This window comes from Streptomyces eurythermus (assembly GCF_014649115.1).
GTDB lineage: Bacteria > Actinomycetota > Actinomycetes > Streptomycetales > Streptomycetaceae > Streptomyces > Streptomyces eurythermus.
Genome location: NZ_BMSK01000025.1, coordinates 1 through 57,671 on the forward strand (window position 1 = coordinate 1; position 57,671 = coordinate 57,671).

Genomic DNA, 57,671 nt, shown 5'->3' on the forward strand with positions numbered 1-57,671 from the left:
ACCATCTTGATCACACCCGCAACCCCAGCAGCCGCCTGCGCATGACCGATGTTCGACTTCAACGACCCCAACCACAAAGGCCGATCAGCAGACCTACCCCGCCCATACGTCGCCAACAGCGCCTGCGCCTCGATCGGATCCCCCAACCGGGTCCCCGTCCCATGCGCCTCCACCACATCCACATCACCCGCGGTAAGCCGCGCATCGGCCAGAGCCCGAGCGATCACCCGCTCCTGCGACGGACCACTCGGCGCCGTCAACCCGTTACTCGCACCGTCCTGATTCACCGCCGACCCCCGCACCACCGCCAGCACCCGATGCCCACGACGCCGCGCATCCGACAACCGCTCCACCGCCAGCACGCCCACGCCTTCCGCGGGGCCGAAGCCGTCGGCCTCGTCGGAGAACGCCTTGCACCGGCCGTCCGGGGCGACGCCTCGCTGGCGGGAGAACTGCACGAACACCGTGGGTGTCGCCATCACGGTGACGCCGCCGGCCAGGGCGAGGTCGCACTCTCCCCGGCGCAGCGCCTGCACCGCCAGGTGCAACGCCACCAACGACGACGAACAGGCCGTGTCCACCGACATCGCGGGACCCTCGAGCCCCAGGACGTAGGAGATCCGGCCCGAGCTGAAGCTCACGACCCCGCCGGTCAGCAGGTCTCCTTCCAGTTCTGCGGAGGAGGCGTCGACGTCGCGTGTGTAGCCGCCGTCCCAGGCGCCGACGTACACACCGGTCCGCGATCCGCGCAGGGTGCGGGGATCGATACCGGCCCGCTCCAGCGCCTCCCACGACGTCTCCAGCAGCAACCGCTGCTGGGGATCCATCGCCACCGCCTCACGGGGTGAGATCCCGAAGAACCCCGCGTCGAACTCCCCGGCCCCGTGCAGGAAACCGCCCTCGCGGCAGTAGGTCCGCCCGACGGCGGCGGGGTCGGGGTCGTACAACCCCGCGACGTCCCAGCCGCGGTCGGACGGGAACGGCGAGACCGCGTCCGTCCCGGTCGCCACCAGCTCCCACAGGTCCTCGGGGGAGCCCACCCCGCCCGGGAAGCGGCACGCCATGCCGACGATCGCGATGGGCTCGTGCGCCTGCTCCTCCGTCTTCTTCAACCGTGTGGTGGCACGGTGGAGTTCGATGGTGGTCCGCTTCAGGTAAGCGCGGAGCTCCTGCTCGTCAGCCATGCTTTCGTCACCCCGTGGTGGTTCGTTCGGTCGGTGCGGGTGGTGGTGAGGGGGAGGGAAGGATCAGAACCGCTCGTCGATGAAGGCGAAGAGTTCTTCGTCGTCGGCGGCGTCGAGCGTTCCGGTCACCTCGTCGTCCGCCGGTCCGGCGGGGTCGTCGCCGCTCGTGCCGTTGAGCCGGTCCCACAGTCCGGTCAGGGCGGCGAGCCGGTTCGTGATGTCGTGCCGGGCGGTGCCGTCGGGGAGGGCGGTGTCCAGGCCGCCCTGTTCGGTGAGGCGGGTGAACAGCCTTTCCAGACGGTCCAGTTCGGTGGCGAGTGACACGTCACCGCTCTCCGCCGGGGTGTCCGGGGCAAGGCGGTCGTGGAGGTGCCGGGCGAGTGCTTCGGGGGTGGGGTGGTCGAACACCAGGGTGGCGGCGAGCCGGAGGCCCGTGGCGGCGGTGAGGCGGTTGCGCAGCTCCACCGCGGTCAGCGAGTCGAAGCCCAGCTCGCGGAAGTTCCGTTCGGCGGAGAGCTCGCCGTTCTCCGCGTAACCGAGTACGGCCGCCGCGTGGGTGCGTACGGCTTCCAGCACCGCGTCCATCTGCTCTGCGGGCGGGAGTTGGGCGAGGCGGTCCCCGAGGACCATGCTCGGGGCCGCCGTGGGCGCGTCGGGCTGTGCCGGGGCGGTGGCCGTGAGGGGACCGCGCCGGCTCCGTACGAGGCCGCTCAGGAAGGGCGGGACCGTGTCCTGGGCCCGCAGGGCGGCATGGTGGAGTCGGATCGGGACCTGGAGGGCCTCGTCCCAGCGCCGGGTCTCGTCGAAGAGGGCCACCCCCTCGGCGTCGGTCAGGGGCAGGATGCCACCGCGGGCGAGCCGGCGGTGCATGCCGTCCTGGTCGAGGTGTTCCGCCATCCCGCTGTTGCGTGCCCACAGTCCCCAGGCGAGGGAGAGGGCGGGCAGCCCCGTCCCGCGCCGGTACTGGGCGAAGGCGTCCACGAAGGCGTTGGCCGCCGCGTAGCTGCCCTGCCCCGGGCTGCCGAACAGCGCGGAGGAGGACGAGCACAGGACGAAGGCCGACAGGTCGAGGTCCCGGGTCAGCTCGTGGAGGTTGAGGACCGCGTCGACCTTGGGCCGCAGCACGGCGTCCATCCTCTCCGGGGTGAGCGACGGCAGCGTGCCGTCGTCCAGGACGCCGGCGGTGTGCACGACCGCACGCAGCGGGTGTGCCGTCGGGACGGCGTCGATCAGGGCCGCGAGCTGGTCGCGGTCGGCCGCGTCACAGGCCCGTACGGTCACGTCGGCGCCGAGTTCGGCGAGCTCCCGCACGAGGTCCTCCGCGCCCTCCGCCTCCCCGCCCTGGCGTCCGGCGATGAGGAGGTGGCGTACGCCGTGCTCGCCGGCCAGATGGCGGGCGATCGCGCTGCCGAGCGTTCCGGTGCCGCCGGTGATGAGCACGGTGCCGTGCGGGTCGAAGACGGGTGGCATGGTGAGCACGAGCTTGCCGGTGTGCTTGCCCTGGCTGAGCGCCCGGAAGGCGCGGCGGGCGTGGCGTACGTCGTGGACGGTCAGCGGCAGCGGGTGCAGCACTCCGGCCTCGAAGAGTTCCAGCAGTTCCGTCAGCATCGCGCCGACCGTCTCCGGGCCGGCCTCGACCAGGTCGAAGGGCCGGTAGGCGGTGCCGGGGTGGCGGTCGGCGATGGTCCGGGGGTCTCGTACGTCGGCCTTGCCCAGTTCCAGGAAGTGGCCGCCTCGGGGCAGCAGGCGCAGTGAGGCGTCGACGAAGTCGCCGGCGAGGGAGTTGAGGACGATGTCCACTCCTCGGCCGCCGGTCTCCTCCAGGAAGCGGTCGGCGAAGTCCAGCGTGCGGGAGTTCGCGATCTGCCCGTCGGACAGGCCCAGCGCGCGCAGCGTGTCCCACTTCGGGGTGCTCGCGGTCGCGTACACCGTCAGGCCGAGGTGCCGCGCGAGCTGGAGTGCCGCCATGCCGACACCGCCCGTCGCCGCGTGGATCAGCAGCGTCTGGCCGGGACGGGCCTGGGCGAGCCGGCCGAGGGCGTAGTGGGCGGTGAGGAACACGGCCGGGACGGAGGCGGCCTGCGCGTACGACCAGCCGTCGGGGATCCGGGCCACCATGCGGTGGTCGGCGACGGCGTACGGGCCGAAGCCGCCGGTCCACATGCCCAGCACCCGGTCGCCCGGGGCGAGGCCGGTGACGCCGGGACCGGTCTCGGTCACCACGCCGGCGCCCTCGGCGCCCATGACGCCGTGGCCCGGGTACATGCCGAGCGCGATGAGCGTGTCGCGGAAGTTCAGCCCGGCAGCCCGTACGGAGACGCGTATCTGGCCGGGTCGCAGCGGTGCCAGGGTGTCCGGCGCCGGTTCCAGGCGCAGCCCCTCCAGGGTGCCGTCGCCGCGGGTGCCCAGCCGCCAGGCGGCGGAGCGGGCCCTTCCAGCCGACCCGGCGGACTCGGTGGGTTCGGTGGCTTCGGCCGTACCGAGGTCGGTTCCGGCGTCGGGCAGGTGCAGGGTGTCGGGGGTGTCCGGGCCCATGGGGGCCAGACGGGGTGCGTGCACGTGCTCGCCGCGGACCGCGAGCTGCGGCTCACCACAGGCGAGCGCGGCCGCCAGGGCACCGCCGTCGACGGCGTCGTCGTCCGGGCCGAGATCGAGCAGCACCATCCGGCCGGGCTCCTCGGACTGGGCGGAACGCACCAGTCCCCAGGCGGAGGCGGCAGCCGTGTCCCGTACGGTCTCGCCCGGGCCGACGGCGACGGCGCCGCGGGTGACGACGACCAGCTTGGCGGACGACTGGCCGGCGGCTGTCAGCCAGTGCTGTGCCACCTCGAGGGTCCTGTCCAGGACGGCGCGCACCGTGCAGGGGTCCGGGACACCCGGGAAGTGCGGCAGCTGCACGACGACACCGTCGGGCAGGGCCCCCTCGGTGGAGCAGGCGTCGAGCAGTGACTCCAGGCCGGGGTGGGTCGCGCAGTCGGCGCCCGCACGGGTGAGCGCGCCGGCGAGGCCGCCGCGGTCGTCGCCGACGATCGCCCAGCGCTGGGCGGGCACGGACGCGGGCGCGGGCTTCCGCTCCCACAGGACCCGGTACAGCGAGCCGCTGCCCGTGCCGGGGCGCCCGCCGCCAGCGGCGCCGGACCGCTCGGCGAGCTGTTCCGCGGGGACCGGGCGGACGACGAGTTCGTCGATCGCCAGGACGGGCCTCCCCTCCCCGTCGGCGCAGAGCAGGCGCACGGCTTCCGCGCCGACGGGCGAGACGGTGACGCGCAGCCGGTCGGCGCCGGCGGCGTACAGGCGTACGCCTCGCAGGGCGAACGGCATGCGGGCCTGGCCGTCGGCGGGGAAGAACCCGCCCAGGCTCATGGCCTGAAGGGCCGCGTCCAGCAGGGCCGGGTGGATGTCGTGATCACGCGCCTCGCCTGCCGCCGGTCCGGGCAGGGCGACGTCCGCGTACACGGTGTCGCCGTCGCGCCAGCCGGTACGGAACCCCTGGAAGGTGATGCCGTAGTCGTAGCCGCGCTCCGCGAAGGCGGCGTAGAAGGCGGCGGGGTCGGGGACTCCGGCCGGCCGGGCCCCGGCAGGCGGCCACGCGGCGCCGGGCGCCGGCCACCCGTCGGACCCGCCGGCCGCCGGCGCGTCGGCCGTCGGCAGCCCGGCAGCCGGGCTTTCGGTGAGGGTGCCGGCGGAGGAGGCGGGGGTGACGGTCGCCTGCGCGTGCAGGGTCCAGGGCGACCGCGGCGGGGCGCCCGCCTCCCGGGAGTGCACGGTGACCGTGCGGTGGCCCTCCTCGTCCTCGGGGCCGACCTGGACACGCAGTTCCACGGTGTCCGTACCGGCCGGGCCGGCGTCGTCGCCGGGGAGGACGAGAGGTGTACGCAGGGCGAGTTCGTCGATCTGTCCGCAACCGGACTGGGCGCCGGCCCACAGCACCAGGTCGACAAATCCGGTGGCGGGCAACAGGACCGTGCCGAGCAGGGCGTGTTCGGCGAGCCAGGGCCGGGTGCCGGCGCCGAGCCGCGCGGTGTAGACGTGGCCCGCCGCGTCGGGGAGTTCCACCCCCGCGCCGAGCAGCGCGTGCCCCGCGTCGGCCAGTCCGACGGACGCCGTGTCACCGCGCCGGGCAGGCGGGTGGTACCAGTAACGCCGGCGCTGGAAAGGATAGGTGGGCAGGCCGGCCGGCCTCGCCTCCGGGCCGTACAGCGCCGCCGCGTCGATGTCGGCCCCCTGGGCGCAGGCGGAGGCGAGCGCGAGGGCGAAGTTCCTCGTACCGCCCTTCTCCCGGCGCAGGGTGTGCAGGACCGCGGCGGGCGTGCCGGCGTCGGCGACGGTCTGCTCCAGTGAGACGGCCAGCATGGGGTGCGGACTCGTCTCCAGGAAGGCGTGGTGGCCGTCGGCGAGCAGCGCACGGGTGGCCTGCTCGAACTCGACCGGCTCACGCATGTTGCGGTACCAGTAGGCGGCGTCCAGCTCGGCGGTGTCGAGCGGCCCGCCGGTGACGGTGGAGTAGAACGGGATGTCGCCGGAGCGGGGGGCGACCGGGGCCAGCTCCCGCATGAGCCGCTCCCGCAGGGCCTCCACCTGGGCCGAGTGCCCGGCCGTGTCCACTCCGGGGATCGCACGCGCGTGGACGCCGTCCGCCTCCAGCTCGGCGAGGAGCTCGCGCAGCGACTCGGGGTCGCCCGCCACGGCCGCCGTGCCCGGACTGTTGACGGCCGCCACCGACAGGCGGTCGCCGAAGCGCTCCAGTCGGACGCGCACCTGCTCGGCCGGCAGCGACACGGCGACCATGCCGCCCTTGCCCGCGAGGGTCAGCCACGCCTGGCTGCGCAGGGCCACGATCCGTGCGGCGTCCTCCAGGGTGAGGCCCCCCGCGATGTACGCGGCGGCGATCTCGCCCTGGGAGTGCCCGACGACCGCCGACGGCTGTACTCCCGCGGCGCGCCAGCATGCGGCCAGCGACACCATCATGGTGAAGAGCACGGGCTGGACGACGTCGACCCGGCTGAGCGACGGCGCCCCCGGCACCTGCCGGAGTACGTCCAGGACCGACCAGTCGAGGAACGGGCGCAGTGCGGCGTCGCACGCCTCGGCGGACTCGCGGAAGGCCACCGAACGGTCGAGCAGCCCTTCGGCCATGGCCGGCCACTGGGAGCCCTGGCCGGGGAAGACGAACACCGCGCCGCCGTCCGCCGGGACGGCCCGGTGACGGGCCACGGACGGGTGCTCCCGGCCCTCGGCGAGAGCCCGCAGGGCGTGCAGCAGTTCCTCGCGGTCCGCGCCGCCGACCACGGCCCGGTGCTCGAAGCGGGCGCGGGCGGTGAGCAGGGTGAGCCCGGCGTCCGCCGGCCGCAGGCCGGGGTCGTCGAGGAACGCGCCGCGCAGGCGGTCCGCGTACGCCTGGAGCGCCGCTTCCGTACGGGCGGAGAGCACGAGGGGGGCGATGCCGTCGTGACCGCCGGTGCCGTCCGGTTCGGGGCCGCCGGTGCCGTCCGGTTCGAGGCCATCGTGTCCGCCGCCGACCGGTGCGGGGTGCCGGAGGGTGTCGGGGCGGTGGGCCGGGCGCGGTGCCTCTTCGATGAGGACGTGCGCGTTGGTGCCGCTGATGCCGAAGGCCGACACCCCGCCCCGGCGCGGGGTCTCCCCCTCGGGCCACGGCACCGGCTCGGTGAGGAGCGCGACCGTGCCGGACGACCAGTCCACGCGCGGGCTCGGCTCGTCGACGTGCAGGGTCCGCGGCAGGACGCCGTTGCGCAGGGCGAGCACGGTCTTCATCACCCCGGCCACGCCGGCCGCGGCCTGCGCGTGGCCGATGTTGGACTTCACCGAGCCGAGCCGGAGCGGCTTGCCGGGCTCCCGTGACGCGCCGTACGTCACCTGCAGGGCCTGGGCCTCGATGGGGTCGCCGAGCGGGGTGCCGGTGCCGTGCGCCTCCACGGCGTCGACGTCCTCGGCACGCAGCCCGGCGTCCGCGAGCGCCTCGCGGATGACCCGCTGCTGCGAGGGGCCGTTGGGCGCGGTCAGGCCGTTGCTGGCGCCGTCCTGGTTGACGGCGGAGCCCCGGACGACGGCCAGTACGGGGTGCCCGAGCCGCTCGGCGTCGGACAGCCGTTCCAGGAGCAGGACGCCCGCGCCCTCGCCGAGCACCACGCCGTCGGCCGCGCCGGCGAAGGCCCGCGACCGGCAGCCGGGCGACAGGACCCGCTGCCGCGAGAACTCCACCAGCATCTCGGGGGTGGACATGACCGTCGCACCGCCCGCCAGCGCCATCGAGCACTCGTCGCGGCGCAGCGCCTGCACGGCCAGGTGCAGCGCCACCAGCGAGGCCGAGCACGCCGTGTCGACGGTCAGGGCCGGGCCTTCGAGGCCGAAGACGTACGAGAGCCGGCCGGACATCACGCTGGCCGAGTTGCCGGTGCCCAGGTAGCCGTCGAAGCTCTCCTCACCGTTCTGCAGGAGGCCCAGGTAATGCTGGCCGTTGGTGCCGACGAACACGCCGGTGCGGCTGCCGCGCAGCGCGGACGGATCGATCCCGGCCCGTTCGAACGCCTCCCACGAGGTCTCCAGCATCAACCGCTGCTGCGGGTCCATCGCCAGCGCCTCACGCGGCGAGATGCCGAAGAAGGCGGGGTCGAAGTCCGGCGCCTCGTGCAGGAAGCCCCCTTCCCGGACGTACGTACGGCCGCTCGCGTCCGGGTCCGCGTCGTACAGCTCCTCCAGGCTCCAGCCCCGGTTGCCCGGGAAGGCGCTGATCGCGTCACCCCCGTCGCTCAGCAGCCGCCACAGCTCCTCGGGCGTGGAGACGCCACCGGGGAACCGGCACGCCATCGCCACGATGGCGATGGGCTCGGAGGCGTGGCCGGCGGCCGGGCCGGGGGGCGCCGCGGACCGTACGAGGGCATCACCGGTGCCGGCCGGCTTCGCCGCCCCCTGCTCCAGGGCCTGCTCCCGCAAGTGCCGTGCGAGAGCGGCCGGATCGGGGTGGTCGAAGACCAGGGAGGCGGAGAGCGTGAGACCGGTGGCGGTCCTCAGCCGGTTGCGCAGTTCGACGGCGGTCACGGAGTTGAAGCCGAGGTCCTTGAACGGCTGCCTCGTGTCGACGGCGTCGAGCGAGGACTGGCCCAGGACCGTCGCCGCGTGGCCCCGCACCAACCGCAGCAGGAGCCTCAGTTGCTCCTCGTCGGACTTGCCCGCCAGCAGGCGGACCACCTCGGGGGTCTCCCGGCGGCCGTCGGAGCCGGCGTCGTCCGCCGGGGCGGTGTCCACCGGGGAGGCGTCCGCCCCCGCCGCCACGCCCGCGTGGGCGCCGCTGTCCCCCGTGGCGGTCCGGGGCCGGCGCGTGGCCGCGACCCCCTCGAAGAGGGCCGACGGCCGTACGGCTTCGCGGGCCGCGGCGAACCGCTCCCAGTCCACCTCGGCGACGACCACGGCGCCGGCCCCCCGGCCCACGGCCCGGAAGAGCGCGTCGACGGCGCGCCGCGGGTCGAGCGGGGTGAGGCCGGCCCGGCTCATCCCGGCGGCGATCTCCTCCCGGGCCGCCACCGCCTCGTCGTCCCCGGACGCGAATGCCTCGTGCCCGTGCCACGGTGTCCAGGCGACCGACGTGAAGGGCAGGCCACGCGAGCGCCGCCGCTCGGCGAAGGCGTCCAGATGCGCCGTGCCTGCCGCGTAGCCGCCCTGTCCCGTCCCGCCCCAGACACCCGCGACGGACGAGAAGACGACGAACGCGTCGAGCTTCGTGTCCTCGAGGAGGGCTTCCAGGCGGGTCGCCAGGTCCGTCTTGGTGTGCACCGCGCGGGCGAGCGCCGCCGGTGTGGTGTCGGACAGGGCGCTCAGCGGGACGGCGGCCGGTGCCACCAGCACCGCGGCGGGCGGGTGCTCGGCGATCAGCGACCGCAGGGCGGCGTCGTCCTCGACCTCGCAGGGCACCAGGCTGACGCGCCCGTCGGCGAGTGTGCCGTCGGCGACGCGGGTCCCGTCGGCGCGGGTCCCCTCGATGGAGGTCTCCTCACCGAGCGCCGTCGGGAGGGAGGCAGCGGGACCGGCGAGGACGACGTGCTCGGCACCGTCGGCGAGGAGACGCCGGGCGAGCGGTTCCGCCACCGCCGCGACCTCCCCGACCACCAGGACCGTGCCACGGGGTCGCCAACCGGGTCCGGTGGTGGCAGCGGCGGACCGAACGAGCCTGCGTCCGTACACTCCGGGACCGCGGACCGCCACCTGGTCCTCGCCTTCGGGCGAGGCGGCGAGGACAGCCGCCGCTCGGCGGTACGAGCGCGGATCCGCGATGTCGGTGTCGGTGTCGGTGTCGGCAGGGAAGTCGAGCAACCCGCCGCAGAGGTACGGGAGTTCCAGGGCCGCCACCCGGCCGAGGCCCCACACTTGCGCCTGCTCGACGGACGCTTCCTCCCTGGGCAGAGCGCTCACGGCACCGCGTGTGACCGTCCAGAGCCGGGCCCCCGCCTGTGCGTCGGCTGCCGCCTGGATCAGGGTGGACGACGCGGCGACGCCGAGCGGAAGTCCGGGGTGATCGGGGTGCGTGCCCTCGGCCAGCGCGAGGAAGGACACGATCCCGTGGAGCGGAGCGCTGTCCGGCGCCTGCTTCGCCTCCGCCGCCTCCGCGAGCAGCGCGCTCATGCGGTAGCGGTCACCGGCGGGATCGATGCCGAGCGTCACGACCTCGGCGCCGCGGTCGGCCATGGCACGGGCCATGCCCTCGGCGGCATGCGCCGCGAACGCCGGGCATCGCGGCGTCTCGGGCAGGAGCAGCAGCCAACGCCCTGACAGCCGTGCCCCGGTCTCGTCCTCACGCAGCGCCTTCCACTCCACGTGGTAGGTGAGGTCGTCGGTACCGCCACGGCGGTCGCTGGTGTCGAGCCAGTAGTGCCGGCGTTGGAAGGGGTAGGTGGGCAGGTCGACCCGGCGGGCGGTCAGACCGTGCGCGGCATAGGCGGCCTTCCAGTCGACCGCCACACCGTGGACGAAGGCTTCCGCCATCGAGGTCCACAGCCGGCGCAGACCACCCTCGCCTTTGCGGAGCGTGCCGGTGATGACGACGTCCCGGTCCGGGCCCGTCCGGTCGGCGAGTTCCTGGATTCCGATGGTGAGGACCGGATGGGCACTGGCCTCGATGAACACACCGAACCCGTCAGCCAACAGCAGATCGACCGTCTCCGCGAACCGGACACGCGAGCGCAGGTTGCGATACCAGTACCCCGCGTCCGTGCGTACCTGCCCGCCCGGCTCCACGGTGGAGTAGAACGAGATCTCCGGCTCCCGCGCCACCACCGACCCCAGCAGGCTGGCGAGTTCCGCCTCGATCGCCTCCACCTGAGCGGAATGCGAAGCGTAATCCACCGGGATCCGACGCGCCCGAACGCCGTCGCGTTCACAAGCGGTGACGAACTCGCCTACCGCGTCGGCTTCTCCCGACACCACCGTGATCGCAGGCCCATTGACGGCAGCGACACCCAGACGGTCCGACCAACCGGACAGCCGCTCCTCGACCACGTCGGCGGGCAGGGCCACCGACGCCATCCCACCCGCACCCGCCAACACCCGACCGATCACCTGCGAACGCAACGCCACCACCCGCGCCCCGTCCTGAAGGCTCAGGGCACCGGATACGACGGCAGCGGCGATCTCCCCCTGCGAATGACCCACCACCGCATCCGGCTTCACCCCGCAAGCCGCCCAGACTTCGGCCAGCGACACCATCACCGCCCACGTCACCGGCTGCACCACATCCACCCGCTCAAGCCCCTCACCCGAGCGGACCACCTCCAACAAATCCCACCCCACCAACGGGCTCAGCGCGGCAGCACACTCACCCATACGAGCCGCGAACACCGGAGAAGACTCCAGCAGTTCCGCGCCCATACCGGCCCACTGCGTCCCCTGACCCGGGAACACCAACACCGACCGGCCCACCGAACCAGCAACACCCGACACCACCGGGGTCTTCAAACCCTCCAGCAGTTCCTCACGCCCGGACGCGACCACCACCGCACGATGACCGAACACCGAACGCTGCGCAGCGGACCACCCCACCTCACCCACACCCAGCCCGCCATCGGACTCCACCGCCCCGGTCAGACGCCCCAACCCCGCGTCCAAGGCCCCCGCCGAAACACCCGACACCACCACCGGAACAGGAACCCCCGCCGGCTCAGGCACCACCTCAACCTCCCCCGGCTCCACCGGGGCCTGCTCCAGAACCACATGCGCGTTCGTCCCTCCCATGCCGAAGGACGACACACCGGCGACGCGACGCTTGCCGGGTTCCTCGGTCCAGGGCTCCAGGGCCGTCTGCACGTCCAGGTGCAGCTGTTCGAGGGGTATGTCAGGGTGCGGCGTGCGGTAGTTGAGGCTGGGCGGCAGCATTCCATCCCGTACGCACAGCGCGGCCTTGAGCAGGCCGACGATCCCGGCGGCGCCCTCCAGGTGTCCGACGTTCGTCTTGACCGATCCGACCGCGAGCGGGGCGAGACCGGCCTCCGCACGCGCGGTGCCCAGGACGGCGCCCAGCGCGGCGGCCTCGACCGGGTCGCCGGCCCGGGTGCCGGTTCCGTGCAGCTCGACGTACCGGACGTCCTCGGGGCGCGTCCCGGTCCGGGTGTACGCGGCACGGAGCATCGCTTCCTGGGCCTGGCGGTGCGGAGTGGTCAGGCTGTCGCCACCGCCGTCGTTGTTGACCGCGCCGCCCTTGATGACACAGTGGACGCGGTCGCCGTCCTCGATGGCCTTGCCGAGCGGCTTGAGGACGAGCGCGGCACCGCCCTCACCCCTGACGTACCCGTTGGCCCGGGCGTCGAAGGTGTGGCACTGCCCGTCCGGTGAGAGGGCACCCATCCTGTCCATGGCGGTGGTGCTCTCGTCCGCCATGACCAGGTGCACACCGCCGACGACGGCGAGTGTGCTCTCCCCGCGGCGCAGGCTTTCGCAGGCGAGGTGTACGGCCACCAGCGACGACGACTGGGCCGTGTCGACCGCGATGCTGGGGCCGCGCAGGCCCAGGAAGTAGGACAGGCGGTTCGGTGCGAGGGCGCGGTGCAGGCCGGTGGCGGTGTGTGCGCCGGATGCCGACCGGGCGCGGTGCACGAGAGTCGCGTAGTCGTCGGACGCGATGCCGGCGAACACACCGGTGGCGGTGCCGGCGAGCCGGCCGGGATCGATGCCGGCGTTCTCCAGCGCCTCCCAGCCGAGTTCGAGGAGGAGGCGGTGCTGGGGGTCGGTGGCGGCGGCCTGCTGGGGGGTCATGTCGAAGAAGTCGGCGTCGAAGCCGGCGTGGTCCGCCAGGGCGGCCCGCCATGTCCCGTCCGGACGTCGGGTGACCTCGTTGCGGCCGGCACGCAGCAGTTCCCGGAACTCGTCCACGGTGCCGGCGCCCGGGAGGCGGCAGGCCATACCGACGACGGCGATGGCCTCGGCGTCCACGTGGGACTGGTGCGTCCCGCCGGAGCCCGGGCCTGGCCGGGTGCCGGCGCCGGCGCCTGAGCCGATCTCCATACCCGCACCCGCACCCGCACCCGCACCCGCACCCGCACCCGCACCCAGACGGGTATCCACGCCCGGACGGGTATCCACGCCCGCGTCGGCAACGGAGGCAGGGCCGGACCCCGTCCGGCGGCCCGTGCCGTCGTTGTCGCCGTGGTCGCCGTGGTCACCGTTGCGCTTCACACCGAATTCCGCGTTCATCAAGTCTCCGTAGCCAAAGCCATAGCGAGGGGCGCGATGTGCCGGTGTCCGCTCGAAAGAGGGGCGGGAGGAAAGGAGCGGGTGGGTAAGGAGTGCGGGGCACCGAGCTGACCGTCAACTCCGTCAGCCAACCTCCGGCCGGGACGGCTGCTCGATATCTGCCGGGCAACTGTGTCAGGTCGCCCGTGACACCCGAACGCCGTTGTCTCACCTGGTGGGAAGCCCCCTGGGCACTATGTCAGGTCCCGGCTTGCGGACGCGGAAGGCCGCCGTCTAGCTTTCTCGGCATTGCACGGCATTCCACACGGCAATGACCGAATGGCCCATCGACATGGCGAACGGCGTGGCTTTGCCGTGCCGGACGGCACGGAACAGTCGCCGGCAGCATGGAACACGTACCGGACATCGCACCGGACAAACACCGGATGCGTCGCACCGGACAAACACCGGACGCATGCACCGGACCCATGCCGAAACGTGTATCGGACGGCAGCCGGACACGTCACCGGTTTCGTGCCGGCCAGGCAATGCGATGGATACCGCCAGACCACTCTCCTGCATTCCCAACGTCGACCGCTGGGTCGCCCCCACCCTTCGGTCCGCGACGTGTCCCGGGTTGCCGCCGGTCACGGCGCGGCATCCGGCCCGGCAGGGAGATCCAGCCCCCACGAGAGAGTCGAGATGACGACACAGACCAGGGACACCGCGGCCGCCCCGGAACCGGAGCCGCCCGTCCATCCGCTCGCCCAGCCGGCGGACGCCGACGCGCGGCGGCTGCTGGCGTGGTTCGCCCGGTGCCGGGCGGAGGCACCGGTGTTCTGGGACGAGTCCCGTCAGGCGTGGCAGGTCTTCCGCTACGAGGACTACCTCACCGTCTCCACCAACCCCCAGCTGTTCTCCTCGGACTTCTCACCGGTGTTCCCCGTGCCCGAGGAGCTGGCCCTCCTCATGGGTCCGGGCACCTTCGGCGGTATCGACCCGCCCCGGCACGGGCCGCTGCGCAAACTGGTCTCGCAGGCGTTCACGCCGCGGCGCATCGCCCGGCTGGAGTCGCGGATATCGGAGATCAGCGGCGGGCTGCTGGCGGATCTGCGGGAGCGGGACCGGCTGGACGTGGTGGCCGACCTCGCGTACCCCCTGCCGGTGATCGTCATCGCGGAGCTGCTGGGGATCCCCGCCGAGGACCGGGACCTGTTCCGCGAGTGGGTGGACGTGATCCTCAACAACGAGGGACTTCAGTACCCCCACCTGCCCGACGACTTCGCGGAGACGATGGGGCCGGCCATCAAGGAGTGGTCGGACTACCTGTACGCGCAGATCGCGAGGAAGCGTGCGACGCCGGCCGACGACCTGATGAGCGGGCTCGTCGAGGCGGAGGCCGACGGCCAGCGGCTGACGGACGAGCAGATCGTCAATATCGTGGCGCTCCTGCTCACCGCGGGCCACATTTCGAGCGCCACGCTTCTCGGGAATCTGTTCCTGGTCCTGGACGAGCATCCCGAAGCGCTGGCCGCATTGCGGGACGACCGTTCGCTGATTCCCGGGGCGGTCGAGGAGACCCTGCGCTACCGCAGCCCCTTCAACAATATTTTCCGGCTGCTGACGGAGGACACGGACATCCTCGGGCACCCGATGAAGGCCGGTCAGATGGTGGTGGCCTGGAGTGCCTCGGCCAATCGGGACGCGGACCACTTCCCGGACCCGGACCGATTCGACATCCGGCGGAGCTCCAACAAGCACATGGCGTTCGGGCACGGTATCCACCACTGCCTGGGGGCGTTCCTCGCCCGGCAGGAGGCGAAGGTGTTCCTGGACCTCGTCCTGGACGAATTCGCCGATTACCGCATCGACCACGACCGCGTGGAGTTCTACGACGCGGATCAGCTCACCGCGCGTCACCTTCCCGTTCAGGTGACGCGCTCCTGACCCGGGCGGCCACTCGATGACGAAGACGACGGCGGACCGGCGGCCCATGAAGGGCATCATCCTGGCGGGCGGCAGCGGCACGCGCCTGCGCCCCCTGACCGGGGCACTGTCCAAGCAGTTGCTGCCGGTCTACGACAAGCCCATGATCTACTACCCGCTGTCGGTGCTCATGCTGGCGGGGATCCGGGACATCCAGATCATCACGTCGAAGACGCACTTGGAGATGTTCCGTTCGCTGCTGGGCGACGGCAGCCGCATCGGGATCAGTGTCGGCTACGCCGAGCAGGAGGAGCCCCGGGGCATCGCCGAGGCGTTCCTCATCGGCGAGGAGCACATCGGGGACGACCCGGTCGCCCTCATCCTGGGGGACAACGTCTTCCACGGTCCGGGGTTCTCCTCCGTGCTGGCCTCCACCGCGGCGCGGCTGGACGGCTGCGAGCTGTTCGGCTACCCGGTGAAGGACCCCCGGCGCTACGGCGTCGGCGAGGTCGACGCGGAAGGCCGGCTGGTGTCCCTGGAGGAGAAGCCGGAGAAGCCCCGCTCCCATCTCGCGGTGACGGGGCTGTACTTCTACGACAACGGCGTGGTGGACATCGCCCGGCGGCTGACACCGTCGCCGCGGGGCGAGCTGGAGATCACCGACGTCAACAAGGTGTACCTGGAGCAGGGCCGCGCCCGTATGACGGAACTGGGGCGCGGGTTCGCCTGGCTGGACATGGGCACGCACAGCTCGCTGCTGCAAGCGGGGCAGTACGTCCAGCTCCTGGAGCAGCGGCAGGGCGTGCGGATCTCCTGCGTCGAGGAGATCGCCCTGCGGATGGGGTACATCAGCGCGCGGCAGTGCCACGAGCTCGGCCGTGAACTCGAGAGCTCCAGCTACGGCCGGTACTTGATGGACGTGGCGGAGACCCTCATGTCCGGACCGGCCGCATAGCCACCGCCCTCGCCTCCGTCCCCGTCCGCCTCCCCGTTTCCCGTCCCTGGAAGAAAGGTCTGTGCTCCCATGCGGCTGCTGGTCACCGGAGGTGCGGGCTTCATCGGCTCGCACTTCGTCAGACAACTGCTGGCCGGGGCGTATCCGGACCTGGCCGGGGCGCGGACGGTGGTGGTCGACAAGCTGACCTATGCCGGGAACCTCGCCAACCTGGACCCGGTCGCGGACCATCCGTCGCTGGAGTTCGTGCACGCCGACATCCGGGACGCGGAGGTGATGTCCCGGGTCGTGCGGGGGGCGGACGTCGTGGTCCACTTCGCGGCGGAGTCGCACGTGGACCGCTCCATCGCCGACGCGTCGGCGTTCGTCGAGACGAACGTACGGGGGACGCAAGTCCTCTTGCAGGCCGCGGTGGAGGCGGGGGCCGGCCGGTTCGTCCACGTCTCCACGGACGAGGTGTACGGCTCGATCGCCGAGGGGTCGTGGCGCGAGGAGCAGCCGCTGGCGCCGAACTCCCCGTACGCCGCCTCGAAGGCGGCGTCGGACCTCCTGGCGCTGGCCTACCACCGGACGTACGGCCTGCCGGTCGTCGTCACCCGGTGCTCCAACAACTACGGCCCGTACCAGCACCCCGAGAAGGTCGTCCCGCTCTTCGCCACGAACCTGTTGGACGGTCTGACGGTGCCGCTGTACAGCGACGGCGGCAACAGCCGGGACTGGCTGCACGTGGACGACCACTGCCGCGGGATCAGCCTGGTGGCGACCCGCGGGCGCCCGGGCGAGGTCTACCACATCGGTGGCGGGACGGAGCTGACCAACCGGGAGCTGACGAAGCGGCTGCTCGGGCTGTGCGGTGCCGACGCCTCGTCGGTGCGCCACGTCGCCGACCGGCCGGGGCACGACCTGCGGTACGCGCTGGACATCGGCAAGATCACGGGCGAGCTGGGCTATGCCCCGCGTACGGACTTCACGACGGGCCTGGCGGACACGGTGCGCTGGTACGCGGAGAACCGCGCGTGGTGGGAACCGCTGAAGAAGGCCGCGCAGGAGGCCCGGCGCACCGACTGACCGACCGCCCCGTCCCTCCCCGTCACGCCCCGACGCCCGTACCCGACGTCCGCACCCGACGTGCCGTCCCCGACAGCGGTCCCCCCGACCGCGAGGAGCTGGATCCGCCGTGAGCACCCCTTCCGCACCACCCGTTCCGGGAGCCCCGTCGCCGGCCGGACACCCGGACGAGGGTCTGTGGGTCCGCCGTTACCGCCCGGTGCGGGATCCGGAACTGCGTCTGGTCTGCTTCCCGCACGCCGGTGGCGCCGCGACCTCCTTCGCCGCCCTGGCACGCGGACTGGACGAGACCGTGGAGGCGCTGGCGGTGCAGTACCCGGGCCGCCAGGACCGCCGGCACGAGCCGTTCATCCCGTCCATATCGGGCCTGGTGGACCAGGTGGTGCCGGAGATCCTGCGCTGGGCCGACCGTCCGCTCGCGCTGTTCGGGCACAGCATGGGTGCCACGGTGGCGTTCGAGGTCGCGCGCCGGCTGCGCGGTTCCGGGCAGGCCTCCCCCGTCCATCTGCTGGTGTCGGGCCGCCGTGCGCCGACGGTGCGCCGGCGGGACGTCGCCCACCTCCTCGACGACGACGCGCTGATCGCGGAGATCGCCACGCTTCAGGGCACCGAGGACGCCGTCCTCCAGGACGAGGAGCTGCTGCGGCTGGCCCTGCCGGCGATCCGCAACGACTACCGGGCGGCGGGCACGTACGCGTATGTGCCCGGCGGTGCGCTGGACTGTCCGGTCACGGTGCTCACCGGTGACCGTGATCCCGATGTCCCGCTGGAGGAGGCGAGGGCCTGGCGGGAGCTGACCACGGGCCCCTTCGCCCTGCACACCTTCGCCGGCGGTCACTTCTATCTGAACGACCGGATGGACGAGGTGTGCCGGACCATCGGCGACGCCCTCGCCGGCACGGCCACCGCGGACACGGCCACCGGGACCGTCCCACCGCGTACCGCCGCGGACACGAGCACCGGCCCCGTCCCGCCGCGCACCGCCGCGGACACCGCCCGCGAACCCGTACCGCCGCGATCCGCCCCCGCCCCGCACGGCGCCGCGCGGCGCCGTGCGGACGCGGTCCGGCCCGGTGACCCGGTGGACACGGCGCGGCGGGTGCTGGTGTCGGCACGCACCGCGGACAGTGCGGTCACGCCGTTCGACGGCATCTCCGGCTGGCTGGCCGAACGCCTGCGGGCGGGGCGCTTCGACGTGTCCCGCGTTCCCTTCGCGGAGCTGCGCGGCTGGAGCTTCCACCCGGGTACGGGAAACCTGCACCACGCGTCGGGCCGTTTCTTCTCCGTGGAGGGGCTGCACGTCCGTACGGACCGGCTGCCCGAGCGGGGCTGGACGCAGCCCATCATCGTGCAGCCGGAGGTGGGGCTGCTCGGGATCGTGGCGCGGGAGATCGACGGGGTGCTGCACTTCCTGATGCAGGCCAAGATGGAGCCCGGGAACGTCAACGTTCTTCAGGTGTCGCCGACCGTGCAGGCCACCCGGAGCAACTTCACCGGGGTGCACCGGGGGCGCGACATCCGCTATCTGGACCTGTTCATGGGGCCGCGACGGGCGCGTGTCCTGGTCGACTCGATCCAGTCCGAACAGGCGGACTGGTTCCTGGCCAAACGCAACCGGAACATGATCGTCGAGTTGGCGGCGGACGACGACCTCGACATCGGGGAGGACTTCCGCTGGCTGACGCTGGGGCAGCTCCGCCGGCTGCTGATGCTGGACAACGTGGTCAACATGGACGCCCGGTCCATCCTCGCCTGCCTGCCCACGGCGGACGCCGACGCGTCCGCCCCGTCCCCCGTGCTGCGCTCCTTCTTCGGCTCGCCGGGTGCGGCGCGGCACACGACGGCCGAGGTCCTGACGTGGTTCACGGGTGTGCGCGCCCTGCGGGAGCTGGTGCAGAACCGGGTGCCGCTCGATACGGTGACGGCGGACGGCTGGTACCGCACGCCGCACGAGATCGCCCACGAGAGCGGGCGGCACTTCCGGGTCATGGCCGCCGAGGTCAGCGCCAGCAGCCGGGAGGTCACCTCCTGGACGCAGCCGCTCATCGAGCCGCGGCTGCCGGGTCTGATGGCGCTGCTGGTCAAGTCCGTCGACGGCGTGCTGCACGCGCTCGTGCGGGCACGGGTGGACGTCGGGCACCTGAACGTCGCCGAGCTGGCCCCCACGGTCCAGTGCCGGCCACAGGAGCACACCGGTCCGCGGGGGCTGCCCGGCCCGCCGTACCTGGAGGACGTGCTGTCCGCGCCGCCTCAGGACGTGCGCTACGACGCCGTCCAGTCCGAGGAGGGCGGGCGCTTCTTCCACGCCCAGAACCGCTACGTGATCGTGGAGGTCCCGCACGACTTCCCGGAGGACGCACCGGACGACTTCGCCTGGCTGTCGCTCGGTCAGCTCACCGGGCTGCTGGCGCACGGCAACTACCTCAACATCGAGCTGCGCACCCTGGTGGCGTGTGCCCACACGCTGTACTGACGTGCCTTGTGCGCCCGCTCGCCGCACGGGCGGGGCGCGTCGCCCGCGCCGTATTGCATAAGCTGGGCTCTTGTCACGACCACGGCGGCACCAGGGGACACGATGCGGAAAGAGGCGGTGCGGTACCTTCGTTGTCCTCACTGTTCCGGCACGATGACGATGGACGGCAACACCCTGCGGTGCGGCTCGGGGCACGACTTCGACGTGGCGAAGCAGGGGTACGTGAACCTGCTGCGCGGGGCGGTCAAGTTCAGCGCGGACACCGCCGGCATGGTCGCGGCCCGCGCGGACTTCCTCGCCGGAGGCCACTACGCGCCGATCGCCGAGGCCCTGACCGCGCTGGCCCGAGAGACGGCTCCGGAGCCGGTGGACGGGGATCCCGGCTGCGTCGTCGACATCGGCGGCGGCACGGGCTACTACCACGCGCACGTGGTGTCGGAGCTGGCGGGGACCGAGGGCATCCTGCTCGACATCTCCAAGTTCGCCGCCCGCCGCGCCGCCCGGGCACACCCCCGTATCAGCGCCGTCGTGGCCGACGCCTGGGACAGGCTGCCGCTCGGCGACGGGGTGGCGTCGGTGGTCCTCAACGTCTTCGCGCCGCGCAACCCCGCCGAACTGCGGCGGATCCTGCGCCCCGGGGGCGTGCTCCTCGTGGTGACGCCGCGGCCGGATCATCTGCGCGAACTGGTGGACTCCCTCGGACTGCTGCGGGTGGACGAGCAGAAGGACGAGCGTCTGGCCGACCGGTTCGCCGCGCACTTCACGGAGGTGGCCCGCGAGCGGGCGCGCGGCACCATGGCGCTGGACCACAAGGCCCTGCCGCAGCTGGTGGGGATGGGCCCCAACGCGTGGCACCAGGACGGTGGCCTGCTGGAGGAGCGGATCGCGCGGCTGCCGGAGCCCTGCGACGTGACGCTGTCCGTGACCCTGACCGCGTACCGTCCGCTGGCGTGACCCCGGCGCACCTGCCCGCGCGCCGGGGGTCTCAGACGGTGGCCGCCGCGATCCCCTTGCCGGTGGCCCACTCCTCGATGACATCGCACGCCGTGTCGACCCCGCGCTCCGCCGCCACGGCGTCCCCGAGCCGCCGGGCCCGTGCGGCCATGGCCGGGTCGGTCGCCGCCATCCGTACGCTCGCCGCGAGTTCCTGGCGGTTCATCCGGCGCATGGGCACCGGCGGGCCGGCGAGTCCCGCCCGGTGCAGCCGGGCCGCCCAGAAGGGGTGGTCCGCGAACACCGGCACGATGACATGGGGCACTCCGGCGCGCAGCACCTCGGCCGTGGTGCCGAACCCGCCGTGGTGGATCACGGCGGCGGTCCGGGGGAACAGCCAGGAGTAGTCCGCACCGGCGAGCCGGAAGACGTCGTCGGGCAGCGCCCCGTCCGGGCCGCCGACCACGACGAGCCGGCGGCGGGCGCCGCGCGCGGCGGCGAGCGCGTACGCCAGGGTGGCCTCCTGGCGGTGGACCGGCCAGGTGCTGCCGAGGGTGAGGGCGACCGGCGGCGTACCGTCGGCGAGGAAGTCCTCCAGCCCGGCGGGCGGCTCCCAGCCCGGCTCGTCCCGGAACCAGTAGCCGGTGACGTGGCAGCGCGCCGGCCAGTCGGCGGGCTTCGGCAGGACGCTGGGGCTGAAGGGGTACAGGTGGGGCTGGTCCCGGCCGAGGCGGCGCAGGGGGGAGTCGGCGCCGAAGGGCGGCAGGCCGCGTCGCGCGCGGTACTCGTCGATCTCGGGGCCGCGCCACCGCCAGTCCTCGGTGGCCGCCCGCACATGGGTGAAGTGGTTGTAGTACGGGGTGAGCGGACCCATCAGGCGCTGGCCGGACTCGATCGCGGGGAAGGCGGTGGTCTCCGTGTTGGGCCACCAGCAGGCGGAGAGCCACGGTGTCCGGGCGGTGCCGAACGCGGCGGCCACGGTCAGCGGCGAGTGCACGACGAGGTCCACGCCCTGTGCCGCGGTCTCGATCTCGTCCAGCACCTGCTGGTCGTAGCCTTCGGGCGCCTTGGGCAGGGCCTTGACGAGGTTCCTCATCGACGGTCCGCGGCGCAGTGCCTCCACCACCTCCGGCATCGTGAAGAAGCCGTCCGGGTCACCGGGTGTGGTGCGGTGTTCCAGGCCCGCCCGTTCGACCAGGGGGCGCAGTGCCTCGGGCGCGCCGAGGACGACGTGGTGCCCGCGGTCGTGCAGGCCGCTGCCCAGGGCGACGAAGGGCTGCACGTCGCCGCGCGAGCCCATGGTGAGCAGTGCTATGCGCATGCGGTCCTCCGGGGCGCGGTACCGGTGGGGCGGTGCCGCCGGTCCGTCGTGCGCGGGGTCATGCGGCGCCTCCGGAGGAGGCGGCCACCAGGGAGTCGAAGTCGCGGGGGATCCAGGGCGGGATGCCGCCCTCGGCGTTGGTGCCCTTCTCGATGAAGGCGAGGTTGTGGTAGACGTGCAGGCCCGTCACGTGGCGGTCCGCGTAGCCGGCGGTGCGGCCCCGCGCGGGCGGCAGTTCCTCGTGCTGGAGGCTGTCGATGAGCGACTTCAGCAGGCCGAGGCTGGTCCGGCCGCTCCGCTCGGGGTCCTCGTTGCCGCCGAAGCCGGGCCAGTAGGCGGTCCACAGATCCTCGACGACGTACAGACCGCCGTTGCGCACGTGCGGGAAGAGGGCGTGGAACGAGGTTCGGACGTGCTCGTTGATGTGGCTTCCGTCGTCGATGACGATGTCGAAGGGGCCGTACTTCCGGGCGATCTCCGTGAGGCGGTCCGGGTCGTTCTGGTCGCCGATGACGGTGGTGATGCGCTGTTCGTCGGCGTGCGACTTGTCGACGATGTCGAGGCCGTGGATCAGCCCGCGGTGGAAGTAGTGCTTCCACATGCGCAGGGAGCCACCGCCCCACTCGGGGTGCTTGTAGCCGCCGATGCCGATCTCCAGGACCCGCACCTCTTCGTTGCGGTACGGGCTGAAGTGCCGGTCGTAGTGAGGGGTGAACCAGTGCAGCGATCCCCATTTGGGAGTCAGGTAGCGGGAGGTCAGCTCGTTCAGGTCCGGCTTGGCGGAGGTGCAGCCGGCCAGCACGGTGGCGGTCGCCTGCTGGGCGGCAAGGAAGTAGGGGCCGATCTGGTCGGCGGCGTCGGAGCCGGCGTAGGGGAACAGCGTGGTCCCGCGGACGCCGGAGGGGTGCTCCCGGAAGGGGCCGAACAGCTCGCGGACCAGGTCGGCCAGGTCGTACTCGATCCTCATGGCGACGAACTCCTCGCCGCGCGGGACGCTGCGGACGGGAGCGCCCTGGACGGCGCGGAGCCAGTGGGTCAGCCGCTCGCCGGCCGTGCGCACGACGAACTCGACGAGCACCGGCTCCTCGTTGACGGGGGCCGGGGAGCGCGAGCAGATCTCGTCGATGAGCACCCTGGCGACGTCGGCGGCCCGGTGGCGCTCCGTCAGTTCGCCCAGGGAGGCGGCGTGTCCCCCGGCTGCCCGGATGATGTCCTGCACGAGGGAGAGGTCGGTGTTCTCGGCCACGGAGAGCCTTCCAGGTCGTGGTTCGGTGAGGGGATCGGTGACGGGTCGGTGAGGGAATCGGTGACGGAATCGGCGGGCGGTGGGAGGTCGGCGGGCGGCCGGAAGGGCGGAAGGGAGCGGTGACGGGCCGGGCGGATCACGGTCGCGGGTGCGCGTGGTCGCGGTACCAGCGCACGGTGTCCCGCAGCCCCTCGCGCAGCGAGCGGGGCTCGGAGTCGATCACTTCGCGCATCCTGGTGAGGTCCATCCTGCGCACCGCCGCGCCCACGGGCCGCCCGGGGTCGGTTCTGACGCGGGAGGGCACGCCGAGGGCCGCGGCCACCAGACGGGCCAGCTCCAGGATCGACACCTCCTCCGCGGAACCGACGTTCACCACGTCGTACTTGCCGGTCTCGACCACCCGCAGCGCGCAGCGCACCAGGTCCGACACATGGATGAAGGACCGGGTCTGGCTGCCGTCGCCCCAGATCTCGATCTCCTCGCCGGACGCGGCGCGTGCGACCATGCTGGGGATGACCCGGTTGTGGGCGCCGGCCGCGCTGTCCCGGGGGCCGTACACGTTGCCCGGACGGATGCGGAAGACCCGCGTGGCGAACTGCCGTTGGTGGTGGTCGGCGAGGATCTCCCCGAAGATCTTCGACAGCACGTAGCCGTTCTCGGTGTACTGCGGGCTGCGGCGGACGTCCTCGTCCTCGGACGCCGGGGCGCTGCGCGGTACGCAGTAGACCTCCGAGGAGCTCAGCAGGAGGACGTTGTCCACCTCGAACTCGCGGGCACAGTTGAGGAGGTGGGCCGTGGTGCGCACGTTGGCGTCGAGGATCTCCGCCGAGTGCTCCCGTTTGTACCGGGCGTTGCCGTCCAGGGCGGCGCAGTGCAGGACGGCGTCGACGTGCGGGGCCAGGTAGCGGAAGGCGGCGCGCGTCTCGTGCTCGTCGCCGAGGTCGACGCGGGCGAGCCGGAGCCGGTCGCCGGCCAGGGCGGTGAGCTCCTCCCGGATGGCGGGCCGGTCGGTGCGGTGCAGGCCGATCACGGTGGCGCCCTCGGTGGCGAGCCGCTCGACGAAGTGGGAACCGATGAAACCCAGCGCGCCGGTGACCATCACGGTCCGTCCGGCCCAGTGGCCGCTCGTCATGACGTCTCCCGCCGGTCGCCCGGGGCGGTCCGGTCCGCGGCTCCGTCCTCGGCCACCAGGACCGCGCCGACCGGGCAGAGGCCGGCGGCCTCGTGGACGCCGGGCCACTGTTCGGCCGGGGGCGTCCCGGTGAGAGCCCGGCTCAGGCCGCGGTCGTCCTGGGCGAAGACCCCGGGGGCGGAGCGTTCGCACTGGCCGGCGCCGACGCACAGGTCCCTGGCGATGCGTACACGCATGTCAAGCGTCCTTCGTTCGCGGTGGCTTCCGTGGCCCCGTCACCAGGTGACGGGCAGCTCGTGGAGCCCGAAGATGGCGGAGTCCTCCTTCACCCGGAGCGCGTCGACGTCCGTGGCGAGGCGCAGCCCGGGCAGCCGGCGGAGCACCGCGCCGAGGGTGACCTCCAGTTCGAGGCGGGCCAGGTTCTGGCCGAGACACTGGTGGGGTCCGTAGCCGAAGGCGACGTGCCGGCCGGCCGGGCGGTGGATGTCGAAGACGTCCGGGGAAGGGAAGACCTTCTCGTCGCGGTTGCCGGAGGCCAGCAGGAAGACCAGGCCGTCACCGGCCCGGATGGTGTGCCCGTCGAGCTCGATGTCTTCGGCCGCGGAGCGGCGCAGCCCGTCGGCGACGGTGAGGTGGCGCAGCAGTTCCTCGACGGCGTCGGGCAGGAGGGCCGGGTTCTCGGTGAGTTCCCGCCACGCGTCGGGGTGTTGGAGGAGGGTCAGGACGCTGAGCGCGGTCATCGCGGCGCTCGTCTCGTGTCCGGCGGCGAGCAGCAGCACGGCGTTGTCGAGGACGTCCGCGTGGGTCAGCTCGCCGCTGCGCAGGCCCTGGGTGAGGGTGCCGATGACACCGCCGCCGGGTGTGCCGGCCTCGGCCTTGGCGGTGATGAGCCGGTCGAGGTAGTCGCGCAGTTCGAGCAGCGCGGTCACCGATTCGTCGTCCCCCATGAGCCTGGTGGCGCGCTCGCTGCGGCTCTGGAAGAAGGCGTGGTCCTCGTAGGGCACGCCGAGGAGTTCGCAGATGACCAGGGTGGACATGGGCAGGGCGAGTTCGGCGACCAGGTCGGCGGGGCGTTCCAGGGTGTCGAACCGGTCCAGCAGCCCGTCCACGATCCGTTCGACGCCGGGCCGCATGGCGCGGACCCGGCGTACGGTGAACTCGGGGATGAAGACACGGCGCAGGGTGCCGTGGTCGGGGGCGTCGAGGGTGAGCAGCGAGCGGGTCGCCTCGGCCGCGCCGTCGGCGGGGGACAGCCGCGGCAGCCTGGCGGGGTCGATCCGGACCCTGCTGTCGGCGAGCAGCGCCCGCATGTGCTCGTGCCTGGTGATGAGCCAGGTCCGTGAGCCGTCCCAGACGCGGGCGGCGGCGACGGGGGTGGCGGCGCGCAGCTCGGCGTACCGGGCGGGCGGCTGGAAGGGGCAGGTGCGGGCCATCGGCCAGGAGACCTCCGCTTGCGCCTCGGCGTCGGCGGCACGTGCTGTGGGCAACGGATTCCCCTTACGTCTTCGGCAACCGGTACGGCGCGCACAGCCCGCCGCGTCCCGCTCAACGAAGCACGGTGCCGCGACGACCGGCAAGGAAGGTCCGTCGATCTTCGTCAGGTCGCGCGGCGCCGGCCCCGGGCCTCCGGAAGGGCACGCCGAGGCCGGGCGGTCGCGCCGGCGCGCGCCGTGCCGGGGGGCTGGTCAGGGCCGATGGCCGACCTGACATACGGATCCGCGGGTGAGTGGCGTTCCACCGTCCACTGTCCCTAGCGTCGAAGGCCTCATGGGCACCCGTCAGGCACCGGTGCTCCCGCCTCGCTGGAGGATCCCTTTGACAGTCGCCACCGCGGACGGCCGAGATCTGTATCTCGCCCTGCTGAAGAAGGTCGTCACCAATATGATATACGAGGACCCGACGCATGCCGCGGGCCTCATCACGGATCCCCGTTTCGACCGGGAGGCCCGCGAGAGCGGTGAGGACTACCCGGTGGTCGCGCACACCATGATCGGCATGAAGCGGCTGGACAACCTGCACCAGTGCGTCGAGGACGTGCTGCGGGACGGTGTGCCGGGTGACGTCATCGAGACAGGTGTGTGGCGCGGCGGCGCCTGCATCTTCGCGCGCGGGGTGCTGAAGGCGCACGGCGTGACGGACCGCACGGTGTGGGTCGCCGACTCCTTCCAGGGGTTCCCCAAGACGGAGTCCGACGACCACCCCATGGACGTCGAGATGGACCTCCACCAGTACAACGACGCGGTGAGCCTGCCCACCGGCCTGGACACCGTGCGCGAGAACTTCGCCCGCTACGGCCTGCTGGACGACCAGGTCCGGTTCCTGCCGGGGTGGTTCAAGGACACGATGCCGACGGCGCCGGTCGAGCGGCTCGCCGTCATGCGCCTGGACGGTGACTCGTACGGCGCCACCATGGACGTGCTGACCCACCTGTACGGGAAGCTGTCGCCGGGCGGGTACGTCATCGTCGACGACTACTGCATCCCGGCCTGCCGGCAGGCCGTGCACGACTTCCGCGACCGCATGGGCATCGACGACGAGATCCACCAGGTGGACCGGCAGGGTGCCTACTGGCGCAACGGTGGCTGAGGAGAGGGGCGTGCCACGCCCGCTCGGCATCGAGGGTGCCTGGGTGGTGGAACCCGAGGTGCACCCCGACCGGCGCGGCGAGTTCCACGAGTGGTTCCAGGGCGAGCGGTTCCGGCGTGCCACCGGGCACACGCTGCCGCTGGTGCAGGCGAACGTCGCGGTGAACCGGCGCGGGGCGCTGCGCGGGATCCACTTCACCCGACTGCCGCCGGGCCAGGCGAAGTACAGCGCGTGCGTCCAGGGGGCGGGGATCGAGGTGGTCGTCGACATCCGCACCGGCTCGCCCACGTTCGGGCGGTGGGAGGCGGTGCCCGTGGACGAGCACAACCGCACCGCCGTGTATGTGGCGGCGGGCCTGGGCAGGGCGTTCTTCGCGCTGACGGACCGCACCACGCTCATCTACCTGTGCTCGAGCGGGTACGCCCCGCGGCTCGACCACGCGATCAGTCCGCTGGACCCCGGCCTGGCGATCGCCTGGCCGGACGGGATCGAACCGCTGCTCTCCGCGCAGGACGCCGGCGCGCCCACCCTCGCCGAGGCGGAGCGGCTCGGCCTCCTCCCCTCCTACCGCGCCTACCGGGACCACCACGCGCGGCTGTGTGGTGCGGGCGGACCCGGGCCGGGATGAGGGCGGCGCCCGGGCACGCGCGCACGATCCGTACCGCTGACGGCAGGAAAGGCTCATGACGTCCGACAGTTCCACCTCCGACGCGGCCCCCGGGGCCGCTGCCCCGGCCGAGGCCGGCGCGGCCGTGTGGCCGTATCCGTTCAGCACCGCCACGGGGCTGGGAATGGACCCCCTGTACGGGTACCTGCGCGAGCGCGAGCCGGTGGCGCGAGTCCGTATGCCGTACGGCGGCGAGGCCTGGATGGTGACCCGGCACGCCGACGCGAAACTGGTGCTCGGCGACCCGCGGTTCAGCATGGCGGCGGGCGCGGGCAAGGACGTCCCCCGCCCCACCGAGCAACTCCTGGAGCCGGGCGGGCTGGTCGCGATGGACCCGCCCGAACACACCCGGCTGCGCCGGCTGGCGGGCGGCGTGTTCACGCACCGCAGGGTGGAGCGGATGCGCCCGTCGGTCACCGCCCTCGCGCACCGGCTCGTGGACGGGATGTCCGCCGCGGGGTCGTCCGCCGACCTGCTGGAGGCGGTGGCGCTGCCCGTGTCGATCGGTGTGATCTGCGAGCTGCTCGGGGTGGACTACGAGGACCGGCACGTCTTCCAGCGGTTCTCGGACGCCCTGCTGTCGACCGCGCTGCCGCCCGAGGAGGTCAGGCGGGCCGGGGAGGAATTCGTCGGCTACCTGGCCCGGTTGGTCGCGGAGCGGCGCGAGTCGCCGACCGACGACCTGCTGGGCGCGATGGTCCAGGCGCGTGACGACGAGGACCGCCTGTCCGAGAACGAGCTGTACATGCTGGGCGCCGGGCTGCTGGTGGGCGGCTACGAGACGACGGCGACGCAGATCGGGAACTTCGCGTACCTGCTGCTGCGCGACCGCCGGCTGTACGCGTCGCTGGTCGAGGACCCGGGGCTGATCCAGGGGGCGGTGGAGGAGCTGCTCCGGTTCACGCCGCTGACCACGGTGGACGGTTACGCGCGGATCGCGCTGGAGGACGTCATGGTCGGCGGCACGCTCATCCGTGCCGGGGAGGCCGTGTTCACCTCCGTGGCTGCCGCCAATCTGGACCCGGAGGTCTTCCCCGGCCCCGAACGCCTCGATTTCACCCGGGAGCGCAATCCGCACCTGGGCTTCGGTCACGGCATCCACTACTGCATGGGCGCCCCGCTGGCCCGGCTGGAGATCCAGGTGGTGCTGGAGGTCCTCACCCGGCGGCTGCCCGGGCTGCGCCTGGCCGTCCCCGCGGCGGACGTACGGTGGCAGCCTGGGCTGCTGCTGCGGGTGCCGGAGCGACTGCCCGTCACATGGTGAACGATCCGATGCCGCGCGGCAGTGGCAGTGGCAGCGTCGTGGTCCTGGGCGGCGCCGGGTACGTCGGCCGGCATGTGTGCGCGGCGTTCGCCGCGCGGGGCCGTGACGTGGTGGTGGTGGGCCGCCGCCCGCCCGAGGAGCCGATGCCGTACCGCTGCGTCACCCTGGACCTGGCCGGTACGGATCCCGCGGCGCTGGCCGCCGCCCTGGACGCGGAGCGTCCGGACACGATCGTCAACTCCGTCGGAAGCATCTGGGGCCGTACCGACGAGCAGATGTGGTCCGCCACCGCGGTGCCCACGCTGCGCCTGCTGGAGGCGCTGGCGCTGATGTCCGCGCGGCCGCGGCTGGTCCACCTCGGCTCGGTACTGGAGTACGGCCCGGTGACGCCCGGCGGTTCGGTGGGCGCCGACGCCGTACCGCGCCCGGACACGGCGTACGGCAGGAGCAAGCTCGCCGCCAGCGAGGCGGTGCTGCGGGGCACCTCGGGCGGGTGGGTCGACGGTGTGGTGCTACGGGTGTCCAACGTGTCGGGCCCCGGCACCCCGCGGATCAGTCTGCTGGGCCAGGTCGCCGAGCGGCTGCTGGCGGCCGCCGGGACGGGTGCGGAGGCCGTCGTGGAACTGTCCCGGCTGCGCGCGCACCGGGACTACGTCGATGTGCGGGACGTGGCCGACGCCGTCGTGGCCGCCGCCCGCGCACCGGCCGTCCCGGTCGCCGTCGGCATCGGGCGGGGCGAGGCGGTCGCCGTCCGCGACCTGGTCGGCCTGTTCATCGAGGCGAGCGGCATTCCGGCGCGGGTGGTGGAGCGCCCGGCTCCGGGCCGGGCTCCCGGGCACCGGGAGGACTGGCTGCGGGTCGACACCGGCGCGGCGCGCGCCCTGCTGGGCTGGGCACCGCGCCGTTCGCTGCGGGAGTCGGTCCGCGACTGCTGGCACGACCTGGTCCGCGCGCACCGGCTTCCCACCACCCCATCGAAACACTCTGGAGGTTGAGCTCTCCGTGACTACCTACGTCTGGGACTACCTGGCGGAATACCAGAACGAACGCGCGGACCTCCTCGACGCCGTCGAGACCGTCTTCGCCTCCGGGCAGTTGGTCCTCGGCCCCAGCGTGGACGGGTTCGAGAAGGAGTTCGCGGACTACCACGGCCTGCGCCACTGCGCCGGTGTCGACAACGGCACCAACGCCGTCAAGCTGGGTCTGCAGGCGCTCGGGGTGGGCCCGGGGGACGAGGTCGTCACCGTCTCCAACACGGCCGCGCCGACGGTGGTGGCCATCGACGGCACCGGTGCCACGCCCGTCTTCGTCGACGTCCGCGCCGAGGACCACCTCATGGACACCGACCAGGTCGCGGACGTCATCACCCCGCGCACGAAGGCCCTGCTGCCGGTGCACCTGTACGGGCAGTGCGTCGACATGGCGCCCTTGCGCGCCCTGGCCGAGCAGCACGGCCTGGTGGTGCTGGAGGACTGCGCCCAGGCGCACGGTGCCCGCCACCACGGCGAGCTGGCCGGCACGCTGGGCGACGCCGCCGCCTTCTCGTTCTACCCGACGAAGGTCCTCGGTGCGTACGGCGACGGCGGGGCCGTGCTGACCGACGACGCGGACGTCGACCGTGCGCTGCGCCGGCTGCGCTACTACGGCATGGAGGACGTGTACTACGTCGTGCAGACGCCCGGCCACAACAGCCGGCTCGACGAGGTGCAGGCGGAGATCCTGCGCCGCAAGCTCACCCGCCTCGACCGCTACATCGAGGGCCGGCGCGCGGTCGCCCGGCGTTACGCCGAAGGACTCGCGAACCTGACGGGCCCCGGCGGCCTGGTGCTGCCGTCCGTCACCGAGGGCAACGACCACGTGTATTACGTGTACGTCGTCCGCCACCCGCGCCGGGACGACATCATCGAGGCGCTCAAGTCGTACGGGATCTCGCTCAACATCAGTTACCCGTGGCCCGTGCACACCATGACGGGCTTCGCGCACCTGGGGTACGCCAAGGGCTCGCTGCCGGTGACGGAGCGGCTGGCGGACGAGATCTTCTCGCTGCCGATGTACCCGGGGCTCGCGCCCGACGTACAGGACAAGGTGATCGCGGCCCTGCACGAGGTACTGGCCACGCTCTGAGGCGCCGCCGCACACCCCGAAGGCATGCCGGGGACGCGGCGCGGCGACGCGCCGCGTCCTTCAGTGGTGGCGGCAGTACCTCGATGCGAACGGGCCGGGAGTGTCTGCGCGTCACCGGGCTCCTCGGCGTGTCACCGCTCCGGCCTGAGCCGCCGCAGGCAGCGCCGGGCCAGGTCGTCGACCGTCGTGCTGTCGAAGATCTCCACGGCCGACAGGTTGCAGCCCAGCCGCTGGTTGGCCATCGCCAGCAGCTCGGTCGCCATGAGCGAGTCCAGCCCCATCCGGTCGAGGCGCCTGTCGCCGGGCACCCGGTCGGCGGTGGTCTGCAGGACCTGACAGAGGCTGTCGGTGAGGACTTCCGTCACCCGGGCGAGGGCCTCCTCCGGCGACGCGGTGGCCAGTGCCTCCAGCAGCGCGGCACGGCCCGTACCGCCGGAATCCTCTGGCGGCCGCACCGCGTCGAACCGGGCGGCGCCGAGCGTCGCGAAGGCGTGCCGGGTCACGCGCCAGTCGATGCGGGCGACGACCGCGACCTCGTCGCCGCGTGCGGCCAGCACCCCCAGGGCGGTCAGCGCGTCACCCGGCGGCACCGGGTCGAGGCCCAACTGCCTCATGAAGTCGCCGATACCTTCTCGGGCGACATAACCGACCTCGTCCACGGCCCCCCACGCCACCGCGAGGGCCGGCAGGCCGGCTTGCCGGCGTGAGCGGGCCAGGGCCTCCAGGCAGAGGTTGGCGCCGCTGTAGCCGGCCTGGTGCGCGGTGCCCAGCAGGGCGGCGGCCGACGAGTACAGGACGAAGACATCCAGGTCGCGGCCTCGGGTCAGGCGATCGAGCACATCCGCGCCGCCGGCCTTGGGCTCCAGGACCTGCCGCAATCGGCCGGTGGTCAGCTCGGCGAGGGGTGCGTCGTCGACGACCATGGCGGCGTGCAGCACCCCCCGCAGCCGGGGCCCCGTCGCCTCGACGGCGTCCAGTACCCCCTTCATGGCCGCGGCGTCGGACACGTCCGCCGCGTGCACGGCCACCGTCACTCCCCGCTCTCGCAGGTACCGCAGGAGCGCCGGGGCTTCCGGCGTGTCGGCGCCGCGCCGTCCGACCAGCGCCAGGTGCCGGGCACCACGGTCGGCGAGCCGGCGCGCGGTGGCCGCCCCGAACCCGGTGAGGCCGCCGGTGATGAGATAGGTGCCGTGTGGGTCCGGTGCGTACGGCCGCGGCACGTCCCGGAGTACCGGCTCCTCTTCCAGGGAGATCACCACCTTGCCCACGTGGCGTGAGTGCTGCAGTGCCTCGAAGGCGTCGGAGACCCGGTCGGCGGTGTAGACGTGGTGCGGAACGGGGCGGTAGACGCCGTCTGCCACCCGCTCGGCGACCTCGGCGAACCGCGCCGCCAGCAGTTGGGGGTGGGTGTGTGCCAGGCCGGCGAGGTCGGCGGCACTGAAGGTGAGGTTGTTCAGGAACGGACGCAGCGGCATCCCGCTGTCCGCGTACAGGTCGTGCTTGCCGAGTTCCACGAAGCGTCCGCCGGGGCGCAGTACTTCGAGTCCGCGCGCCATCGCCTCACCGGACAGCGAGTTGAGGACGACGTCCACGCCGTCGCCTCCTGTCATCTCCATGAGGCGCTGGGCGAATCCGGGCGACCGTGAGTCGAGCACGTGCCGCACGCCGAGCAGCCGCAGCAGGTCGCGCTTGGCCGGCGTGCCGGCGGTGGCGACGACGTGGGCGCCGACGTGCTCCGCGTACCGCAGGGCCGCCAGTCCCACGCCTCCCGCGGCGCCGTGCACCAGGACGGTCTCCCCGGAAGCCAGCCGCGCCAGGTGGTGCAGGGCGTGGTGGACGGTGAGGAAGACGGTCGGCAGCGTGGCCGCCGGGCAGAAGCCCAGGTGGTCGGGGATGCGGGCGGCGAAGGCCGCCGGGACCGCCACGTGGGAGCGGAACGTCGTGCCGCCGAACGCCATGACCCGGTCTCCGGGGGCGAAGCCGGTGACACGGGCGCCCACGGCGACGACCGTGCCCGCGCACTCCATGCCCAGGGCGAATTCTCGCCCGCCGGTGTCGTGCTGCCGCTGGTCGAAGGGCATCGCGCCCACTGCCTGGAGCGCGTCCCGGTAGTTGAGGGCGGCGGCCCGCACGGCGATGAGCAGGTCGTCCGGTCCGGCTGCCGGTACGGGCGCCGGTGACCAGGCGAGCCGGTAGGAGCGGCCCGGGTCGCGCAGCCGCAGGGCGTAGGAGGACGCGGTGCCGGCCCGCAGGGGCTGGGAGAGGTCCGTCGTCTGCCGGACGCGGGGTACGAACCGACCTGACCTGGTCAGCAGGATTTCGTCCTCCGGGCCGGGGTCGGTCAGCTCTGCGGCCAGCCGTTCGGCGTCGCTGTCCGGATCGGTGGCGTCGAGGGAGACCCGCCGGACCTTCAGGTCGGGGTAGTCGTTGCCGAGGCTGCGGGCCATCCCCCAGGCATAGGCCGCCGTGGGGTGGAGCGGGCGTTCGGGTGCGGGCAGGGCTCCGGACGGCGGTGTGACGATCCACAGCCGGACCTCGGCCACCTCCCCCGCCTCCGTACGGCGGTGGGCGGCCCGTGCCACGCCGCGCAGGACCGCTGCGTGCTCCAGGGCCCGTTCCGTCTCCAGCCGCCGGGCGCCCGCGGCACCCTCCGCCCCGTCCTCCCCCAGCAGGAACACGACCGTGGCGGGCTCCGGCTGTCCGGCCAGGAGCGTCGTCCAGCGCTCGTCGTCGCCCGTCGGCGGCACGACACACACGTGCGGCCCGCCGCCCGGCGCGAGTCGGTGCGCCAAGGCGGACGCCAGGGTGCCGCGGGACGGCTCGGCCACGATGATCCAGCCCGGCTCCGTACCAGCCGAAGTGGAAGCGGGCGGGGGCGCCGGGGCCGGGCGTGAGGTCCGCCGGGCCAGCAGAGTGGAGAACTCGTCCTCGCGCGGACCGTCCGGCGGGGCCAGCCGGATGATGTCCGAGAAGCCCTCCTCGGTCAGCAGCCGCCGCCAGCCCTCGCCGGTCAGCAACGGCCCGTCCGGGCGCAGCCCGGTGTCCTGCTGATTCCAGAAGCCGGGCAGCAGCCCGAAGACCAGCGCCAGGTCGGCCGTCGTGTGTGCCTCCACGGCCAGCAGCAGGCCGTCGTCGGCCAGCAGTCGGCTCACCCGGCCGAGAGCGGCGCGGAGGTCGCCGGCGGCATGCAGGGCGTTGCTCGCCACCACCAGGTCGTAGGCGGCTTCCACGAAACCCTGCTCGACCGGATCGCGGTCGAGGTCGAGCGTGTGGTGGTCGACGAAGTCGTAGGCGCCGAAGCGCTTGCGGGCGCGGGGGAAGAACGCCGACGACACGTCGGTGAACATGTACCGCGTGCGGTCGGGTGGCAGTTCCGGCAGCAGGAAGGCGGTCGTACCGCCGGTTCCGGCACCGACCTCCAGGACGCGCAGCGGACGGTCGGCCGGCCAGTCGCGCACCAGTGCGCGCACGGCGGCGCGGGCCGCCCGGTTGGGGAACGTCGTCAGCCCGCCGCTCGTGTAGAACTCCTCCAGCAGGTACCGGTTGGCCTCGGACAGGAGCTGTTCCGCCGGGTCGCGGTCGCCGCGCAGGAGGGCCGTCAGCCGCTTCGCGCACCGGCCCAGCAGTGCCAGGTCCACGGCGCGTCCGGACGGCCGGGCGATCGCGGTGCGGAAGCGTTCCTCGGGGCATGCCGTTCCCACCAGTCGCCAGGCGCCGTCCGCTCCGTCCGGCACCGGCTCGGCCAGGCCGTGGGCCCGCGCGTTGGGCAGCAGTGCGCCGAGCAGCTTGGTGTACTGCGCCATGGCTCCCGCGCGGACGAGTTCCGGGACGGTGAAGGGGCGTTCGCCGTGTCCGGCCTCGTGCAGCAGGTCCCGGACGGACCGCGCGGTGAAGTGCGCCGTCAGCTCACGGATCACCGCGGGGAAACCCGGATCGTCGTCCCGCCGCCATGCGGCCGTGGCGCGGCGCAGCTCGCCCGCGCACCGGCGCGCGATGGTCCCCGGCAACGGGGCCGGAGGACCCGCTGGAAGCGTCTGCCCGGCCCGGGGTGCCGCCCGCATCACCGTCGTCAGGTACGGAGCCGCCGCGGGGCCGGTCTCGTCGAACCGGCGCATCCGGCATCCCTCCATGGTGACGCAGACCAGCCCGCCCGGGGCCACCACCGTCGCGTCGAACAGCACCTCGTGCCCGGAGACGGAGTGCACCGCCACCAGGACGTGGCCGCCGGAGGAGACGCGGCGCCAGGCACGGATGCGGTCGAAGGCCACCGGCAGGTACCGGGCGTTGCGGGGCACGTGCTCCTGCACGACGGGGGAGGCTGCCTGCAACGCGCCGTCCAGGAGCGCCGGATGTGCTTCGTAGACGGAGGCGGTGCCGGTCGTGCCCGTGTAGCGCATCAGCACCCGGGTGCCGTCGAAGCGGAGGTCGTCCATCACGCGGAAGGCGGGGCCGTAGCGCAGGCCGCTGCGCTCCGCGTCCGCGTACAGTTCCTCGGGTGGCTTGGACCGGGGCAGCGCCCCGGCGATGCCCTCGACGTCGAGCGTGGCCGGCAGTGCCGCGTACAGCCGCCTGACGCGGCCCCGTGCGTGGTGCCGCCAGCTCTCCTCGCGGCCGGTGCGGGAGGCGATCCGCAGGATGCCGTCCTCGCGCGACAGCCACGTCTGGATCTCCACGTTCTCTTCGGTGGCGTCGAAGGGCAGGACGAGGGCCTGCGGGATGCTCAGGTGGGTGATCTCCACGGGGCCGTCGTGCACGCGCCGTCCTGCGGCGAGGGCCATCTCGATCAGACCGGCGGCGGGCATCACGGCGGCGTCGCCGACCTTGTGGTCGGCCAGCCAGGGCACCCGGCCCGGTTCGAAGGGGCCGTGCCAGGTGGGATCGGCGACCGCCGCGCGCTCACCGAGCAGCGGATGGTCGATCGTCCCGTCACCGTGGCCCCGCTGCCACAGCGCGGGGTCGCCGTTCCAGTGCCGTTCGCGCTGCCAGGGGTATCCGGGCAGGTCCACCACGCGCCCCGGGCGCGGGAAGAAGACAGTGGGGTCGGCGCACGCGCCTGCGGCCAGCACATGGGAGAGACACGCGCGGACACCCGCCGGGCCCGGGGCGTCCCGGCGCATCATCGGCACCACGACGGGCCGCTGCTGCCCCTCCCCCGCCGTGCGGCGCAGGCAACCGGCGAGCACCGGGTGCGGGCCGACCTCGACGAAGAACGAGCAGCCCGTCTCCCGCAGCGCGCCGGCCGCGGCGCCGAACAGCACCGGCTGCCGCAGATTGCGCCACCAGTAACCGGCGTCCAGCTCGGTGCCGGTCAGCAGGGCCCCGGTGGTGGCGGAGGCGTATCGCAGATGGGCCCGGCGGCCTTTCAGCCCGACGAGGGCGTCGAGCAGTTCCTCCTTCAGCGGGTCCATGGCGCGGCTGTGGAAGGCGTAGCGCAGGCCCAGGTCCTGGAAGAAGACGTCCTCCCGCCGCAGCCTGTCCCCGAGATCGGCCACGGCGGCCCGGTCACCGCTGACGGTGACGTCGCGCGGGCTGTTCACCCCGGCGATCTCCAGACGGCCCTCGTACGGCACGAGCCACTCCTCGACCCGTTCGGCATCCGCTCCGACGGCGGCCATGCCCCAGTCGCCCTCGGTCGACGCCTGGGCCCGCGAGCGTGCCACGACCACCCGGGCGGCCGCGTCCAGGTCCAGGACGCCGGCGGTCCAGGCCGCGGCCATCTCACCCGCGCTGTGCCCCACCACCCCCGCCGGCCGGACGCCGTGGGAACGCAGCACGGACACCAGACCCACCTGCACGGCGAAGAGCAGGGGCTGGGCCACGTCGGTGGTGTCCGGGCGTCGGTCGCCCGCGTCCGCGGCCAGCTCCCGCAGCACCGACCAGCCGAGCAGCGGCCGCAGGGCCTCGTCGGCCTCCGCGACGCCCGCGCGGAACGCCGGTTCCTCCGCCAGCAGGTCCCGGCCCATGCCCGCCCACTGCGCGCCGTTCCCGGGGAACGCCAGGGCGACCGTGGCGCCGTCGGCCTCCTCCGCGAAGGCACCGGCCGCGTCCGGCCCGCCTCCGACGAGGTTGTCGAACTCCGCCGCGGCCTCCTGCGGTCCGGCGGCCAGCACGACCGCGCGGTGCTGATACCGTCCGCGCCGCAGGAAGGACGTGGAAGCCAGGTGGTAGTACTCCTCCGGCGGGCACTGCCGCAGGCGCCCGGCCATGCGCCGGGCCGCTTCGGCGGCAGCGCCGGGGGTACGGGCGGACACCAGCACCGGCAGCCGCGAGGCGCCGTCCGGAGAGGAGTCCGGGGGCTGCGCCGGCGGGCCGGCGAGGACGACATGGGCGTTGGTCCCGCCGAACCCGAAGGAGTTGATTCCGATCACGGCCCGCCCGCCGGGGCCGCCGGACCGCAGCGGCCCGCTCTCCAGGGCCGGCGCCAGGCGCAGGCCCTCGAAGTCGATGGCCTCGCTGAGCGGGCGGGCGTACGGGCTCGCCGGTACCCGGCGGTGACGCAGCATCAGCAGTGCCTTGCACAGGCCGGCCATGCCCGAGGCGGGCTCGAGGTGCCCCAGCAGACCCTTGACCGAGCCCACCGGCAGGGGTGAGTCCGCCGGCCGGCCGCGTCCCAGGGCCCGGCCCACCGCCTGGCACTCCACCGGGTCGCCCACGGGCGTACCGGTCCCGTGCATCTCCAGATAGGCCACCTCGTCGGGGGACACCCCCGAGGCCGCGTACACCTCGCGCAGCAGCGCTTCCTGTGCCTCGGCACTGGGCATCGTCAGGCCCGGTGTGTGTCCGTCGTTGTTGACGCCGCTGCCCAGGATCACGGCGTGCACACGGTCGCCGTCCGCGAGCGCGCGGGTGAGCGGTTTGAGGAGGACGAGTCCGCCGCCCTCCGCGCGTACGTACCCGTCGGCGTCGGCGGAGAAGGGCCGGCAGCGGCCGGCGGGAGAGAGCATCGAAGCCTTGGCGAAGCCCACGAACCCGGGGGGACCGAGAAGCACGTTCGCTCCACCGGCCAGCGCCGCGCCGCAGCGGCCGTGACGCAGTGCCTCACAGGCGTGGTGCAGGGCCACCAGCGCCGACGAGCAGGCGGTGTCCACGGCCAGGCTGGGCCCACGCAGGTCCAGGACGTACGAGACGCGGTTGGCGGTGTTGGCGGTGGCACCGCCCGTCATGGTGTGGGCGTCGACGCTGATCGGGTCGAGCCCTTGCAGGTGGGCGAAACTGTGGTCGGAGACCCCGACGTACACGGCCGTGTCGGAGCCTGCCAGGCGGGCGGCAGGGTGTCCGGCGTCGTCGACGGCCTCCACGGCCATTTCGAGGAGCATGCGCTGCAGCGGGTCCAGCCTCGCGGCCTCGCGCGGGGACATGTTGAAGTACTCGGCGTCGAACCCCTGGACATCCGCGAGGAAACCGCCCTTCGCGACATACGTCTTCCCGGGGCGCCGTGGGTCGGGGTCCAGCCATCTGCTCGCGTCGAAGCGGTCGGGTGGCACGGGACCGGTCAGGTCCCTGCCCTCGACGAGAACCGGCCACAGCGCGTCGAGGGTGTCGATGCCTGCGGGCAGTCGGCAGGCGACGCCGACAATGGCGATGGCGTCACCGGAAGGAGTGGGCGGGGACGGGTACGGAGAAGTGCGCGGCATGGGTCTCCCCTTGGCTGGCTGCTCGGGCGACTGCGGCCGGGCGGGACCGCGGAGACCTGGCAGGCGACCAGGGACATACCCTCACTATAGGGACGAGCTCATCAACATCCCAAGAGGAAGACGGGAGTTCGAGCGTTACCTCGGGCGAGTCGGGAGGCGCTTGGTCCCTGATGGCGGCGGGTAGCCCCCCGGTGGGCGGGACCACGGAAGCGACAAAAGAGAACCGAGCCGAGATTTCCCGGGAGCCACATGGAAGAGCGCTCGACCGCACGCAGGGAAGCGCTCGTCCGGGAGCTGAGCGGACGTGCTCCCCGGATCGACCCGACCGCCTTCCTCGCCCCGACTGCCGTCCTGCTGGGGGCCGTTCGCGTGGGCCCCCGGGCGAGTGCCTGGTACAACTCGGTCCTGCGTGCCGACTGGGACAGCATCGACATCGGCGAGGAGTCCAACGTCCAGGACGGCGCCGTGCTCCACGCCGACATCGGCTACCCCGTGTGGCTCGGCGCGCGCGTCACCGTCGGCCACAACGCCACCCTGCACGGCTGCCACGTGGACGACGACGTGCTCATCGGTATGGGCGCCGTCGTGCTCAACGGCAGCCGTATCGGTTCCGGCTCGATCCTGGCGGCCGGCACCGTCGTTGCGGAGAACCGGCACGTTCCCGCCCGTTCGGTGGTGGCCGGGCCCTCGGCCACGCTGGTGCGCAACGCCACCCGCGCCGACCTCGACCTCGTCGCCGCGCACGCCCAGGCGAACCTCAGTCTGACCACACTCCACCAACCCCTCGAGGATCCGAACCGCTCGGCCGGAGGAGCACCGTGAGGCCCGGCACCGCCCCGGTGCGACATCCCCGGCTCATCCTGACGGTGGTGTGCACCGGCGTGTTCATGGCCATGCTCGACAACCTGGCCGTCACCAACGCGCTGCCCACCATGGGTGCGGAACTGAGCCTGGGCATCAGCGGACTCCAGTGGGCCATGGCCTCCTACACCCTCGTGCTCGCCTCGACCCTGCTGTCCGCGGGCACCGTCGGTGACCTGATGGGGCAGCGGTGGGCCTTCCTCGCCGGACTCATCGGCTTCATGGCGGGCTCCGCCATCGGCTCCGCGGCGACCACCCTGGCCACGCTGGTGGCCGGACGGGCCCTCCAGGGCCTGGGCGCCGCCGTGCTCCTGCCGGCCGGCGCCGCCCTGCTGCGCCACACCTACCCCGACGCCGCCGTACGGGCCCGCGCCTTGGGCGTGCGCGGCGCGGCCGGCGGTCTCGGCGTGGCACTCGGCCCCGCGGTCGGCGGCCCCCTGACCGAAGTCCTGGGCTGGCGCAGCGTCTTCTGGATCAACCTGCCCGTCGGTGCGGCGGCGCTGCTGGTCGCCCTGCGAGTGCTGCCGCGCCCGCCCGCCGCGCCCGTGCGGTGGGACCCGGCCGGCCAGGTCCTGGCCATCACCGGCCTCGGCAGCCTCGTGTACGGTCTGGTCCAGGGACCCGTCGACGGCTGGGGCGCACCGGCAGTGGTGGCCGCGCTCACGGTGGCGGTCGGGGCACTGTCCGCTTTCGCGGTGGTGGAGGCACGGGTGTCCCTGCCCCTGCTGAGCCCCGCCCACTTCCGCGCTCCGGCGGCCCGGGCGACCGCGGTGGCCTGCTTCTCCTCCAGCATGGGACTGTTCGGCGCCACCTTCTTCCTGAGTCTCTACCTCCAGGACATCCTGGGCTGGTCGCCGGCCGGCGCCGGCGCGGTGTTCCTGTCGGCCTCGGCGTTCATCGCGCTGACCGCGCCCTTCGCCGCACTGCTCACCGTCCGCCGCGGCATCCGCGCCCCGCTCGTCCTGGGCCTGGCACTCAACACCCTCGTCCTGTCGGGACTCAGCTTCTACGGCCGGGACGCCGCCTACGCGAGCTACGCGTGGCTGCTGCCCGCCCTGGGCATCGGCACCGGGCTGCTGTTCGTCCCGACCGTCATCACACTGATCGAACACGCTCCCGCCGACCGGGCCGGCACGGCCTCGGCGCTCGTCGACACCCTGCGGGAGGTGGGCGGTGTCCTCGGCGTGGCCGCGCTCGGCTCCATCCTCACCGTACGGATGCGCGTCGCCCTCCACGACCGCGCCACGGACGCCGGCCTTCCCCCGGACGCGGCCGACCACCTGGTGCGGACCGTCGTCAACGACGGTCCGGCCCACGGGTTCGCAGGAAGCTACACCGGTGCGGGCGCCCTGCGGGTGGCCTCATGGGCGGAGGACTCCTTCATCGACGGCCTGCGCCTGGCCCTGCGGTGCGGAGCCGTGGTACTGGCCTGCACACTCGTGGCAGTCCTCGTCCTGCTGAGGCGCGCGCCCATGAAGCCGGAACGACCACCGGTGTCTCCGGTGACGAGCCGCGGGTGACAGCGTCACGCAGGAGGGGCGGGGCGCACCGCTCGAGGGAAGACGGCGGCCGTCACGCCGGCCGCCTCCGGCGTTCGGCGCCCAGCCGGGCATAGTGGTCGACCAGGCCGGGGGCGTCCACGGCCGCGAGGTCGACGACCTGCTCGACCGGGGCACCCTGGAGGAGGCGTTTGACGGGCACTTCGAGTTTCTTGCCGGTGCGAGTGTGCGGGATGCCCGGCACTTCCAGGATCTCGTCGGGGACATGGCGGGGTGAGGCGCGGTGCCGGATCGCTTCCTCGATCTTCTCGCGGAGGGTGTCGTCCAGGGTCACCCCGGCGGCGAGGACGACGAACAGGGGCATCCAGTAACCGCCGTCGGGCTCCTCCGCACCGATGACGAGGGCCTCGGTGATCTCGGGGAGGCGTTCGACCGCGTCGTGGATGTCGGCGCTGCCCAGCCGTACGCCATTGCGGTTCAGCGTGGAGTCGGAGCGGCCGTGGACGATCACCGAGCCGTGGGAGGTGAGGGTGATCCAGTCGCCGTGGCGCCACACGCCTGGGTAGGAACGGAAGTAGGCGTCGCGGTAGCGGCTGCCGTCCGGGTCGTTCCAGAAGTACAGCGGCATGGACGGCATCGGGCGGGTGATGACCAGCTCGCCGACCTGGTCCACGACCGGGCGGCCCTCGGTGTCGTACGCGGCCAGCGCCACGCCCAGGTGGGGTGCGGACAACTCGCCGGCCCACACGGGCGTGTTGGGCGCGCTGCCCGCGAAGCCGGACACGACGTCCGTGCCGCCGCTGATCGACGCCAGCAGCACGCCGTCGCCGACGTGGTCACGGACCCAGGGGTAGGCGGAGGCGGGCAGGGCGGAGCCGGTGCAGCCGACCACGCGGATCGACGTCAGGTCGTGGACGGAGGGGTCGATGCCGGACTTGGCCATGCCCAGCAGGTACTGGGGGCTGGTGCCGAAGACGGTCACCCGGTGGCGCGCGGCCAGCTCCCACAGGACGTCGGGCTTGGTGAAGGGCGCCGGGCTGCCGTCGTAGGTGCATGTCGTGGCGCCGGTCAGCAGCGTGGAGGCGACCAGGTTCCACATCATCCAGTGGGTGGTGGTGTACCACAGCAGGCGGTCGCCCGGGCCCAGGTCGGAGTGCAGGCCGAGGGTCTTCAGATGCTCCAGCAGGACGCCGCCGTGGCCGTGGACGATGCCCTTGGGCAGGCCGGTGGTGCCGGAGGAGAACACGACCCACAGGGGGTGGTCGAACGGCACCGGTGTACAGGTGAGTTCCTCGGTGCGGGTGGCGGCGTCCTCCCAGGGGACGACCGGCGACGGATACACCCGCGAGGACCGCGGCAGGCCCACGTGGTCCACCAGGAGCGTGGCTTTCAACGTCGGCAGCGCGTCGGCGAGGTCACGGGTGGCGTCGCGGCGGTCGTGGGTGGTGCCGTTGAAGAGGTAGCCGTCGGCGCCGATCAGGACGGTGGGCCGGAGCTGGGCGAAGCGGTCGGCGGCGGCCTTGGGGGCGTAGTCCTGCCCGCAGACCGACCACACGGCGCCCAGGCTCGCGGTGGCGAGGAACGCGACGATCGCGTGCGGGGTGTTGGGCAGGTAGCCCACCACGCGGTCCCCCTTGCCCACGCCCAGGTCGCGCAGGGTGGCGGCGACGGAGGCGACCTGGGCACGCAGCCGGCCTCCGGTCACCTCGTGGCAGGAGCCGGTCTCGTCGAGGGCGATGATCGCCGCGCTGTCGTCGGTGAGGGTGCGCAGGGCGTGGTGGGCGTAGTTGAGGGTGGCGCCGGGGAACCAGCGGGCGCCGGGCATCCGTTCGTCCACCAGCACCTGCTCGTAGGGGGTGTCCGCGTCGATGCCGAAGTACTCCCACACCGCGCCCCAGAAGCCCTCCGGATCGGTGACCGACCAGTGGTGCAGGGTGGCGTAGTCGGCTCCCTCCCTCCCGACGCGGCGGGCGAAGTCCATGATGCGGCTGTCGGCGACGGCCTGCGGATCAGGTGTCGTGAAAGGTGCGGGCACGGTCATCGTGGGGCGCTCCTCAGCAGGCTGTTCTCGTCGGTCCGGCGGGGTGGCGGGGGGCTGTGCGTGGTGTGCAGAAGGGACGCCCATGCGGTGGTGCCGGTGAAGCCCGCGCCACCGGCCGGGACGACGTCCATGACGACGCGGTCGGGGCGCAGCAGGACGGCGTCCGCCCGGCCGGCACGCAGCCAGGCGGCGAGGGTTCCGTCGTCGCCGAGGCCGGTCACGGGGACCGCCCGGACACCGAGCCCATGGGCCAGGGCACTGAGTGAGGGCCAGGGGTCGGCGGCGGTGAGCACGCTGAAGGAGTCGCCCAGCACCTCGTCGAGGCGTGTGCGCCGTCCCTCCGCGGTGACCCACGGCTGCGGGCAGTGGGTGCCCACCAGTGCCCCGCGCGGGCGGCGCCGGACGAGGGGCCCGGCGGTCAGGGGCGGGCTGAGGTCGCGGCCGGCCAGCGCGGCCAGGCCGGGGATGCGGCAGGCAGCGGCCAGGAGCCCTCGGCGCAGGGCGGCGGCGCCGTCCTGCCCGCCGGTCATGGCCCAGCCCATGGCGACCGCGAGCCGGATGACATACCGGGCGTGCGGCTTGCGCTCGTTCTCGTACGTGTCCAGCAGCCGCTCGTCACCGCCCTGCCGAAGGACACGGGCGAGCTTCCAGGTGAGGTTGTACGCGTCGCGCAGGCCCGCGCACAGGCCCTGTCCGATGAACGGAGGGGTGAGGTGGGCGGCGTCACCGAGCAGGAACACGCGCCCGCTGCGCCACCGGTCGGCCAGGCGCGCCCGGAAGGTGTACCGCGTCTTGCGGAGGATCTCGAAATCCCCGCCGTACGAGGGCGGCAGCCAGGGTGCGACCAGGTCGCGCACCGACTCGTCACCGTCCCGCAGGCGGAACTCCCAGCGGTAGCGGTCCTCGCCGACGCGCATGAAGGTCGCCGGGCGGTGCGGGTCGCAGACCTGGTCGACGCCCTCCCAGCAGCGGACGCCGGCATGCGTGCGGACGTCGATGACGGTCCAGCGTTCCTCGAAGCGCAGGTTCTCCCAGACGGCGCCGACGGCGTCGCGGGTGACGCTGTTGGCACCGTCACAGCCGAGGACCGCCTCGGCCCACAGCTCGTGTTCGCCGTCGTCGTCGCGGTAGGTCACTCGCACGGGGCCGGCGGTGTCCGGGCCGACGCCGGTGACCTCCGTACCGCTCAGCAGTTCGCACTCCGGGCGCCGGGCGAGGGCGGCGCGCAGCAGCCGTTCCAGTTCGGGCTGGTCGAACATGCTGGTCTGCGGGTAGCCGTGGTGGCCGTGCCCGGTGCGGCGGAATTCGGCCATCACCCGATGCCGGGCGTCCAGCAGCCGCAGCCCGTTCGACGGGCGGGCCATGGCGTCGAACTCCTGCGCCACGCCCGCGGCCTGGAGGATCCTGCGGACCTCGTCGTCGGTGGCGACGGCGCGCGGGAGCGGGTAGACGTCCTGGTGGCGTTCCAGGACGACGGTGCCGACTCCGCGCCGGGCCAGGAGAAGGGCGGCGGTCACGCCCACCGGCCCGGCGCCGATGATCACCACGGGTACGTCGGCCCCGTTGCGTCGGACGGTCATGTGCGGCTCACTTCGGGGTCCGGGGCGTGTCCGTGACGGAGGTTCGCTGCTCGCCGAGGTCGATACGGCCGTCCGGGGTCGCGATCGTCGCCGTGATCACGTCGCCCGCGCGCAGATAGCGCGGGTTCTTCGCCTGGGACTTGAAGAAGGCCTTCCACTTCACGGCGGGCGGCAGCAGTGCGCCGATCTTCTCCACCGGCTTCGGCGGGGCCTTCAGCGCCGTGCCACCGGGCGTGCCGGTCAGCAGCAGGTCGCCGGGGTCGAGGGTCTGGAAGCGGGCCAGCAGGGTCAGCGCCCGCGCCGGGCGGACGATCATGTCGGCGAGGGTGCGGTCCTGACGCGGCTCGCCGTTGACGGACAACCGCAGCCGCAGGTCCGGGAGGTGGTCGAAGTCGTCCGGTTCGAGCAGGGTGAGGTACGGGCCGGTCGGCGTGAAGGTGGGGTAGGACTTGCTCTCGTAGAACTGCGTCTTGGTCAGCTGGACGTCACGCGCGCTGACGTCGTTGGTGATCACCAGGCCGGCGACGTACGACGGCAGGTCCCGCTCCTCGACGACCGTCCCGACGGGCAGTGAGGCGCCCATGACGAGCCCGAGTTCGATCTCGTAGTCGAGGAACCTCACGTGCGCGGGGCGGACGACGTCCTCGCCGGGGCCGCTGACCGAGCCGGACGCCTTGCGGAAGAAGGCGGGCGGGATGTCGCCCGTGAAGCCCGAATCGCGGGCATGACTGCGGTAGTTGACCATCTGCGCGACCACACGGCAGGGAGTGGTGACCGGCGAGAGGGCAGTGAGGTCGGCGAGAGGTACGCCCACGTCACCGGAGAGGGCCGCCTCTCGTACGGCGTCACGGTCGGCGATCAGCTCGGCGGTGGTGACGGCCTCGGTGTCGACAGGGACGGCCCGGTCGAGGGGGGTCCTCCCTGCTCGGGCGGAGCCGGGAGCCGGGGGGAGGGCGACCCACCAGCCGTCGGCGGTGCGCAGGACGTTGGTGCTCATGTCAGTGCCTTCGTGAGGGGGCGGGGGTTCAGGACTTGGCGGCCTTGAGCAGACCGAGCAGGCGCGCTGGATCCATCTCGTTGTCGCCACGCAGGGCACCGATGACGTCACGGATGCGCTGCGGGGAGGGACTCGCGCCGAGGAAGTCACGCGTGGCGGGCGGTCCCCACTGGGCCAGCCCACTCGTGGACATCGGCGCCCACCCGGGCTCGACGTCACAGGTGAACAGGTCGCCGTCGGCGAAGTGCTCCAGCATGAAGCGGTCGGGGTCGCGCCAGTAGTCGAACAGCTGGCTGCCCTGGATGTGCCGGCCGATACCCCAACTCCGCTGGTAGCCCCGCTCCTTGAGGTACTCTCCCCCGGCGGCGATCGAGTCGAGGTCGGTGACCTGATAGGCGGAGTGGACGTAGCCGGTCCCGGGGCCCAGGTGCATCGCGAGGGTGTGGTGGTCGGCCGGCACACTGCCGAGGTCGCAGCGGATGAACGCCATGGTCGGGCCTCGGTCGCGCTGCCCGTCCAGGAACAGGAAGTCGGAGACGATCATCCCGAGCGTGTCCAGGTACCAGTCCAGGGCCCGGCCGAACACCCTCGTCTCCAGCACCACATGCCCGAGCCTCTGGATCCGGGACGGCTCTCGCGGCGGGCGTTGCGTGCGGTTCGTGCGCCGGTGAGCGGTGCCGGAATTGAGCAGCGAAGGCCGCTGCTCGGGCAGCGCCGGCAGTGGCTCGCCGGTGTGCGCCACGCGCACCGGGAACCCCGAGGGGTCGAGCAGATCGACCGCCTTGCCGCCGCCCGGGACGTCGGCCTCCCGCACGTCCGAGCCGGTGGCGCGCGCCAGGCGGTCCAGGTCGGCCCGGTCCGCCGCGCGGAACACCGGACCGATGAAGCGTGAGGTACGCCCGCGCCGGATGACCACGCACGGCGGACCGGCGAAGGTGCCGCGCAGCCACAGCTCCCGCTCCGTGCGGGCGGCCACACCGAAGCCGAAGTCCCGGGCGAAGACCTCCGCCCGGTCGAGGTCCGGCTTCTCGAACTCCAGCCAGGCCAGGTCCGCCACCTTGATCACGGGGTTGCGTGAACGGCCGGGGTGCTCGCCGCGCAGACCTCCCTGCTCACTGTGCAGGTCCTGGTGGGCCGTCTTGGCGTCGGCCCCGTGGACGCGGGTTTCAGACATGGTGCCCTCCGAGCAGCATCACCATCTGAGGAAATCATCAAGTTTGAGAGTCTCATCGTCAAGGGGGTCGCGAGAATAAATGATGAGTTCATCAGAACTGCTACCGTCATCGCTCCCGCGGTTAGACTCTCCGCATGCCTACGTCAGCCCCGCCCAGCAACCGCTTCGAGCGGCGCCGCGCCGAGACCCGACGCGCACTGGTGCTCGCCGCCCGGCAGATCCTCGCCGAGACCGGGGACACCAGCGTCAGCATCCAGGCGATCGCGGAGCGCGCCGACGTCGGCTTCGGCTCCTTCTACAACCACTTCGGGTCGAAGGCCGAGTTGTTCGACGCGGCCGTGGTGGACGCACTGGAGGAGTTCGGCCGGAGCGCCGACGAACGCCTGACGGGAATCGACGACCCGGCGGAACTCGTCGCGGCGGGTTTCCGGCTCAGCGCCCGCATGGCCGGCTCCCACCCGGAGCTGATGCAGGTCCTGCGCCGTCGCGGCCTGGGGCACATCCACGCGGACAACGGCCTGTCCCGGCGGGCGGTGCGAGACCTGGAGGTCGGCATGACCTCCGGCCGCTTCACCACCATGGACCCCGCGGTCGCCCTGTCCGCACTGGGCGGCACCCTGCTGTCCCTCGTCGAGCTGAGATTCGCCCGCCCCGACCTGGACGGCGACCAGGCCGCGGTGGACCTGGCCGAGATGGTCCTGCGCATGCTGGGCGTCCCGCCGGACGAAGCCCGCGAGGTCGCCCGGCGCCCCCTTCCCGCCCCTGCCTGACCGCCCCTGCCGCTGTTCGCACGGTTCTCGCAGTTCTCCAGGCGGCGAGAGCCTGGTGGACGGTGCGTGCGTCGGAGATACCGGTGTCCGCGACGGCGAAGCGGCCGAGCGGCGGATCGCGTACGCAGGGTCCTCGCCGCCGTCATGGGGACGAACCAGTACCGTGCCGCGGCCGGGTCGAAGCCGCGCATCGGCGTGACGAACGGCGCGCCCGCCTGCTGTACCGGGCCGCGGCACAGGCGTACCTCGACAGCGTCCCCGACAACACCTTCTACCGCACGTGGTGGAACTCCCGTCCGGAACTGCACCCGGTCCGCGACCGAGCGCACTCGCAATGCGCGTCATTCCGTCCAACAGACGAGACGCTCGCCCGATATGGGCCGTCTCCCATCCGTCCGACGCCGTCGACCGTGCACGACGAGTTCGACGACCCGCCTCCGCCCACCGGCCGGCTTCGGCCCGGATGTCTCGCACGGCGGCAAGAGGGCGTACCTGCTGCCCTCGGCGGCCTCCGAGAACAGGGACATGAACGTCCCCGCCCGGTACGAAGGCCGGACGGCGAGCGCTGGGGCGGCGGGGTTCCCGTGCCTCACGAACGAGCCCCGGCAGAGCACCGTCTCCCGCGATGGTGCCGCCGCTCCGGAGACAGCGGTTTCACGGTCCTGCCCCGGCAAGCCCAGGGTCCCCTCCCGCGGCAGGGGGCCCAAGAGACTCCGCGAGAAGATCCGGGACCCGCTACGGCCGCGCCGCCACCGGCCGGACGGCGATCGCGGCCCCGGTGACGCGCACCCGCGGATCGCCGGCCCGCAGGCCGACCTCCAGCAGTGACGGGCGGCCCATGTCGTGGCCCTGGTGCAAGGTGAGCCGCGTGTCGGCCGGTACGAGTCCCAGGTCGCGGGCGTAGGCGCCGAACGCCGCGGCCGCGGCGCCCGTCGCGGCGTCCTCCACCACACCGCCGACCGGGAAGGGATCGCGGACATGGAAGACGCTCGCCGTCTCGCGCCACACCAACTGCACGGTCGTCAGGTCGAGCCGCCGCATCAGCCGCGACAGTCGGTCGAAGTCGTAGTCCAGGTCGGCCAGCCGCTCACGGGTCGAGGCCGCGAGGACGAGGTGGCGCACGCCGGCGAAGGCGATCCTCGGAGGCAGGGCGTCGTCGAGTTCGCCGGGCTGCCAGCCGAGCGCCGCCAGGGCCTCGGCCACATCTGCCGGATCGGCGGCGAGCACGTGGGGCTCGACACTGGTGAGGGTGACTGTGAGCACGCCGCCCTCCTCACGGACGGTGACGGGCACGTGGCCCGCGGTGGTGTGGAAGCCGTAGTCGCCCTCACCGAGGCGCTCGGCGAGCGCCACCGCGGTGGCGACGGTGGCGTGGCCGCAGAAGCCCACCTCCGCCCTGGGGCTGAAGAACCGCAGTGTGAACGAGCGTTCGTCGTCCGGGTCGGGCCCGGCGGTGACGAAGGCGGACTCGGAGTAGCCGAGTTCGGCGGCGATCGCCACCATTTCGGCTTCGCCCAGAAGGGAGGCGTCCAGGACGACCCCGGCCCTGTTGCCGCCCGCCGGGTCCGTGGCGAAGGCCGTGTAGTGCAGCACTTCGGCAGTCGGACGCGGAGCCGGTTCACTCGCGTTGGTCCTCGCAGGGTTCGCCATGGCCGGTCGTCCTCTCCGGTGAGGTCTCCTTGCGGACCTGCCCGGGCGGCAGGCCGTGTTCCCCTCCTGCAGACATGATCGGAGCCGATCACTTCGTCACACGTCGAAGTGTCGACGTCGTACGCTGCGCGCATGATGGACGAGCCGCTCAAGCAGCAGACCGACATCGCCCGCGCCGCGGCGCTGATCGCCGACCCTTCGCGGGCCCGGATGCTCAAGTGCCTGGGTGATGGCCGCGCCCTGCCCGCCGGCATGCTCGCCGACGAGGCCGGTGTCGGCGCCGCCACCGCGAGCGCGCACCTGGCCAAGCTCGTCGAGGGCGAACTCGTCACGGTCAGCCGGCAGGGCCGGCACCGCTACTACCGGCTGGCCGGCCCGGACGTCTCCGCCGCCCTTGAAGCCCTGGCCCTGATCGCCCCGCCACTGCCCGTCACCTCGCTCAGGCAGAGCAACCGCGCAAGCGCCCTGCACCGCGCCCGCACCTGCTACGACCACCTGGCCGGACAGCTCGGCACCGGCTTGATGGCCGCGCTGCTCGACCAAGGCGTGCTGACCGGCCACGACGGCGTGCACCGCCCCGAGGAGGCCATGCGCGACCGTCCCGCGGCCCACGGACACGACATCCGCTACGAGCTCACCGACAGCGGCCGGGCGCGGTTGCGCGAACTCGGCGTCGATGCCGACCGGTTGCCACCGCGCCGCCCAGCGGTGCGCTACTGCGTCGACTGGAGCGAGCACCGCCACCACCTCGCCGGCGGACTGGGCGCGGCGCTGACGTCCCGGCTGTTCGAGCTGGAGTGGGTGCGCTGGGGAAAGGCGCCGCGCGTGGTGCGGGTGACCGACGAGGGGGCCGCGGGCCTGCGGCGCACGCTCGGACTGACTCTCCCGCGATAGCGGAACGACCCAGGACCGGGTCCGCCGACTGCCAGGTCGGCCCGAACGTCGTCACCCAAGAGCCCGGTCACCGCCCGCGCGCGGCCCACGGCGATCGCATTCCGGCAGATCCACGCCGGCCTCCCGAGCAGTGGTGGTGCTCCGACCGCTCGGGCTCACCGTCGCGTGACGGCAGGCGGGTCACTCGCGGGGGTCACCTCCGAACAATTACTTGGCCAGCCACATAAGTGGTGCTACTCTCGCGCCCTCGACGCGTGAGGCCGAGGCACTGTCCCAGCCGAGTACCACGGCCACCCGCCGGGCACCCAGCCCGTCGCCCCCGGCCTCGGCCGCCATCACCGCCTGGTAGTCCACCGACAGGTCTTCGACCCCAGCCGCGTTCTGGCGATGCGGCACCGCACGGCGCGGGCCCACCGGCTTCCTCGGACCAACGACCGTCTCGGCCGGCTGTTCCTCCTCGGCATCCACCAAGTCCGACCGCAACCGCTCCAGTTCGGCTTCGAGCTCCTCCACCCGCACGGCAGCAGCCTTTCGCCGTGTTTCCAGGACCGCCCGCATCGGGGGCATCCGCCACCCCCACGCCGACTCGATCAGCAACGAGTCGAGACTCCCGCCACAGTCGCAATCTCATGCCTGACCAGCGGAATCCGCACACAGCATTCGGAAAGCGAACGACCTCTAAGGCGCAGGACTCCGCTATTTGCGGGGAGGGCCTGGCGGCCGAGCTGGTAGCCGGACTCGCCCAGAAGGTCACGCAGGTGAACGTCCGCCTGAAAGAGCTGGAAAGCGAGATCGGAGAAATTACCTCCCAGCACCCCCAGGCGCCCATTGTCCTTTCCATGCCCGGCTTCGGCGAGCTCCTCGCGGCTGAGCTTCTCGCAGCGATCGGTGACATTTCCGGGTTCCCGACTGCTGGACGGCTCGCTGTCGCATCAGGAATGGCTCCCGTCTCCAGAGACTCCGGTTCGAACACGGGGAACCGCCAGCGGCCTACCCGGTACAGCCGACCCCTGCAACGGGCCTTTTCCCTGTCCAGCCAGTCCGCGTGCGTGCGTGTAGGAGTCGTCCAACGGCAGGGCCCGCTGGTCGATCCGGTCCAGGCCCCATGACGGCACGGGCGACTCGGTGCTCGTGAGGGACATCGCCTGATTCGCCTGCACGTAGTCGACGGCGGGATCGACGGCGAGTCGGCGTGCGGCTTGTTCGGGCAGGTTGTTCTCGAAGCCGTCCAGCGCGTCGGTGTACGTGTGACCGATGGTTCCGCCGTAGCGGTGGGCAAGGCAATGGGCCTTGGCCGGCACGGTGTCGGCGATGACGGCCGAGTCGCGCAGTACGACGATGCAGGATCCGCCGATCACGGTGGCGTCATCGGCGCCGAGGATCACGCCCGCGGCGGGTGCCACCAGGGCCGGGGCGGTCGAAGCGGCGGCGACGATCGCCGCGCGTACGGCCAGGAGGCCGGCTCGTCGTGCTCTCGAGCTTGTCATCGTCCGACTCCTTCCGGGCGTCCGCCATGGGTGCTTCGCGCACCGTGGGGCGGCCCCCTCCCGGGGCCGCCCCAGGGGTGCTCAGCAGGTGTCCTCCTTTGGCTGGACCGGGACGGAGACCGCGTCCCATGCGGCCTTGGTCGCGCGGCACAGGTTCCCCGTCGGGTCGAGGGCCTTGGCCGACTTGACGGTTCCGGCGCGGTAGGTCATGTAGTTGGACTTCCAGGCGTTCGACAGCATCGCCCCGTAGATGATCTTGAGGGCGTTCTTGATGCCGATCCCCGAGGTGGTGGTGGTGCCGTTGCAGGTCGGGCTGACCGGGCCGCCGTTGCTCGGGTTGGATCCCTCGGACAGCAGGTACAACCAGTGGTTGCCGACACCTGCGGCGTAGTGCTCCTCGTAGTACCCGCCGTCGTAACACTTCAGTGGCGGGTCGTACATGCTGCGGATGGGAGCGCCGTCGCCTTTGAGGTTGACTTTGTCGCCGACGAGCCAATCCGTCTTGCCCCGCAGGTACGTCTCGGTGGCAGCGCCGAACGCGTCGCCGATGAACTCCGCGGTTCCCCAGGCGGACAGGCCGCCTCCGGTCTTGTAGTCGACCCCGTGGCCGAGCTCGTGGGCGACGACGTCGATGTCACCGATCCACTGGCCGTTCAGTTTGTTGTGCCCGATCTGGACCTGTTTCCCGTCCTCGTAGAAGGCGTTGACCATGTTGAGGCCGACGCGGATCGGTACGGCGCCGCCGCTGCCGTCGATGCCGTCGCGACCGAGCCACTCCTTCAACATCCGCATTTCGCCCTGGGCTCCGTACAGCGCGTCCACGCACCCGGTTTCCAGGTCGGCGGGGTCACCATTGCCGAACACGTCGTCGGGGCCCGACCACGTGGTGTCGGCGTACGACTGCTGGCAGGGCATGTTCTTGGTGTTCGGCGAGTCCATGCTGTAGACGCCGCCCGACAGCTTCGTGTCGAGGGAGACCTTGCCGTTCCAGCCGGAGTTGCCGGTGCCGAAGTGGATGTGCTCCTGCTTGTCGAGGACCGCGCCGGTCAGGGCGTCGACCTGGACGGTGAGGCTGCTGGGGCCTTTGGTGCCGGTCCCGGTGACCGTGGTCTCCCACACGAGCCGGGCCTTGTCACCGAGAGCGCTGACGGCCAGCTTCGTGTCCTCGACCTTGCTCACCGAGGTCAGCTGACGTTTGGCGGCCTTTTCGGCGTCCGCCGCGCGGAGTTTCGGCGTGACCGGGAGTTCGCCGATGCTCCTGGTCTGCGCGACCGATTCGTCGATCACCTTGCTGTCGCGGTCGGTGACGAGCACGAACTGGCCGCCGACGACCGGCAGGCCCTTGTAGGTCCGGTCGTAGACCGTGTATGTCCTGCCTTCGAAGTCGGTTGCCGAGCGCTGCCTGAAGCGGTCGTACGCGCTCGCGTGCAGGAAAGCCGGTTTGTCGGCGAGGACAGCCGCCGGCGTGTTCGGCGGGGCGGGCTTCGCCGCGACCGGAACGGTGAGGGTCATGGCGAAACCGCAGGCGACGAATAACGCGCCGACGGTTTTCGCTCCTATGCCCAATCTCATTGTCGTCCTCTCCTTCGTGGCCTCACGGCGCCCACACGGCTGAGGTTTTGCCGCCGTGACGTCGCCAGCGATCGCACGGGTGATCGATTGGCGGAGAGGCTATCGATCCCCCGAGCCCATGTGGACCGTTCTCGATGGCGCGCCGTATTCAGCCGTATTCACCCTGCTGAGCTGCGGGAGGGTTCACGCGGAGGGCCGGGGAGCGGGATCGGGGCCCTTGACCTCGCGCATGGTCGGTCCGACTCTTCGTGGACCCGACCACATCCGCCGGAATATCCGGCCGCCGCCACACCGCAACGCACGCGTCGGACCACTGCGGTGTGGCACGCACACTCGAGGAGTGACATGGCACCCAAGCGCTTACTACCCAGGTTGGCGGTCACCGCGGTCACCGCGTTCACCGCCGTGCTTGCTTCCGTGACCACGTTCGGCCAGGCCGCCGAGGCCGTGCAGGCCGAGCCGAGCGGCCGGATCCAGCATGCCGGTGACGCGACCGCGATTGCCGGTTCGTACATCGTGGTCCTCAAGGACACGGTCGGCGTGAATGCCGTCGCCTCGACGGCCAGAGGCCTCGCCACCCGGTACGGCGGGAGTGTCAAACGGACCTATGACAGCGCGTTGCACGGCTTCTCCGCCGGCATGTCGGAGAACGCCGCCCAACGGCTCGCGGCGGATCCGGCCGTGGCCTATGTGGAACAGGACCGGACGATATCGATCGAGGGAACGCAGTCGCCGACCCCGTCGTGGGGTCTGGACCGGATCGACCAGCGGGCCCTGCCGCTGGACAACTCCTACACGTACGGGAACAACGGCGCGGGCGTGAAGGCGTACATCGTCGACACCGGCATCAACTTCACCCACCAGGACTTCGGCGGGCGTGCGATCTCGGGAATCAACATCCTGGCCCAGGGCAGCCCCGCCACCGACTGCCACGGGCACGGCACCCACGTCGCGGGGACCGTGGGCGGTTCCTCCTACGGGGTGGCCAAAGACGTCACCCTCGTAGGCGTTCGCGTCACGAATTGCATGGGAGCGGGCGCGTACGGGGACGTCATCGCCGGCGTCGACTGGGTCACCGCCGACCATGCCGCCGGCGCGCCGGCCGTCGCGAACGTGAGCCTCGGCGGCCCGTTCTCCCAGGCACTGAACGACGCGATCACCGGCGCGATCGACGACGGCGTGGTCTTCGCCGTCGCGGCTACCAACAACCAAGGCAACGCCTGCGAGTTCTCCCCCGCCAGCACGCCCGCCGCGATCACCGTGGGTGCGACCACGAACACCGACGCGCGCGCCTCGTACTCCAGCTACGGCCCCTGCGTGGACGTCTTCGCGCCCGGGAGCGACATCACGTCGGCGTGGATCGGTTCGAACAGCGCCACCAGCACCATCAGCGGCACATCGATGGCCACACCGCACGTGACGGGAGCCGCCGCCCTTGCCCTGGTCGCCAATCCCGGCTTCACCCCTCAGCAGGTGCGCGACAAACTCGCCGTCAACACCGCGACCTACAACAAGATCACCGACCCCGGCCCCGGCTCCCCGAACAGTCTGCTCAACGTCAGCAACGTTCAGCGGCCTTCGCAAGACTTCGCCATGAAGGTGACGCCGGGATCCGGCACGGTCGGCATCGGCGGCACGCTGTCGACGACCGTGAGCACCACCACGACCGCCGGCGCCGCCGAGCCCGTCGCACTGTCGGTCGCCGGTCTTCCGACCGGCGCGACAGCGAGCTTCAGCCCGCCCACGGTCACCTCCGGGGCGAACTCCACGCTGACCATCGCGACCACGTCGGCGACGGCACCGGGCACGTACAAGGTCACCGTCATCGGCATCGGCACCCCCCACGCCCAGAACGCCACGTTCACCTTCACCGTCACCCCCCGTCCGGGTTGCTCGGCGACGAACGGAACCGATGTACCGATCGCCGAAGGAAGCAGCCAGCCGGCCGTGCAGAGCCCGGTGGCCGTCTCCGGCTGCACGGGAACACTCGGGGCGAGCACGGTCGACGTGCACATCAAGCACGGGGAGATCAGCGACCTGGTCATCACCCTGGTCTCACCCAAGGGAACGGTGTACACGCTGCACAACCGTGGGGGCCTCAACGTCGTCGACATCGACCGGGTCTACACGCTCAACCTGTCGGGTGAGACGGTGAACGGCACTTGGAAGCTGATCGCGCGTGACATGGTCAAACAGGGTATGGCCGGGTTCATCGACTCGTGGACGCTCAACCTGGGCACCAGCGGCGCCTGACGGTCATCCCTCGATCAGCAACTGACGTCGGGCGTGGGCTGCCGTCACCGCCCACGCCCAACGCACAACGGTGCCAAGACCCGCGCCCTCCTCTCAGAAAGGCACTCACACGACGGACGGGCGTCACCTTCTCAACGGTCCTCTCCGTCAGCGCGGCCACCATATCGGCACGTACGGCAGCGAGCTCACCACCGCCGGCTCCGCCCGGTTCCGGATTGGCGCAGTACGTCTTCGAGGGCCACGCGTCGCGACCGGCAATGTCCTCGCGGCCGAAGCCGGGCAACGCGCAGGACAGCACCGACTACGTCGTCGTGGGGTCGGCTCCCTGGCGGGCCGCTCCGCGCCTGCCTCACCCGCACCCGCCAAGGAGGAGTGAGTCCCTGAAGGCGATCAACATCGCGGGGCGCGCTGGAAGACGGATCACGCGCACGGTCGGCGTCGGCCTCTCGCGGTAGCCGGTCGGCAACCGCTCATGCTGCCAGTGCGAGTCGGCCTGCCCGCCGCGTGCGAGGTCCTCTGTGGTCACTTGGCAGTCAACAGGCCACGCAGGGCGCGGACGGCGGCCAGCTTGCGGCCCTGGGGAGGGACGGCAGCGAGCACTGCGCGGGCGGACGCGTCGACACTCTCGAACCGCACGGTGGCATCCAGGTTGTCGAGCACGTCGGTGGCGTAGGTGGCGCCGCCGGTGATGTCGCCGTCGACGATCAGGCAACGGGCACGGTGCAGCAACATCTTGACCCGATCACGGGACAGATCGGTGCCGTAGAGTTCCAGGGCGCGGTCCTGAGCGGCATAGGCGGCGGCGGTGTCGCGACGGGCGGTGTGTACGTAGGACTCGGTATACCGAAGCCGCACCTCCGGCCAGCCGAACAACGACCCGCGATCGGCCGCAACCTCACCGGGAACTCGCTCGGTCAGCTCCGCCAGTCGCCGCAAGGTCGTCACGGCCGCCGGGTCGCCGAGGTCGGCCTGGGTCTGAGCGAGCCCGCCCAACAACGCGCACGACCCGCTGTCCGGCGCAAGCCGCTCGCCAAGCCGCTCCTGAGCCAAGGCGAGGATCTCGGAGGAACGGCGGCCGATGCTCGGCCCGTTCATCACCGCCCACGCACGCACCCACACCTGCACTGCCGGGTCCTCGGACTGGTCTGCGGCATCAATCGCGGTCTGCCACCAGCGCCGGGCCAGCTGGCGCTCGCCCAGATTCGACCAGGTCAACGCGGTGACCCCGGCCAGATGTCCCGCGGAAAGCAACAGGCCCCGCCGATCGGCAGCAGGAATCTCGGCAAGGTGCTTTTCGAGCAGGGCAGCGTCGGTGAGCAGATCACGCAACACCTCGGTGGGCGGCGTCAGATAGTGGCTGGCTCCATAGTCGGCTATCGCCTGCCGCCACCACTCGGCGCGGGAGCGACCGCTGACCGCATTGTGCAGACCGACACGGACCGCCTCGACGGCCGTCAGCGCGGGAACCGCACCCAGCAGACCGGCCCCGCGCAGCAGTTCCGACACCGCGCAGCGTTGCACGCCCTCGCATCCGGTATCCACGACCTGGCCCTTGTCCGCCAGTGCCCGCCGGTACGCTTCCACCACCGCCGGAGTGACCGCGCGATCACCACGCTCCACATTGGACAGATGGCTGTAGGAAATTCCAATACGCCGGGCCATTCCCCGCATCGAAATCCCTGCCTCCACCCGCGCGGCGCGCAGGGTAGTCCCGCTGATCAGCATGCCAGCCTCACCTGCCTGAGCAACCGGGATCGACTACGGCTGAACATTACTTGTCATAGATGTTCCCGCAGTGGGCAAGCATCTTTCAAGAGTGCATCCTTCACTGAGCACCCATTGTCGACGATCATTCAATTCCCGCCATTGGCGGATTCAGCACGACCCAATTCCCCACCCGCGTGTTCCCCACCCCCCACTGGGACGCCGATCGTGGCGCACGGTGTCAACTGGGCAGGTCAGCGCCCGGGGGTGCCTCTATGTCTTCCGTCTTCGGGTACCGGGACGGCGGCCGCCGCGGCCAGAAACCAGTCGGGCCCGTCGGCCTTCTCGGCGATCCAGGCCAGTTCGGCGGGGTCGCGCGGTGCCGCCGGTGCTGCTGTCCTGCCTGCTGCTGACGGGCTGCTCATCCAGTCCGCAACATGGGTGGGCTACTTCGGGGAAGGACGGTACGCCCGCGGCTGATCGCCCTGTGGGACGGGAAGCCGGCGCGGGGGTACGGAAGCACGGCGGACGTGGTGGCGTACGCCGAGCGGACCGGCGTCCCGGTGCGGGTGCTGTGGCCCGAGGGCGCCAACCGATGACGCCAGCGGCAAGCTGAGCCGCTGCTGATCGCGGCGTACTGGCAGGACTGCGCATCCTCGCAGCTTCCCGATCACAGCCAAGCCTGCGTATGCCGCGTTGGGCCTGTCAGCCCTGACAGGCCTTACCACCCCATGCGGCGTTCGCCGCGCTACGGGCCTCGCGTCCCCAGGCCCGGTCATGTCGTAACAGGGTTCCCCTGGACGATGTTTGACGGGCTGACTCCAGCCGCGCTGCAGGCGTCATCGTCAGGTCGGCGTCCGGCCGTGAGGGCGCCATTCGACCAGGAGAATGGTGGCGTCGTCGTTCAGCTTGTTGGCGTGGTGGTCGAGGATGTCGTGGATGAGCAGCCGGAGGATCTCGGCGGGCTGCTGTCCAGCCGCGGCGGAGCGGATGATGAAGTCTG

At 72.3% G+C, this 57,671-nt stretch carries 33 protein-coding genes and 1 pseudogene (1 of these 34 running past the window's edge); 17 read left to right on the forward strand and 17 right to left on the reverse strand.

The features are described from left to right. Both IE251_RS34825 and IE251_RS34830 read right to left on the reverse strand, forming a co-directional pair. A partial coding sequence (locus IE251_RS34825; protein WP_189756947.1) for a beta-ketoacyl synthase N-terminal-like domain-containing protein occupies positions 1-1,184 on the reverse strand: 1,184 nt, incomplete at its 3' end. Positions 1,185-1,247: 63 nt separating this feature from the next. After that, positions 1,248-12,689 (reverse strand): type I polyketide synthase, encoded by an 11,442-nt coding sequence (locus IE251_RS34830; RefSeq protein ID WP_189756948.1) that lies wholly within the window; start codon positions 12,687-12,689, stop codon positions 1,248-1,250. 870 nt (positions 12,690-13,559) lie between these two features. Here IE251_RS34830 and IE251_RS34835 point away from each other — a divergent pair. The 5 genes from IE251_RS34835 to IE251_RS34860 all read left to right on the forward strand — a co-directional run bounded on the left by IE251_RS34835 (position 13,560) and on the right by IE251_RS34860 (position 20,233). Continuing rightward, entirely contained in the window at positions 13,560-14,804 is a 1,245-nt protein-coding gene (locus IE251_RS34835; protein WP_189756949.1) for a cytochrome P450, read from the forward strand. Positions 14,805-14,850: 46 nt separating this feature from the next. After that, a complete protein-coding gene (gene rfbA, locus IE251_RS34840) occupies positions 14,851-15,738 on the forward strand; it encodes a glucose-1-phosphate thymidylyltransferase RfbA (protein WP_189757015.1) in 888 nt (295 codons plus the stop codon). 69 nt (positions 15,739-15,807) lie between these two features. Next, entirely contained in the window at positions 15,808-16,806 is a 999-nt protein-coding gene (gene rfbB, locus IE251_RS34845; RefSeq protein WP_189756950.1) for a dTDP-glucose 4,6-dehydratase, read from the forward strand. Between the two features lie 109 nt (positions 16,807-16,915). Continuing rightward, the gene (locus IE251_RS41955; RefSeq protein ID WP_307784813.1) at positions 16,916-19,279 is read left to right on the forward strand and encodes an alpha/beta fold hydrolase; all 2,364 of its coding nucleotides are present in this window, start codon (positions 16,916-16,918) and stop codon (positions 19,277-19,279) included. Between the two features lie 102 nt (positions 19,280-19,381). Next, positions 19,382-20,233, forward strand: coding sequence for a putative RNA methyltransferase (locus IE251_RS34860; RefSeq protein WP_189756951.1), 852 nt, complete (start codon positions 19,382-19,384; stop codon positions 20,231-20,233). 31 nt (positions 20,234-20,264) lie between these two features. On the opposite strand, the gene IE251_RS34865 is transcribed toward IE251_RS34860, so the two are convergent. The 5 genes from IE251_RS34865 to IE251_RS34885 all read right to left on the reverse strand — a co-directional run bounded on the left by IE251_RS34865 (position 20,265) and on the right by IE251_RS34885 (position 25,398). Beyond that, positions 20,265-21,533: a glycosyltransferase gene (locus IE251_RS34865; protein ID WP_189756952.1), complete on the reverse strand. Its 1,269-nt coding sequence runs from the start codon at positions 21,531-21,533 to the stop codon at positions 20,265-20,267. 58 nt (positions 21,534-21,591) lie between these two features. Continuing rightward, positions 21,592-22,779, reverse strand: coding sequence for a class I SAM-dependent methyltransferase (locus IE251_RS34870; protein WP_189756953.1), 1,188 nt, complete (start codon positions 22,777-22,779; stop codon positions 21,592-21,594). Between the two features lie 136 nt (positions 22,780-22,915). After that, positions 22,916-23,911 (reverse strand): NAD-dependent epimerase/dehydratase family protein, encoded by a 996-nt coding sequence (locus IE251_RS34875; protein ID WP_189756954.1) that lies wholly within the window; start codon positions 23,909-23,911, stop codon positions 22,916-22,918. After that, positions 23,908-24,147 (reverse strand): ferredoxin, encoded by a 240-nt coding sequence (locus tag IE251_RS34880; RefSeq protein WP_189756955.1) that lies wholly within the window; start codon positions 24,145-24,147, stop codon positions 23,908-23,910. Before IE251_RS34880 ends, IE251_RS34875 begins: the two co-directional genes overlap by 4 nt. 39 nt (positions 24,148-24,186) lie before the next feature. Beyond that, positions 24,187-25,398: a cytochrome P450 gene (locus IE251_RS34885; protein ID WP_229897059.1), complete on the reverse strand. Its 1,212-nt coding sequence runs from the start codon at positions 25,396-25,398 to the stop codon at positions 24,187-24,189. Positions 25,399-25,726: 328 nt separating this feature from the next. Here IE251_RS34885 and IE251_RS34890 point away from each other — a divergent pair, with 328 nt between their 5' ends. Genes IE251_RS34890 through IE251_RS34910 form a run of 5 tightly spaced genes read left to right on the forward strand, consistent with a single transcriptional unit; the run spans position 25,727 to position 30,552 of the window. Continuing rightward, positions 25,727-26,497: a TylF/MycF family methyltransferase gene (locus IE251_RS34890; protein WP_229897060.1), complete on the forward strand. Its 771-nt coding sequence runs from the start codon at positions 25,727-25,729 to the stop codon at positions 26,495-26,497. Between the two features lie 10 nt (positions 26,498-26,507). Continuing rightward, complete coding sequence (locus IE251_RS34895; protein ID WP_189756957.1) at positions 26,508-27,125, forward strand: dTDP-4-dehydrorhamnose 3,5-epimerase family protein; 618 nt, start codon at positions 26,508-26,510, stop codon at positions 27,123-27,125. Between the two features lie 55 nt (positions 27,126-27,180). Then, entirely contained in the window at positions 27,181-28,428 is a 1,248-nt protein-coding gene (locus IE251_RS34900; protein ID WP_189756958.1) for a cytochrome P450, read from the forward strand. Continuing rightward, positions 28,422-29,423: an NAD-dependent epimerase/dehydratase family protein gene (locus IE251_RS34905; RefSeq protein ID WP_229897061.1), complete on the forward strand. Its 1,002-nt coding sequence runs from the start codon at positions 28,422-28,424 to the stop codon at positions 29,421-29,423. The genes IE251_RS34900 and IE251_RS34905 overlap by 7 nt, the downstream gene beginning before the upstream one ends. 7 nt (positions 29,424-29,430) lie before the next feature. Then, complete coding sequence (locus IE251_RS34910) at positions 29,431-30,552, forward strand: DegT/DnrJ/EryC1/StrS family aminotransferase (RefSeq protein ID WP_189756959.1); 1,122 nt, start codon at positions 29,431-29,433, stop codon at positions 30,550-30,552. Positions 30,553-30,683: 131 nt separating this feature from the next. Here IE251_RS34910 and IE251_RS34915 read toward each other — a convergent pair whose 3' ends face one another. Further along, positions 30,684-38,186 carry a type I polyketide synthase gene (locus tag IE251_RS34915; protein ID WP_189756960.1) on the reverse strand — a complete coding sequence of 2,501 codons (7,503 nt, stop codon included), beginning with the start codon at positions 38,184-38,186 and terminating at the stop codon, positions 30,684-30,686. Between the two features lie 249 nt (positions 38,187-38,435). Here IE251_RS34915 and IE251_RS34920 point away from each other — a divergent pair, with 249 nt between their 5' ends. Together IE251_RS34920 and IE251_RS34925 are read left to right on the forward strand one after the other, a co-directional pair. Then, entirely contained in the window at positions 38,436-39,008 is a 573-nt protein-coding gene (locus IE251_RS34920) for a gamma carbonic anhydrase family protein (protein ID WP_189756961.1), read from the forward strand. Further along, a complete protein-coding gene (locus IE251_RS34925) occupies positions 39,005-40,567 on the forward strand; it encodes an MFS transporter (protein ID WP_189756962.1) in 1,563 nt (520 codons plus the stop codon). Before IE251_RS34920 ends, IE251_RS34925 begins: the two co-directional genes overlap by 4 nt. Before the next feature lie 52 nt (positions 40,568-40,619). Here IE251_RS34925 and IE251_RS34930 read toward each other — a convergent pair whose 3' ends face one another. From IE251_RS34930 to IE251_RS34945, 4 genes are read right to left on the reverse strand one after another with little or no spacing between them, the layout of a single operon-like run. Further along, the gene (locus IE251_RS34930) at positions 40,620-42,587 is read right to left on the reverse strand and encodes an acetoacetate--CoA ligase (protein ID WP_189756963.1); all 1,968 of its coding nucleotides are present in this window, start codon (positions 42,585-42,587) and stop codon (positions 40,620-40,622) included. Continuing rightward, positions 42,584-44,167 carry a bifunctional 3-(3-hydroxy-phenyl)propionate/3-hydroxycinnamic acid hydroxylase MhpA gene (gene mhpA, locus IE251_RS34935; RefSeq protein ID WP_189756964.1) on the reverse strand — a complete coding sequence of 528 codons (1,584 nt, stop codon included), beginning with the start codon at positions 44,165-44,167 and terminating at the stop codon, positions 42,584-42,586. Before mhpA ends, IE251_RS34930 begins: the two co-directional genes overlap by 4 nt. Positions 44,168-44,174: 7 nt before the next feature. Continuing rightward, positions 44,175-45,164, reverse strand: coding sequence for a fumarylacetoacetate hydrolase family protein (locus IE251_RS34940; protein ID WP_189756965.1), 990 nt, complete (start codon positions 45,162-45,164; stop codon positions 44,175-44,177). 28 nt (positions 45,165-45,192) lie between these two features. Continuing rightward, a complete protein-coding gene (locus IE251_RS34945) occupies positions 45,193-46,338 on the reverse strand; it encodes a VOC family protein (RefSeq protein ID WP_189756966.1) in 1,146 nt (381 codons plus the stop codon). A 134-nt stretch (positions 46,339-46,472) separates the two neighbouring features. Here IE251_RS34945 and IE251_RS34950 point away from each other — a divergent pair, with 134 nt between their 5' ends. After that, positions 46,473-47,108: a TetR/AcrR family transcriptional regulator gene (locus IE251_RS34950; RefSeq protein ID WP_189756967.1), complete on the forward strand. Its 636-nt coding sequence runs from the start codon at positions 46,473-46,475 to the stop codon at positions 47,106-47,108. 735 nt (positions 47,109-47,843) lie between these two features. Here IE251_RS34950 and IE251_RS34955 read toward each other — a convergent pair. Further along, entirely contained in the window at positions 47,844-48,758 is a 915-nt protein-coding gene (locus IE251_RS34955) for a PhzF family phenazine biosynthesis protein (RefSeq protein ID WP_189756968.1), read from the reverse strand. 132 nt (positions 48,759-48,890) lie between these two features. Between IE251_RS34955 and IE251_RS34960 the strand changes: the two genes are divergently transcribed. Then, a complete protein-coding gene (locus IE251_RS34960) occupies positions 48,891-49,652 on the forward strand; it encodes an ArsR/SmtB family transcription factor (protein ID WP_189756969.1) in 762 nt (253 codons plus the stop codon). A 237-nt stretch (positions 49,653-49,889) separates the two neighbouring features. Here the strand turns inward: IE251_RS34960 and IE251_RS34965 are convergent. After that, a pseudogene (locus IE251_RS34965) lies at positions 49,890-50,210 on the reverse strand (hypothetical protein); the annotation flags it as partial. A 281-nt stretch (positions 50,211-50,491) separates the two neighbouring features. Between IE251_RS34965 and IE251_RS42220 the strand changes: the two are divergent. After that, a complete protein-coding gene (locus tag IE251_RS42220) occupies positions 50,492-50,761 on the forward strand; it encodes a transposase (RefSeq protein WP_350967277.1) in 270 nt (89 codons plus the stop codon). A 459-nt stretch (positions 50,762-51,220) separates the two neighbouring features. Here the strand turns inward: IE251_RS42220 and IE251_RS34975 are convergent, their stop codons facing one another. Next, positions 51,221-52,711, reverse strand: a complete 1,491-nt coding sequence (locus tag IE251_RS34975) for a M4 family metallopeptidase (protein ID WP_200692213.1) — start codon at positions 52,709-52,711, stop codon at positions 51,221-51,223. 345 nt (positions 52,712-53,056) lie between these two features. Between IE251_RS34975 and IE251_RS34980 the strand changes: the two genes are divergently transcribed. Then, complete coding sequence (locus tag IE251_RS34980; RefSeq protein ID WP_189756972.1) at positions 53,057-54,964, forward strand: S8 family peptidase; 1,908 nt, start codon at positions 53,057-53,059, stop codon at positions 54,962-54,964. Positions 54,965-55,486: 522 nt separating this feature from the next. Here IE251_RS34980 and IE251_RS34985 read toward each other — a convergent pair. Then, on the reverse strand, positions 55,487-56,689 hold the full coding sequence (locus tag IE251_RS34985) for a helix-turn-helix domain-containing protein (RefSeq protein ID WP_189756973.1): 1,203 nt from the start codon (positions 56,687-56,689) through the stop codon (positions 55,487-55,489). Between the two features lie 416 nt (positions 56,690-57,105). On the opposite strand from IE251_RS34985, the gene IE251_RS34990 reads away from it, so the two are divergent. After that, positions 57,106-57,267: a hypothetical protein gene (locus tag IE251_RS34990; RefSeq protein ID WP_189757027.1), complete on the forward strand. Its 162-nt coding sequence runs from the start codon at positions 57,106-57,108 to the stop codon at positions 57,265-57,267. A gap of 246 nt (positions 57,268-57,513) precedes the next feature. Here IE251_RS34990 and IE251_RS34995 read toward each other — a convergent pair whose 3' ends face one another. Further along, positions 57,514-57,671 carry the end of a PP2C family protein-serine/threonine phosphatase gene (locus IE251_RS34995; RefSeq protein WP_189756974.1) on the reverse strand. Its footprint extends 1,054 nt past the window's final position, so the window shows 158 of its 1,212 coding nt (coding positions 1,055-1,212); the start codon falls outside the window, past its right edge; its stop codon occupies positions 57,514-57,516.

What these genes read in the sequence shown, in the direction of transcription:
- IE251_RS34900 (WP_189756958.1), top strand. Translation starts at nt 27,181, where the DNA reads ATGACGTCCGACAGTTCCACCTCCGACGCGGCCCCCGGGGCCGCTGCC.
- IE251_RS34905 (WP_229897061.1), top strand. Translation starts at nt 28,422, where the DNA reads ATGGTGAACGATCCGATGCCGCGCGGCAGTGGCAGTGGCAGCGTCGTG.
- rfbA (WP_189757015.1), top strand. Translation starts at nt 14,851, where the DNA reads ATGAAGGGCATCATCCTGGCGGGCGGCAGCGGCACGCGCCTGCGCCCC.
- IE251_RS34930 (WP_189756963.1), bottom strand. Translation starts at nt 42,587, where the DNA reads ATGACCGTGCCCGCACCTTTCACGACACCTGATCCGCAGGCCGTCGCC.
- mhpA (WP_189756964.1), bottom strand. Translation starts at nt 44,167, where the DNA reads ATGACCGTCCGACGCAACGGGGCCGACGTACCCGTGGTGATCATCGGC.
- IE251_RS34880 (WP_189756955.1), bottom strand. Translation starts at nt 24,147, where the DNA reads ATGCGTGTACGCATCGCCAGGGACCTGTGCGTCGGCGCCGGCCAGTGC.
- IE251_RS34990 (WP_189757027.1), top strand. Translation starts at nt 57,106, where the DNA reads ATGGGTGGGCTACTTCGGGGAAGGACGGTACGCCCGCGGCTGATCGCC.
- IE251_RS34865 (WP_189756952.1), bottom strand. Translation starts at nt 21,533, where the DNA reads ATGCGCATAGCACTGCTCACCATGGGCTCGCGCGGCGACGTGCAGCCC.
- IE251_RS34830 (WP_189756948.1), bottom strand. Translation starts at nt 12,689, where the DNA reads ATGGAGATCGGCTCAGGCGCCGGCGCCGGCACCCGGCCAGGCCCGGGC.
- IE251_RS34960 (WP_189756969.1), top strand. Translation starts at nt 48,891, where the DNA reads ATGATGGACGAGCCGCTCAAGCAGCAGACCGACATCGCCCGCGCCGCG.
- IE251_RS34915 (WP_189756960.1), bottom strand. Translation starts at nt 38,186, where the DNA reads ATGCCGCGCACTTCTCCGTACCCGTCCCCGCCCACTCCTTCCGGTGAC.
- IE251_RS34975 (WP_200692213.1), bottom strand. Translation starts at nt 52,711, where the DNA reads ATGAGATTGGGCATAGGAGCGAAAACCGTCGGCGCGTTATTCGTCGCC.
- IE251_RS42220 (WP_350967277.1), top strand. Translation starts at nt 50,492, where the DNA reads ATGCCCGGCTTCGGCGAGCTCCTCGCGGCTGAGCTTCTCGCAGCGATC.
- IE251_RS34920 (WP_189756961.1), top strand. Translation starts at nt 38,436, where the DNA reads ATGGAAGAGCGCTCGACCGCACGCAGGGAAGCGCTCGTCCGGGAGCTG.
- IE251_RS34835 (WP_189756949.1), top strand. Translation starts at nt 13,560, where the DNA reads ATGACGACACAGACCAGGGACACCGCGGCCGCCCCGGAACCGGAGCCG.
- IE251_RS34985 (WP_189756973.1), bottom strand. Translation starts at nt 56,689, where the DNA reads ATGCTGATCAGCGGGACTACCCTGCGCGCCGCGCGGGTGGAGGCAGGG.
- rfbB (WP_189756950.1), top strand. Translation starts at nt 15,808, where the DNA reads ATGCGGCTGCTGGTCACCGGAGGTGCGGGCTTCATCGGCTCGCACTTC.
- IE251_RS34945 (WP_189756966.1), bottom strand. Translation starts at nt 46,338, where the DNA reads ATGTCTGAAACCCGCGTCCACGGGGCCGACGCCAAGACGGCCCACCAG.
- IE251_RS34940 (WP_189756965.1), bottom strand. Translation starts at nt 45,164, where the DNA reads ATGAGCACCAACGTCCTGCGCACCGCCGACGGCTGGTGGGTCGCCCTC.
- IE251_RS34955 (WP_189756968.1), bottom strand. Translation starts at nt 48,758, where the DNA reads ATGGCGAACCCTGCGAGGACCAACGCGAGTGAACCGGCTCCGCGTCCG.
- IE251_RS34980 (WP_189756972.1), top strand. Translation starts at nt 53,057, where the DNA reads ATGGCACCCAAGCGCTTACTACCCAGGTTGGCGGTCACCGCGGTCACC.
- IE251_RS34860 (WP_189756951.1), top strand. Translation starts at nt 19,382, where the DNA reads ATGCGGAAAGAGGCGGTGCGGTACCTTCGTTGTCCTCACTGTTCCGGC.
- IE251_RS34875 (WP_189756954.1), bottom strand. Translation starts at nt 23,911, where the DNA reads ATGACGAGCGGCCACTGGGCCGGACGGACCGTGATGGTCACCGGCGCG.
- IE251_RS34950 (WP_189756967.1), top strand. Translation starts at nt 46,473, where the DNA reads ATGCCTACGTCAGCCCCGCCCAGCAACCGCTTCGAGCGGCGCCGCGCC.